The organism is Streptosporangium sp. NBC_01755 (assembly GCF_035917995.1).
GTDB lineage: Bacteria > Actinomycetota > Actinomycetes > Streptosporangiales > Streptosporangiaceae > Streptosporangium.
Genome location: NZ_CP109131.1, coordinates 805,888 through 862,200, shown reverse-complemented (window position 1 = coordinate 862,200; position 56,313 = coordinate 805,888). Strand labels below are relative to the sequence as shown.

The 56,313-nt window shown below is 69.5% G+C and carries 53 protein-coding genes, 2 pseudogenes and 1 riboswitch (2 of these 56 cut by a window edge); of the genes and pseudogenes, 22 read left to right on the top strand and 33 right to left on the bottom strand.

The features are described 5' to 3' along the window. Positions 1-406, bottom strand: the 5' portion of a protein-coding gene (locus OG884_RS03610; RefSeq protein ID WP_326642104.1) for a PadR family transcriptional regulator. It extends 365 nt beyond the left edge of the window; the window shows 406 of its 771 coding nt (coding positions 1-406); its start codon is at positions 404-406; its stop codon lies off the left edge, out of view. Positions 407-1,117: 711 nt separating this feature from the next. Between OG884_RS03610 and OG884_RS03605 the strand changes: the two genes are divergently transcribed. Further along, complete coding sequence (locus tag OG884_RS03605; protein WP_326642102.1) at positions 1,118-1,846, top strand: metal-dependent hydrolase; 729 nt, start codon at positions 1,118-1,120, stop codon at positions 1,844-1,846. Positions 1,847-2,036: 190 nt separating this feature from the next. Next, the gene (acnA, locus tag OG884_RS03600) at positions 2,037-4,805 is read left to right on the top strand and encodes an aconitate hydratase AcnA (protein WP_326642101.1); all 2,769 of its coding nucleotides are present in this window, start codon (positions 2,037-2,039) and stop codon (positions 4,803-4,805) included. 414 nt (positions 4,806-5,219) lie between these two features. Here the strand turns inward: acnA and OG884_RS03595 are convergent, their stop codons facing one another. The 6 genes from OG884_RS03595 to OG884_RS03570 all read right to left on the bottom strand — a co-directional run bounded on the left by OG884_RS03595 (position 5,220) and on the right by OG884_RS03570 (position 7,976). Then, positions 5,220-5,612, bottom strand: coding sequence for a hypothetical protein (locus tag OG884_RS03595; protein ID WP_326642100.1), 393 nt, complete (start codon positions 5,610-5,612; stop codon positions 5,220-5,222). Next, positions 5,612-5,971, bottom strand: coding sequence for a hypothetical protein (locus tag OG884_RS03590; protein ID WP_326642098.1), 360 nt, complete (start codon positions 5,969-5,971; stop codon positions 5,612-5,614). The genes OG884_RS03595 and OG884_RS03590 overlap by 1 nt, the downstream gene beginning before the upstream one ends. 16 nt (positions 5,972-5,987) lie before the next feature. Beyond that, a complete protein-coding gene (locus OG884_RS03585; RefSeq protein ID WP_326642096.1) occupies positions 5,988-6,464 on the bottom strand; it encodes a hypothetical protein in 477 nt (158 codons plus the stop codon). A 42-nt stretch (positions 6,465-6,506) separates the two neighbouring features. Further along, on the bottom strand, positions 6,507-6,740 hold the full coding sequence (locus OG884_RS03580) for a hypothetical protein (RefSeq protein WP_326642094.1): 234 nt from the start codon (positions 6,738-6,740) through the stop codon (positions 6,507-6,509). Positions 6,741-7,051: 311 nt separating this feature from the next. Then, complete coding sequence (istB, locus tag OG884_RS03575; protein ID WP_326642092.1) at positions 7,052-7,768, bottom strand: IS21-like element helper ATPase IstB; 717 nt, start codon at positions 7,766-7,768, stop codon at positions 7,052-7,054. A gap of 37 nt (positions 7,769-7,805) precedes the next feature. Next, the gene (locus OG884_RS03570; protein WP_326642090.1) at positions 7,806-7,976 is read right to left on the bottom strand and encodes a hypothetical protein; all 171 of its coding nucleotides are present in this window, start codon (positions 7,974-7,976) and stop codon (positions 7,806-7,808) included. Between the two features lie 950 nt (positions 7,977-8,926). Here OG884_RS03570 and OG884_RS03565 point away from each other — a divergent pair. From OG884_RS03565 to OG884_RS03550, 4 genes are all read left to right on the top strand, one after another. Next, the gene (locus OG884_RS03565; RefSeq protein WP_326642088.1) at positions 8,927-10,045 is read left to right on the top strand and encodes a sugar ABC transporter substrate-binding protein; all 1,119 of its coding nucleotides are present in this window, start codon (positions 8,927-8,929) and stop codon (positions 10,043-10,045) included. Positions 10,046-10,247: 202 nt separating this feature from the next. Next, positions 10,248-11,012 (top strand): ATP-binding cassette domain-containing protein, encoded by a 765-nt coding sequence (locus OG884_RS03560; RefSeq protein ID WP_326642086.1) that lies wholly within the window; start codon positions 10,248-10,250, stop codon positions 11,010-11,012. Then, positions 11,009-12,256: a sugar ABC transporter permease gene (locus OG884_RS03555; protein WP_326642084.1), complete on the top strand. Its 1,248-nt coding sequence runs from the start codon at positions 11,009-11,011 to the stop codon at positions 12,254-12,256. The genes OG884_RS03560 and OG884_RS03555 overlap by 4 nt, the downstream gene beginning before the upstream one ends. Positions 12,257-12,291: 35 nt before the next feature. Then, on the top strand, positions 12,292-13,500 hold the full coding sequence (locus tag OG884_RS03550) for an ROK family transcriptional regulator (RefSeq protein ID WP_326642083.1): 1,209 nt from the start codon (positions 12,292-12,294) through the stop codon (positions 13,498-13,500). Positions 13,501-13,652: 152 nt separating this feature from the next. Here the strand turns inward: OG884_RS03550 and OG884_RS03545 are convergent, their stop codons facing one another. Further along, the gene (locus OG884_RS03545; protein ID WP_326642081.1) at positions 13,653-14,432 is read right to left on the bottom strand and encodes a neutral zinc metallopeptidase; all 780 of its coding nucleotides are present in this window, start codon (positions 14,430-14,432) and stop codon (positions 13,653-13,655) included. 148 nt (positions 14,433-14,580) lie between these two features. Further along, positions 14,581-15,498 (bottom strand): neutral zinc metallopeptidase, encoded by a 918-nt coding sequence (locus OG884_RS03540; protein WP_326642079.1) that lies wholly within the window; start codon positions 15,496-15,498, stop codon positions 14,581-14,583. Between the two features lie 119 nt (positions 15,499-15,617). Between OG884_RS03540 and dxs the strand changes: the two genes are divergently transcribed. Then, positions 15,618-17,537: a 1-deoxy-D-xylulose-5-phosphate synthase gene (dxs, locus tag OG884_RS03535; RefSeq protein ID WP_326642077.1), complete on the top strand. Its 1,920-nt coding sequence runs from the start codon at positions 15,618-15,620 to the stop codon at positions 17,535-17,537. A gap of 104 nt (positions 17,538-17,641) precedes the next feature. Further along, a complete protein-coding gene (locus OG884_RS03530; RefSeq protein ID WP_326642076.1) occupies positions 17,642-19,108 on the top strand; it encodes an amino acid permease in 1,467 nt (488 codons plus the stop codon). A gap of 255 nt (positions 19,109-19,363) precedes the next feature. Here OG884_RS03530 and OG884_RS03525 read toward each other — a convergent pair whose 3' ends face one another. Together OG884_RS03525 and OG884_RS03520 are read right to left on the bottom strand one after the other, a co-directional pair. After that, on the bottom strand, positions 19,364-21,436 hold the full coding sequence (locus tag OG884_RS03525; RefSeq protein WP_326642074.1) for a 3-hydroxyacyl-CoA dehydrogenase NAD-binding domain-containing protein: 2,073 nt from the start codon (positions 21,434-21,436) through the stop codon (positions 19,364-19,366). Continuing rightward, positions 21,433-22,632, bottom strand: a complete 1,200-nt coding sequence (locus tag OG884_RS03520) for a thiolase family protein (protein WP_326642072.1) — start codon at positions 22,630-22,632, stop codon at positions 21,433-21,435. The genes OG884_RS03525 and OG884_RS03520 overlap by 4 nt, the downstream gene beginning before the upstream one ends. Before the next feature lie 131 nt (positions 22,633-22,763). On the opposite strand from OG884_RS03520, the pseudogene OG884_RS03515 reads away from it, so the two are divergent. Then, a pseudogene (locus OG884_RS03515) lies at positions 22,764-22,943 on the top strand (LacI family DNA-binding transcriptional regulator); the annotation flags it as partial. 175 nt (positions 22,944-23,118) lie between these two features. On the opposite strand, the gene OG884_RS03510 reads toward OG884_RS03515, so the two are convergent. Together OG884_RS03510 and OG884_RS03505 are read right to left on the bottom strand one after the other, a co-directional pair. Beyond that, on the bottom strand, positions 23,119-23,865 hold the full coding sequence (locus OG884_RS03510) for a hypothetical protein (protein ID WP_326642070.1): 747 nt from the start codon (positions 23,863-23,865) through the stop codon (positions 23,119-23,121). A gap of 134 nt (positions 23,866-23,999) precedes the next feature. Further along, positions 24,000-24,399: pseudogene (locus OG884_RS03505) on the bottom strand (sugar phosphate isomerase/epimerase family protein); the annotation flags it as partial. Positions 24,400-24,709: 310 nt separating this feature from the next. Between OG884_RS03505 and OG884_RS03500 the strand changes: the two are divergent. Further along, positions 24,710-25,342 (top strand): HNH endonuclease family protein, encoded by a 633-nt coding sequence (locus OG884_RS03500; protein WP_326642068.1) that lies wholly within the window; start codon positions 24,710-24,712, stop codon positions 25,340-25,342. 91 nt (positions 25,343-25,433) lie between these two features. Here the strand turns inward: OG884_RS03500 and OG884_RS03495 are convergent, their stop codons facing one another. Together OG884_RS03495 and OG884_RS03490 are read right to left on the bottom strand one after the other, a co-directional pair. After that, positions 25,434-26,660, bottom strand: coding sequence for a ribonuclease D (locus tag OG884_RS03495; protein WP_326642066.1), 1,227 nt, complete (start codon positions 26,658-26,660; stop codon positions 25,434-25,436). Further along, positions 26,657-27,253, bottom strand: coding sequence for a DUF3000 domain-containing protein (locus OG884_RS03490; RefSeq protein ID WP_326642064.1), 597 nt, complete (start codon positions 27,251-27,253; stop codon positions 26,657-26,659). The genes OG884_RS03495 and OG884_RS03490 overlap by 4 nt, the downstream gene beginning before the upstream one ends. A 138-nt stretch (positions 27,254-27,391) precedes the next feature. On the opposite strand from OG884_RS03490, the gene OG884_RS03485 reads away from it, so the two are divergent. Both OG884_RS03485 and hemE read left to right on the top strand, forming a co-directional pair. Then, positions 27,392-27,532, top strand: coding sequence for a hypothetical protein (locus tag OG884_RS03485; RefSeq protein WP_326642063.1), 141 nt, complete (start codon positions 27,392-27,394; stop codon positions 27,530-27,532). 420 nt (positions 27,533-27,952) lie between these two features. Continuing rightward, entirely contained in the window at positions 27,953-28,990 is a 1,038-nt protein-coding gene (gene hemE, locus OG884_RS03480; protein WP_326642061.1) for a uroporphyrinogen decarboxylase, read from the top strand. 52 nt (positions 28,991-29,042) lie between these two features. On the opposite strand, the gene OG884_RS03475 is transcribed toward hemE, so the two are convergent. Further along, positions 29,043-30,074, bottom strand: a complete 1,032-nt coding sequence (locus OG884_RS03475; RefSeq protein ID WP_326642059.1) for a DUF4349 domain-containing protein — start codon at positions 30,072-30,074, stop codon at positions 29,043-29,045. Between the two features lie 147 nt (positions 30,075-30,221). Here OG884_RS03475 and hemG point away from each other — a divergent pair, with 147 nt between their 5' ends. From hemG to OG884_RS03460, 3 genes are all read left to right on the top strand, one after another. Further along, on the top strand, positions 30,222-31,664 hold the full coding sequence (hemG, locus tag OG884_RS03470; RefSeq protein WP_326642058.1) for a protoporphyrinogen oxidase: 1,443 nt from the start codon (positions 30,222-30,224) through the stop codon (positions 31,662-31,664). After that, a complete protein-coding gene (hemQ, locus tag OG884_RS03465) occupies positions 31,661-32,368 on the top strand; it encodes a hydrogen peroxide-dependent heme synthase (RefSeq protein ID WP_442811626.1) in 708 nt (235 codons plus the stop codon). The genes hemG and hemQ overlap by 4 nt, the downstream gene beginning before the upstream one ends. Before the next feature lie 282 nt (positions 32,369-32,650). After that, complete coding sequence (locus tag OG884_RS03460) at positions 32,651-33,226, top strand: hypothetical protein (protein WP_326642057.1); 576 nt, start codon at positions 32,651-32,653, stop codon at positions 33,224-33,226. A 300-nt stretch (positions 33,227-33,526) separates the two neighbouring features. On the opposite strand, the gene msrB is transcribed toward OG884_RS03460, so the two are convergent. The 3 genes from msrB to OG884_RS03445 all read right to left on the bottom strand — a co-directional run bounded on the left by msrB (position 33,527) and on the right by OG884_RS03445 (position 35,479). Beyond that, entirely contained in the window at positions 33,527-33,928 is a 402-nt protein-coding gene (msrB, locus tag OG884_RS03455; protein WP_326642055.1) for a peptide-methionine (R)-S-oxide reductase MsrB, read from the bottom strand. Between the two features lie 375 nt (positions 33,929-34,303). Next, complete coding sequence (locus tag OG884_RS03450) at positions 34,304-34,675, bottom strand: hypothetical protein (protein WP_326642053.1); 372 nt, start codon at positions 34,673-34,675, stop codon at positions 34,304-34,306. A 66-nt stretch (positions 34,676-34,741) separates the two neighbouring features. Continuing rightward, the gene (locus OG884_RS03445) at positions 34,742-35,479 is read right to left on the bottom strand and encodes a pyrimidine reductase family protein (protein WP_326642051.1); all 738 of its coding nucleotides are present in this window, start codon (positions 35,477-35,479) and stop codon (positions 34,742-34,744) included. Between the two features lie 128 nt (positions 35,480-35,607). Here OG884_RS03445 and OG884_RS03440 point away from each other — a divergent pair, with 128 nt between their 5' ends. After that, complete coding sequence (locus tag OG884_RS03440; RefSeq protein ID WP_326642049.1) at positions 35,608-36,012, top strand: hypothetical protein; 405 nt, start codon at positions 35,608-35,610, stop codon at positions 36,010-36,012. 42 nt (positions 36,013-36,054) lie between these two features. On the opposite strand, the gene glgX is transcribed toward OG884_RS03440, so the two are convergent. From glgX to OG884_RS03420, 4 genes are all read right to left on the bottom strand, one after another. Continuing rightward, positions 36,055-38,175 carry a glycogen debranching protein GlgX gene (glgX, locus tag OG884_RS03435; RefSeq protein ID WP_326642048.1) on the bottom strand — a complete coding sequence of 707 codons (2,121 nt, stop codon included), beginning with the start codon at positions 38,173-38,175 and terminating at the stop codon, positions 36,055-36,057. A gap of 270 nt (positions 38,176-38,445) precedes the next feature. Then, entirely contained in the window at positions 38,446-38,874 is a 429-nt protein-coding gene (locus OG884_RS03430) for an OsmC family peroxiredoxin (protein ID WP_326642046.1), read from the bottom strand. A 109-nt stretch (positions 38,875-38,983) separates the two neighbouring features. Next, positions 38,984-40,603, bottom strand: coding sequence for an isovaleryl-CoA dehydrogenase (locus OG884_RS03425; RefSeq protein ID WP_326642044.1), 1,620 nt, complete (start codon positions 40,601-40,603; stop codon positions 38,984-38,986). Positions 40,604-40,843: 240 nt separating this feature from the next. Beyond that, positions 40,844-42,292: an ankyrin repeat domain-containing protein gene (locus OG884_RS03420; protein WP_326642042.1), complete on the bottom strand. Its 1,449-nt coding sequence runs from the start codon at positions 42,290-42,292 to the stop codon at positions 40,844-40,846. 221 nt (positions 42,293-42,513) lie between these two features. Between OG884_RS03420 and OG884_RS03415 the strand changes: the two genes are divergently transcribed. Continuing rightward, a complete protein-coding gene (locus OG884_RS03415) occupies positions 42,514-43,230 on the top strand; it encodes a DUF1707 SHOCT-like domain-containing protein (protein ID WP_326642040.1) in 717 nt (238 codons plus the stop codon). Between the two features lie 358 nt (positions 43,231-43,588). Continuing rightward, positions 43,589-43,987 carry a sigma factor gene (locus OG884_RS03410; protein WP_326642038.1) on the top strand — a complete coding sequence of 133 codons (399 nt, stop codon included), beginning with the start codon at positions 43,589-43,591 and terminating at the stop codon, positions 43,985-43,987. Between the two features lie 66 nt (positions 43,988-44,053). On the opposite strand, the gene OG884_RS03405 is transcribed toward OG884_RS03410, so the two are convergent. From OG884_RS03405 to OG884_RS03385, 6 genes are all read right to left on the bottom strand, one after another. Continuing rightward, the gene (locus OG884_RS03405) at positions 44,054-44,815 is read right to left on the bottom strand and encodes a sirohydrochlorin chelatase (protein ID WP_326642036.1); all 762 of its coding nucleotides are present in this window, start codon (positions 44,813-44,815) and stop codon (positions 44,054-44,056) included. Next, a complete protein-coding gene (locus OG884_RS03400; protein WP_326642034.1) occupies positions 44,812-45,540 on the bottom strand; it encodes a phosphoadenylyl-sulfate reductase in 729 nt (242 codons plus the stop codon). Before OG884_RS03400 ends, OG884_RS03405 begins: the two co-directional genes overlap by 4 nt. A 130-nt stretch (positions 45,541-45,670) precedes the next feature. Further along, positions 45,671-45,814 (bottom strand): Insertion element protein, encoded by a 144-nt coding sequence (locus OG884_RS03395; RefSeq protein WP_326642032.1) that lies wholly within the window; start codon positions 45,812-45,814, stop codon positions 45,671-45,673. Positions 45,815-45,875: 61 nt separating this feature from the next. Further along, complete coding sequence (locus OG884_RS03390; protein WP_326642030.1) at positions 45,876-47,561, bottom strand: nitrite/sulfite reductase; 1,686 nt, start codon at positions 47,559-47,561, stop codon at positions 45,876-45,878. A 147-nt stretch (positions 47,562-47,708) separates the two neighbouring features. Beyond that, positions 47,709-47,792, bottom strand: a complete 84-nt coding sequence (locus OG884_RS37390) for a putative leader peptide (RefSeq protein WP_350917820.1) — start codon at positions 47,790-47,792, stop codon at positions 47,709-47,711. Between the two features lie 81 nt (positions 47,793-47,873). Beyond that, the gene (locus OG884_RS03385; RefSeq protein WP_326642028.1) at positions 47,874-47,999 is read right to left on the bottom strand and encodes a hypothetical protein; all 126 of its coding nucleotides are present in this window, start codon (positions 47,997-47,999) and stop codon (positions 47,874-47,876) included. A 282-nt stretch (positions 48,000-48,281) separates the two neighbouring features. Between OG884_RS03385 and OG884_RS03380 the strand changes: the two genes are divergently transcribed. The 3 genes from OG884_RS03380 (at position 48,282) to rsgA (ending at position 52,157) form a co-directional block, all read left to right on the top strand. Beyond that, positions 48,282-49,295: a YihY/virulence factor BrkB family protein gene (locus tag OG884_RS03380; RefSeq protein WP_326642026.1), complete on the top strand. Its 1,014-nt coding sequence runs from the start codon at positions 48,282-48,284 to the stop codon at positions 49,293-49,295. A gap of 8 nt (positions 49,296-49,303) precedes the next feature. Further along, a riboswitch (ZMP/ZTP riboswitch) is annotated at positions 49,304-49,387 on the top strand. A 32-nt stretch (positions 49,388-49,419) separates the two neighbouring features. Then, a complete protein-coding gene (gene glyA / locus OG884_RS03375) occupies positions 49,420-50,676 on the top strand; it encodes a serine hydroxymethyltransferase (RefSeq protein ID WP_326642023.1) in 1,257 nt (418 codons plus the stop codon). Positions 50,677-51,038: 362 nt separating this feature from the next. Next, positions 51,039-52,157: a ribosome small subunit-dependent GTPase A gene (rsgA, locus tag OG884_RS03370; RefSeq protein WP_326642022.1), complete on the top strand. Its 1,119-nt coding sequence runs from the start codon at positions 51,039-51,041 to the stop codon at positions 52,155-52,157. Positions 52,158-52,287: 130 nt separating this feature from the next. Here rsgA and OG884_RS03365 read toward each other — a convergent pair whose 3' ends face one another. From OG884_RS03365 to OG884_RS03350, 4 genes are all read right to left on the bottom strand, one after another. Continuing rightward, positions 52,288-52,602 carry a WhiB family transcriptional regulator gene (locus OG884_RS03365; protein ID WP_012893126.1) on the bottom strand — a complete coding sequence of 105 codons (315 nt, stop codon included), beginning with the start codon at positions 52,600-52,602 and terminating at the stop codon, positions 52,288-52,290. A gap of 106 nt (positions 52,603-52,708) precedes the next feature. After that, positions 52,709-53,656 (bottom strand): sucrase ferredoxin, encoded by a 948-nt coding sequence (locus OG884_RS03360; protein ID WP_326642007.1) that lies wholly within the window; start codon positions 53,654-53,656, stop codon positions 52,709-52,711. A gap of 101 nt (positions 53,657-53,757) precedes the next feature. Beyond that, entirely contained in the window at positions 53,758-55,263 is a 1,506-nt protein-coding gene (locus OG884_RS03355; protein WP_326642005.1) for a glycerol-3-phosphate dehydrogenase/oxidase, read from the bottom strand. Continuing rightward, positions 55,260-55,826 carry a TetR/AcrR family transcriptional regulator gene (locus OG884_RS03350; protein ID WP_326642003.1) on the bottom strand — a complete coding sequence of 189 codons (567 nt, stop codon included), beginning with the start codon at positions 55,824-55,826 and terminating at the stop codon, positions 55,260-55,262. The genes OG884_RS03355 and OG884_RS03350 overlap by 4 nt, the downstream gene beginning before the upstream one ends. A 46-nt stretch (positions 55,827-55,872) precedes the next feature. On the opposite strand from OG884_RS03350, the gene OG884_RS03345 reads away from it, so the two are divergent. Next, a protein-coding gene (locus OG884_RS03345; RefSeq protein ID WP_326646845.1) for an FAD-binding oxidoreductase crosses the window boundary here: on the top strand, positions 55,873-56,313 show its 5' end (the start). 1,143 nt of this gene lie beyond the right edge of the window; 441 of the gene's 1,584 nt are visible here — the first part of the coding sequence; it begins with the start codon at positions 55,873-55,875; its stop codon lies off the right edge, out of view.

The window sequence follows — 56,313 nt, the reverse complement described above, 5'->3', positions numbered from 1 at the left end:
GCCGCTCGATCTCCTGGATGATCTGGTAGCCGTTCCGCGGGGACTCGGTGAGCAGGGCGAGGATCGCCGCGCGGACATCGCCGCGCTTGGCCTTGCGTCCGCGTCCGAACGGTGGGCCTCCGCCGAACGGGCCTCTGCCCCCCCGGCCGCCTCGGGCGCCCCTGGCGAAGTCCCAGGGGAACCCGCCGCCGGGGAAGGGGCCGCGGTGACCGCGGTGCCGGTGCTCGTGCGGCCCGCCCTCGTGGTGCTCGTGCGGCCCGTGCTGCGGCCCGTGCTGCGGCCCGCCCTCGTGCCATCCGGCGGCCATCTGTCGCCACGCCTCTCTGGCCGCGCGCTTCATCTCGCGCCTGACCTCCGGTGAGCCGAACCCGGACCAGGGGCCATTCGTCGCACTTGTCGCTGTCATGTCGTACCTCCATATCGCGATCGTCTTTTGACCGCTCTCGATGGCTCAAAGATATATCGAGAACATTCTGACAGCAACCCATGTCCTGAAATATGGGCTTCCTTCGGCCGGGTTGCCGGTGGTCACCATGCGGGTGCTCGGCGTGTAAGTGAGGTAGATCACGTAATTCTTGCCAGATTCCGGAACAAGCACTGAGACCTGCACGTTACAAAGGACGTAGACGGGATTCGTTCCGTGTCGGAAGGGCTGGGGGGTGCTTTCGGCGCGGAACGGTCCCGTCTGTCGTTTTCGCAGGCGTTTCCGCAGGCCCACGTCTGCTCACCGGTCTTTCCCGTCGCACCTCCGGTCTCCCGTGGAGACGATCCGGAGGGCGCCCGGCGAAGACTCCGGTGCGAGGCTCCCAGGTGAAGACGATCTTCCCGGGCGGATGCTCTCGTACGGCCGTCCCCGGCACCGATCACCGGTTCCATCCGTTCCCCATTCGTAGGAAGATGCCGATGGCAGGCACTTCTCACGGAGGGACGGGGAGATCGAAGCGGACGACCGTCGCCCTCGGGCGACCCTGGAAGCGGATGGAAACGATCAGCGCTCACGCGCCGGGATCATCTCGCCCGCGCGACACGCCGATGGTGCAAAATGGCACGATCCTCCATCTGGAGGGGGCTTTGGCGTACGGTCTCCCGGGGTGATCTTGATGGCGGTGTTTGGGCGATGATGGGTCATACGCATGCGCTGACGGGGGCGATCGCCTGGCTGGGCGTGGCGCCCACGCTGGCCGCGCTGCCGCTGCTGACCGAGACGTCGAAGTTCCTGGAGACCGGCGTCATGGTCAACGCGCTCAACCCGGCCGAGTTCGTCGCCGGGGCCCTCATCTGCGCCGGTGCCGCGATGCTGCCCGACCTCGACCATCCGAGCGCGACGATCGCGCAGACGTTCGGGCCGGTCACCTGGGGGCTGAGCAAGGCGGTGTCGTGGCTCGCCGGCGGCCACCGCAACGCCACCCACTCGCTCGTGTTCGCGGCAGCCGCGGGCTTCGGCGCGCATTACCTGGCCAACACCTATCCGATCGGCCGCGACATTCTGGTGGTCCTGCTCATCGGCCTGGCGCTGCGGGCGATCGGGGTCGGCATCCCGGGCAAGAAGTTCGCCTCGGCGATGCTCAACGTCGGCATGACGGCCGGGTTGTTCGTGGTGTTCCGCAGCGACAACGTGGGTTACGCCTGGCTGGGGCTGGCGGTCGCGATCGGATGCCTGACCCACGTCGTGGGTGACTGCTGCACCGAGAAGGGCTGCCCGGTGCTCTGGCCGATACGGCGGAAATGGCTGCTGCCGTGGAAGATCGGCATCAAGACGGGCCGCGCCTTCGAGCAGAAGTTTCTCGCCCCGGTACTTTCCGTCGTCGTTCTCGGGTTGCTGTACCTCCGCCTCGCTCCGCAGTGATCATACTGGGGGTAATTTGATGTCGAGATACCCGGGGCGATATCTTGATATCGAGACATCCGCTGCAACCTGCGGGTGCCCCGGAGGTTAGGTGTACCTAACAGTCCGGGGTGCTCGGGTGGTGCGGCAGGATCTAATCGCGCCTTATGTGCCGGCGCGACAGACATCAGGGTGATGAGGGAGGCGAACCGTGTCCTCGAACAGCTTTGGCAGCCGTGACACGCTCCGCGTCGGTGACGCGGGATACGAGATTTACCGGCTGGACGCCGTGGAAGGGTCGGGGCGTCTCCCGTACAGCCTGAAGATCCTTCTTGAGAACCTTCTCCGCACGGAGGACGGCGCGAACATCACCGCCGACCACATCCGCGCGGTCGGCCAGTGGGATCCGTCCGCCGCGCCGAACGTGGAGATCCAGTTCACGCCGGCTCGCGTGATCATGCAGGACTTCACCGGCGTCCCGTGCGTCGTCGACCTGGCGACCATGCGCGAGGCCGTCCGCGACCTCGGCGGTGACCCCGCCAGGATCAACCCGCTCGCCCCGGCCGAGATGGTCATCGACCACTCGGTCATCGTCGACTTCTTCGGCGGCCCCGATTCCTTCCAGCGCAACGTCGAGCGGGAGTACGAGCGCAACCGCGAGCGCTACCAGTTCCTGCGCTGGGGGCAGACCGCCTTCGACGAGTTCAAGGTCGTCCCGCCGGGCACCGGCATCGTGCACCAGGTCAACATCGAGCACCTGGCCCGCGTGGTGATGACGCGAAGCGTCGAAAAGGACGGCAAGGCGGTGTTGACCGCGTACCCCGACACCTGCGTCGGCACCGACTCCCACACCACGATGGAGAACGGCATCGGCGTCCTGGGCTGGGGCGTCGGCGGCATCGAGGCCGAGGCCGCGATGCTCGGTCAGCCGATCTCGATGCTGATCCCGCGGGTGGTCGGTTTCAAGCTGACCGGCAAGCTCCCCGCGGGGGCCACCGCCACCGACCTGGTGCTCACGATCACCGAGATGCTCCGCAGGCACGGCGTCGTCGGCAAGTTCGTGGAGTTCTACGGCGAGGGCGTCTCCAGCGTGCCGCTGGCCAACCGGGCCACGATCGGCAACATGAGCCCCGAGTTCGGCTCGACCTGCGCGATCTTCCCGATCGACGGCCAGACGATCGACTACCTCACGCTGACCGGCCGCCCCGCCGAGCAGGTCGCCCTGGTCGAGGCCTACGCCAAGGCCCAGGGACTGTGGCTGGACCCCTCCGCCGAGGAGCCGGTCTTCTCCGAGTACATCGAGCTGGACCTCGCCACGGTCGTCCCGTCGATCGCCGGCCCCAAGCGCCCGCAGGACCGCATCGCGCTGTCGGCGGCCAAGGAGACCTGGCGTCACGACGTGCGCAACTACGTCGAGGACATCGACCACGACGGCGTGGACGAGGCCGGGCAGGAGAGCTTCCCGGCCTCCGACGCCCCGGCGTCCAACGCCGGCGCCAACGGCAGGCGACCGCACAAGAAGGTGGCGGTCGCCCTGGCGGACGGCACGAGCTTCGAGATCGATCACGGTGTGGTGACCATCGCCGCGATCACCAGCTGCACCAACACCTCCAACCCGTACGTCATGATGGGTGCCGCGCTGCTCGCCAGGAACGCGGTCGAGAAGGGCCTGACCCGCAAGCCGTGGGTCAAGACCTCGCTGGCTCCCGGCTCGCAGGTCGTCACCGGCTACTTCGAGCGCTCGGGCCTGCAGCCCTACCTCGACAAGATCGGCTTCAACCTGGTCGGCTACGGCTGCACCACCTGCATCGGCAACTCGGGTCCGCTGCTGGAGGAGATCTCCGCCGCCATCCAGGAGAACGATCTCGCGGTCACCGCGGTGCTGTCCGGCAACCGTAACTTCGAGGGCCGGATCAACCCCGACGTCAAGATGAACTACCTGGCCTCGCCGCCGCTGGTCGTCGCCTACGCCCTCGCGGGCACCATGGACGTCGACCTGAACACCGAGCCGCTGGGTACCGGCTCGAACGGTGAGCCGGTCTTCCTCGCCGACATCTGGCCGGCGCCCGAGGAGATCGCGGCGGTCGTCGCCTCCTCGATCGACCAGGAGATGTTCCTGCACGACTACGCCGACGTGTTCAAGGGCGACGAGACCTGGCGTTCGCTGCCGATCCCGACCGGTAACACCTTCGAGTGGGACCCGGCCTCGACCTACGTCCGCAAGGCTCCCTACTTCGAGGGCATGCCGCCCGAGCCGGAGCCGGTGACCGACATCTCCGGGGCCAGGGTGCTCGCGAAGCTGGGCGACTCGGTCACCACCGACCACATCTCCCCGGCGGGTGCCATCAAGGTCGGCACCCCCGCCGCCGACTACCTCAAGGAGAACGGCGTCGCGGTCAAGGACTTCAACTCCTACGGCTCGCGCCGGGGCAACCACGAGGTCATGATCCGCGGCACCTTCGCCAACATCCGGCTGAGGAACCTGCTGCTCGACGGGGTGGAGGGTGGCTACACCCGCGACTTCACCGCCCCGGGCGGGCCGCAGGCCTTCATCTACGACGCCTCCACCAACTACCAGGCCGCGGGTATCCCGCTCGTCGTCCTGGCCGGCAAGGAGTACGGCTCGGGCTCCTCGCGGGACTGGGCCGCCAAGGGCACCGCGCTGCTCGGCGTCCGCGTCGTCATCGCCGAGTCCTACGAGCGCATCCACCGCTCCAACCTGATCGGCATGGGCGTGCTGCCGCTGCAGTTCCCCGAGGGGGAGACGGCGCGGTCGCTGGGCCTGACCGGTGAGGAGACCTTCGACGTCGTCGGCGTCGAGGCCCTCAACGGAGGCGGCATCCCGCAGACCGTGACGGTCAGGGCCGACGGTAAGGAATTCCAGGCCGTCGTACGCATCGACACTCCCGGAGAGGCCGACTACTACCGGCACGGGGGCATCATGCAGTACGTTCTGCGCTCCCTGCTCGCCAAGAGCTGAGCAGGAGGGGCGGGGCCGCACTGAGCCCCGCCCACATCGGGGGGACACCCCAGAGGGGACACCCCAGACAAGAACCGCCCGGTGGGACATCATCCCGCCGGGCGGTTCCGTGTTCTCCGGGCCGTCGTCCAGAAGGGGCAGGTCGGGGCCGCGACTCCCACCTCGCCCGGGCCTCCATGGCAGTGGTCCAGGTGAGCGTGACGCGCATAGAGGAGATCCGCGCCCAGCTACGCGGCTCGACCGCAGAAAGCCCACTCGCCGAATTCCTGCTGACCGACGACGCCACGCGCACTTGGGACGGTCTCACCCTTCGGTGCTTCGCGCGTCTGCCTCAGCGCGCCCCTCTCGGACGAGCTGATCTATCGGGTGCATCTACCACCCACGTTTGCCGTCCCTTCGACCGGCGCGCCGACATCAACGCCCCTCCTCACCCTCTGCCACCGGCGCGCTGCTACGCCTCGTGTGCAGACCGTCCGCCCAACGCCAGGTACGCCTCACGCTCCGGGCCGTGCGACCCACCCACGCCTCAGCCACTCCCGGCCGCTCAGACTCCACCGTGGCCCAATGCGCCACCCGCACCCACGTCGCGCTCAGCGTCCACGTGGCCCCGTCCGTTCCGTCATCCAGGCGCGTCCCGACCTGATATACCGTCACCTTGTCCGGGCCGATCGACTCCGGCGGCCTACCACCAGCCGGGACATCGCTGTACGCCCAGGTCAGCTCCGCCCGGTCCGAACCGCTCTCCTGAACCCAGCTGAAGACCACCACCGCCCCCACCAGCAGCGCGATGACCACGAACACCGTCATCAGCGGAAGGTCCGGCGCAGATGACCACGCAGGTACACCCGTGTCCTGCCGTCCTTGCCCGAGAGATAGACCTCCTTGCCACCGTTGTGCAGTGACTCCTCAATGGCCAGATCCACAGCGTCCGCATCAAACGTCTCGATCACGTGCGACTCGCCGCCCAAAGCCCCGACGACGTAATGATCTGCGGACTGATCGGCGAAACGGGGCTTAAGAGCGTCGTACCGCTCCGCGCTCTCCGCCCGCCACTTGTCGTCTTGCCTGCCCCGATACCACAGGTAGGCGGGTATGAAGATGGCCAGTGCAGCAAAGGCCAGCAGAACATGCGTATCGGTGACACCGACACCCGCAGCATGGTGCATAAGAATGTCCTTTCCCTCAGTGGCTGTCTTTGCCGCTACTGTCACTAGATCCATGAGTCCTCAGCGCTGACTGCCACGACCAGGGATACACGGTCTTGCCCGCCAACTTCCCGTCCTCCCACGTCCACGCCGTACTGATCCGCGCCCCCTGGTCCTCATACACCGCCATAGCCGCCACCCCCGGCGTCTTCGAGGCTTGTTGCCCCCATTCCTCTAACTGTGGCCACGAGACCAACCACTCTTGAACGGCGCTTTCCTCCTCGAATTCCTTCGTGATCGTGCTGGCCGTGATCGTGCTGATCACATAGGGGCGCACCGGCCACGGCGCTCCCGACGACGACGCCCGCTCATGCCTCGCCCCCTGCACCGCCGGACGCCGCCGATCAATCCGCCGGTTCCGAATCCGCCGCGTCATCCACCAGCCCACCAGCATGGCCACAAACACCACGCCCAGCGGGATCAGCAGCACCTCAACCGCAAAAACCTCACCCATCGTGATCAGCCACCATTTCCTTTCGATTCGATGTCCGCCCGCTTATTCGTAGTGCGTACGCCGACGCTCCCGCCACACCCGGCGTGCCTGCTGCTCTTCCACTAGCTCACGCACGTCCGAGTCCGACAACCCTTGCTTCTTCCGCCACTCCCTATCACCCCACCACTCCACCGCCCTACGAACCGAACTGACGAGCATGACCAGCCCGCAGACGATGAACAGCCCCCAGTGAAACCAGGTGAATTTCGCTATGAACTCATCGAAATCGAAGGCCACTCGCTACCTTCCTTCCTACCTGTCGTTGACGTGCGTTCCTGTCTATCGCTTTGGCGCGCTCATTTCGCCACCTAATCAGGACATCGCCATTTCCTGTTTAGGGAGGGATCCGCCCGACGTCTCGGAAAGCGGGTCGATCTTCGCCCGTTCTTGCAGGTCGGCCAGATGCGTCCGCCACGCCTGCGCCCGAGCCACCTCACGCAGCAACCGTGTCAACGGACACGCCGTAGTCTTGGTGGGCGGTCGGTAGTTCTCCGGGCTGACGGTCAGCGGAATTCCAGGCTGATGGCCAGTTGATCTATGGTGGGTGGTCAGGTCAGCGGGACGACGCCGCGGCCGGAGAGGGCCTCGGCGAGACGGTGGCTGTCGCCGTTGGTCTGAACGAGGTGGGCATGGTGCAGGAGCCGGTCGACTGTCGCGGTGGCGAGGGTCTTGGGCATGATCGTGTCAAAACCGCTGGGATGGATGTTGCTGGTGACCGCGATAGAGCGGCGTTCGTAGGCGGCATCGACGATCCGATAGAACGCCTCGGCGGCATCTTGCCCGGCGGGCAGTAACCCGATGTCGTCGACCACGATGAGGTCTGAGCGGCAGATCCGGGCGACGGTTCGGGCCGTGGACCCGTCGACTTTGGCTCTGGCCATGGTCTGGGTGAGTGTTTCGAGGGTGAACCACGCGACCCGCAGGTCCGCTTCGATCGCGGCGTGTGAGAGCGCCTCGACATAGTGGGACTTTCCGGTTCCGCTGGGGCCGGCGATGACGAGGTTCTCAGCCCGGCCGATGAACTCCAGAGTCTTGAGCGAGGACTGAGTCGGGGCGGGGATCGAGGACTCCTCCTCGCTCCAGGTGCAAAATGTCTTCCCCGAGGGGAACCCCGCGCTCTTGCGGCGGTTGCGGCGGGAGGCGGCGGACCGGCCGGTGATCTCCTCGTTCAGTAGGACCCGCAAGACCTCGGCGGGGTCCCAGCGTTGGGCTTTGGCGGTGGCCAGGACGTCGGGTGCGGCTTTGCGTAGATACGGCATCCGCATATGCCGAAGGTGAGGTGGCCGTGCTACGGGGGGAAGCTCAGTACCCGTGCCCGGCCAGTTCGCGGGCCATCTCCCGCAGCACAGGTCGGATGCCGAAGCCGTCCGCGTACATCAGCACCCCTGGGTGCCGCTCGCCATGGTCGGGGAAGGCGGCGAAAGCGTCGGCCTGGCCGTCCGTGGTGGGAATCTGCAGAGTCTTGGTGGGCATGACTTCTCCTGTCGTGGTTGATGTGTAGAGCCTGTGATCAACACGACGGAGGCGGAGCCCGCGCGGCAGCGCAAGATTTTCGATCGAACAGCGGGCCCGTACCAGCCCGTACGGTGCTCAGGAGAGCACCGGGTCACCAATCTGTGAGTGGCGCGATGCCGTCCCGGTAGTCATAGCCGAAGAGCATAGCCCGCCGGACAAAGCCGACACGATCGTAGTCGTAGGCCAAGTACGGGAGGAAGGGCAGCGATCCCCGTGTACTGGCCAGGCACTCCCATAGCTGCGGCGGGCCGCCGACGCGCCGATGCGGAGGGCTTGGCGGCTTTCGGGAACGGTGGTGGCTTCAAGTCCTCAAGCGCGATCGTCGCCGACTATCTCGTGCATCGCGGCCGTGACGGCTCACCAGACGGTGATCAAACCCGCCTCGTTCGCGCCTCCTGCTACCGCGAGCACCTTGCCCGCCGGCGCAGGAGCCCAGCAACACGAACCTGAACCGCCCTTCTGTGGCCCGGCGCTCGGGTCGCTGCCACCAAACGCTAAGTAGCTGTGAGTGACCGGGATTTCCGCAGGTGACGAACATGCCCGACAACCCCAGATAGCTTGTCGGGCATGTTCGCCGGGAACGCACTTGCCTCACATGCCTGACGCCTTCTCGGCACCCCAGATAACCCGGCTCCAGTTTGGTGACAACAACCGTGGTCAGGTGACATCTAGCTTGGCGAGTCGCACCGCGCGGGGCGGGGGTTGTTAACGACGCGTTTCTGGATTGTTACCGGCCACAACAAACTTTAGCCATGGAGGGTCTGGCGCTCCTGGCCAATGGCGGAATACGTTGCCGCAAACAACATTCAACGGAACGGTGAGCCGAGACCCGGTGGAGCCGTACCCGCGAATCCGGCATGCCGCACATCCGCCGTACCCCCCACTTTCGAAGAAAGGACCCGTGGACCATGCGCAAGGGGATCCTCAGCCTTACCGCCGCCGCCGCGGCGATGACCCTTGGCCTCGCCGCTTGCGGGAGTGACGATGCCGACACCAGCGCGTCGAGCGGCGCGTCCCCCGCGGAGAGTTCGGCTGCCGTGGCGGGCAAGGTCGGTGTCATCCTTCCCGACAGCAAGTCCTCCGCCCGCTGGGAGACCGCGGACCGCAAGTACCTGGAAGAGGCGTTCAAGGCCGCGGGCGTCGCCTACGACATCCAGAACGCCCAGGGTGACAAGACCCAGTTCCAGACCATCGCCGACCAGATGATCACCAACGGTGCCACGGTTCTGATGATCGTCAACCTTGACAGCGGCACCGGCAAGGCCGTGCTCGACAAGGCCAAGGCGCAGGGCGTGGCCACCATCGACTACGACCGGCTCACGCTCAACGGCGGCGCGTCCTACTACGTCAGCTTCGACAACACCAAGGTCGGCACCCTGCAGGGGGAGGGTCTGGTGAAGTGCCTGTCAGACAAGCAGGCCAAGAAGCCCATCGTCGCCGAGCTCAACGGCTCGCCGACCGACAACAACGCCACGCTGTTCAAGAACGGCTACGACGGCGTGCTCAAGGCCAAGTACGACTCGGGGGACTACGTCAAGGGCCCGGACCAGTCGGTTCCCGACTGGGACAACGCCCAGGCGGGCACGATCTTCGAGCAGATGCTCACCGAGCAGCCGAAGATCGCCGGCGTCCTGGCCGCCAACGACGGTCTCGGCAACGCGGCCATCTCGGTCCTGAAGAAGAACAGCCTGAACGGCAAGGTCCCGGTCACCGGCCAGGACGCCACGGTGCAGGGCCTGCAGAACATTCTCGCCGGTGACCAGTGCATGACGGTCTACAAGGCGATCAAGAAGGAGGCCGACGCGGCGGCCGCGCTGGCCATCGGCCTGGCCAAGGGTGAGAAGCCCGCGGCGACCGGTACGGTCAAGGACACCGAGAGCGGCGCCGACGTGCCCGCCGTTCTGCTCGACCCGCAGGCGATCTTCTTTGACAGCGTCAAGGACGTCGTCGCCGACGGCTTCGTGACCAAGGACGAGCTGTGCACCGGCGATTTCGCCGCCAAGTGCACCGAGGCCGGAATCCAGTAGGGCGTGATGGGGACGGACGGCCTACTGGATTCCGGCCCCGTCCGTCCGTCCCCTTGGCTCCACCGCGGCGTATTCGCACTGTGACGCCGGAGGACGCGGCAGGTGAACGAACGTCCATTCCGGCGACGGGGCAGGACACCGCCCGCAGGCGCCCGAGCCGCGCGAGCTTCACCGCGCGAAATGAACACAGGGAGCACACCCCATGACCCCCGCACTGGAACTTCGCGGGATCGACAAGAGCTTCGGTCCCGTACAGGTCCTGCACGACGTCGCCTTCTCCGCCTACGCCGGAGAGGTGACCGCGCTGGTCGGTGACAACGGCGCAGGCAAGTCCACACTCGTCAAGTGCGTCGGCGGCATCCACCCGATCGACTCCGGCGAGTACCTCTTCGACGGCAAGCCCGTCCGGATCGGCAGCCCGCGCGACGCGGCCGAGCTGGGCATCGAGATCGTCTACCAGGACCTCGCGCTCTGCGACAACCTCGACATCGTCCAGAACATGTTCCTGGGCCGCGAGCACAAGCGCGGCATCGTCCTCGACGAGGACACCATGGAGGCGATGGCGGCCAAGACCTTGGAGAGCCTGTCGGTCAGGACGGTCAAGTCCATCCGCCAGCTCGTCGCCAGCCTCTCCGGCGGCCAGCGCCAGACGGTGGCCATCGCCAAGGCCGTGCTGTGGAACAGCAAGGTGGTCATCCTCGACGAGCCGACCGCGGCGCTCGGCGTCGCCCAGACGGCGCAGGTGCTCGAACTGGTCCGGCGCCTGGCCGACCAGGGCCTGGCCGTCGTGCTGATCTCGCACAACATGAACGACGTGTTCGCCGTGTCGGACCGGATCGCCACCCTCTACCTGGGCCGGATGGCGGCCCAGGTCAAGACCTCGGACGTCACCCACGCTCAGGTCGTCGAACTGATCACCTCCGGCCGCAGCGGGGACCTCGGCCTCACCAACGGAGTCACCGTATGACCGCCACGATTTCCCCGGAGCGGGTACCCGAGGCCCCTTCGATCAGGACCAACGTTCGCGGCTACGCCGAGCGGGTGCGCGGCGGCGACATGGGCGCGCTGCCGGCGGTGTTCGGCCTCGTGGTGCTCTGCACGGTCTTCGCCATCCTGCGGCCGTCCTTCCTGACCGCGGGAAACTTCGCCAACCTGTTCACCCAGGGCGCCGCGGTCACCGTGATCGCCATGGGCCTGGTCTTCGTGCTGCTCCTCGGCGAGATCGACCTGTCGGCGGGCTTCGCCAGCGGTGTCTGCGCCGCGGTGCTTGCGATCATGCTCGGCAATCAGGGACTGCCCTGGTACGTGGCGGTGGGCGCGGCCATCCTCACCGGGGTGGTCATCGGTACCGGGATCGGCTCCGTCGTCGCGAAACTCGGCATCCCGTCGTTCGTGGTGACGCTCGCGGCCTTCCTGGCCTTCCAGGGGCTCGTGCTGCTGCTGGTCAAGGGCGGCACCATTATCGCCATCCGGGACGAGACCATCCTGGCGATCGCCAACAAGAACCTTCCGCCCGCGCTGGGCTGGATCCTGCTGGCCGTGGGGGTCGCCGGATACGCCGGGCTCCAGTTGCTGCGCGCCCGCAAGCGCGCAGCCCGGGACCTGGCCTCCGACCCGGTCTCGCTGATCGCGGTCCGGGTGGGTGCCCTCGCGTTGCTCGGCGGGCTCGCCGTCTACTTCCTCAACATCGAGCGGAGCCGCAACGCGGCGGTCGTCTCGCTGGCGGGCGTGCCGGTCGTGGTGCCCATCATCGTGCTGCTGCTGCTGGTCCTGACGTTCGTGCTCCGCCGCACGGCGTACGGACGCCACCTGTACGCGGTCGGCGGCAACGTCGAGGCCGCGCGCCGGGCGGGCATCAACGTCGACCGGATGAAGATCAGCGCTTTCGTGATCTGTTCCTCCATGGCCGCGGTCGGCGGCATCATCGCCGCCTCCCGGGCCAGTTCCGTCGACCCCAACACCGGCGGAAGCAACGTGCTGCTGTACGCGGTCGGCGCCGCGGTCATCGGCGGCACCAGCCTGTTCGGCGGCAAGGGCCGGGTGCTGGACGCCATCCTCGGTGGTGCGGTGGTCGCGGTCATCGAGAACGGCATGGGCCTGATGGGCTACAGCTCCGGCGTCAAGTTCATCGTCACCGGATCGGTCCTGCTGCTGGCCGCCGTGGTGGACGCGCTGTCCCGCAAGCGGGCGGCCGCCACTGGTCTAAGGTGATCAGCGACTCCGATCCACCGAAGGAACCCCTCGTCATGCGGGCAGGCCCCTCCCAAGAGGAGATCAGGCGCCACAATCTTGGTGCCCTGCTCCGCCACGTCCATCTGAGCGGTCCCACCTCGCGCGCGGAGCTCACCAACCGGATGGGCCTCAACCGCAGCACCATCATGGCCCTCACCGCCGACCTGACCTCCGTCGGCCTGGTCAGGGAGGAACTTCCCAGGGAGACGGGCCGGGCCGGGCGCCCCTCCCTGGTGGTCCGCCCCGAGTCGGCGCGGGTCTACGTGTTCGCCTTCGACGTGGGCGTCGACCGGATGGTCGCCGCCCGCGTCGGCCTGGGCGGCACGATCCTCGACCGCCGCGAGACGGTACGGAGGCGAGGAGCCTTCTCCCTGGAGGAGATCGTCGGCCCGCTCGCCGCCTTCGCCCGGCAGATGCACCGCAGGACCCGGCCCGACACGGTGTGCGTCGGGGTGGCGGCGGCCTTCCCCGGTGGAGTGAGCCGCGATGACGGGGGCATCAGGTTCGGGCCCAACATGGCCACGGTGGACGACGTGCCGTTCGCCGAGGAGATGACCCGCCAGCTGGCCTTCGGCCTGCCGGTCACGGTCGGCAACGACGCCAACCTGGCCGCCCTCGCCGAGCAGACCAGGGGCGTCGGCGTCGGCTGTCGCGACCTCGTCTACCTGCACGGCGACGTCGGCATCGGCGGAGGCGTGATCGTCAACGGCCAGCTGCTCGGCGGTCACCTGGGTTTCGGCGGCGAGGTCGGACACATGATCGTCAATCCTGACAAGGGCCGCCTCTGCGGGTGCGGCTCGCTCGGCTGCCTGGAGGCGGAGGTCGGCGAGCGCGCCCTTCTTGAGGCCGCGGGCCGCTTCGGCCCCCAGGTCGGCAGGGACGCCGTCCGCGCCGTGGTCGACGCCGCCGACCGGGGCGACATCGTCGCGCAGGCCGCGCTGAGCCGGGTCGGCGACTGGCTCGGCCTGGGCGTCGCCAATCTCGTCAACATCTTCAACCCCGAGATGGTGGTGTTCGGGGGCATGCTCAGGGAGATCTACCTCGGCTCCGCCGCCCAGGTCCGCAGCCGTCTCGCCCTGGACGCCCTGCCCCCGTGCCGCGAGCACCTGCGCCTGCGCACCTCGGCCCTCGGTGATGACGCCACCCTTGTCGGCGCCGCCGAGCTGGCCTTCTCCCAGGTCCTCACCGACCCCCTGGAAGTCCTCGCCCGCGCCGGCTCCTGAGAGCCGCCCGCGGGGGCTCTGGAAGACGTGGTCACCGCCACCGGCGAGCATCCGTTCCGGGGCCCGTCCCACGCGCGCGACGGATGGAAAAGAACAACCACCCGCCGCGCGCCCCGTGGGACGGCGGCGGGTGGTTGCCGGGGGCGGGGAGGTCAGGAGACCCTGGACCTGGGGGCGGTGAAGGTGTTGCAGGCGCCGGGGCTGTCCTGCTGGAAGCCGCGGGTCAGCCAGTAGGCGATGTTCTTGGCCGTGCCGTGGGTGGCCGTGCTGTAGGCGGCGTTCAGGACGTACCTGAAGTCGGACTCACGGCGGTCGAGGGACCGCCAGACGCTGCCGAGGAAGGCGCCGCTCAGGCACTCGGCCTGGAGCTCGATCTTGCGGAGTTCAGGCAGCACCGCCTTCGCGTTCTTGTACTTCCGGGAGTTGAACGCGGTCATGATCCCGGACAGCTGCTGGACGTGGTGGCCGTACTCGTGGGCCAGCACCTGGAAAAGGAACAGTTCGCTCGCCTGGGAGAGGATCCCCTTGCTGAGGTAGAAGGTGATCTTCTTGTTCACCGGGCAGTAGACCGCCTGGGCGCCTCGGGGGAACTTGCCGCAGCCGGTCGGGACACCGAGACGCGAGGTGACCGAGAATCTGGGTTTGGAGAAGGGCAGCTCCACCTTGGAGAACTGGTATCCCCAACCCTCGTTGAGGCAGTCCAGGACGGCGTTGAGGTAGGCCTCGGCGGACTCCAGGTCGTTGTCGTAGGCCGGCTGCTCCGGGCAGGGGTCCGGTTCGAGCTTGCCCGACTTGTAGATCGGGTTGGCGACGAGGGCGGTCTTGCCCTTGGGTACCGGCCTGACCTGCTCGGTGGGGACCGCACTCGCCGTACCGGCGAACAGCAGGCTCGCCAGAACGCCGGAGAGCAGTGTGATAAGGGGGGTACGCATGATCCTGCACCTTATGGGAGGTAAAACACCGGGTAAAGCTGTTATGCGGTCACACTCTGGGAGTACGGTCGCGTGCGGCGGGCCCGAGTGGGTTCCGTGCCGGTTCCGTGCCGGTTTCGTGCCGGTTTCGTGCGGGACCGACGGGCTGTCAGGCGACCCGGCCGGTGGGGGCGGACCAGGTGTTGCAGCCGGAGGGGGAGCCGGAGTCGAAGCCGCGCTCCATCCAGTAGGCCTGGCTGCGGCCCTTGCCGTGGTCGTTCTTGGGCCAGTTCTTGTGGCCGTTGGCGTTGACCCAGCCGACCATCGCCTCCCACTGCGCCCGCTCGACCGGCAGGTCGTCGGCGATCTGGCGCAGGAAGACGGAGGCCAGGCAGTCGGCCTGCAATTCGAGGCGGCGGGAGTAGGCGAGCTTGGCGGGCGCCTTCGCGAGCCAGACGCTCCTGGCGTAGTAGTCCATGATGCCCGCGAGGTGCTGCACGTGGTGGCCGTACTCGTGGGCCATGAACTGGGCGTGGTTGGCCGCGTAGGGGTTCCGCAGAACCTGGCGCGTGATCCCTATGTAGATGGTCTTGTTGGTCGAGCAGTACAGCCCGCCCGCGCTGCCGGGCCATCGGCCGCAGGGCGTGGTCACCTTGGAGGTGGAGAAGCGCAGCCTGGGCTTGGCGAAGGGCAGTCCCGCCCTGGAGAACTGGGTCTTCCAGGAGAGGTTCAGGCAGCGGGTGATCTGAGTCATGAAGGTCCGGTAGGAGGCCGCGCTCCCCGTGCGGATCGTCCCCGTCGAACATCTGGCGGCCCGCATCGACCCGGTGTGGTAGAGGCGGCTCGCCGTCGCGGCGGTGCGGCCCCGCGGCGCCGCCCGCTCCTTGATGACCGGGACCCTTTCGGGGGCCGGGGTGGGGGGAGAGGTGGGGGCGGGAGCGGGTGCCGGGAGGGCCGCCGGGGTGAGGTGAGGAACGGCGATGACGATTCCCGCGACCACCACCGCGAACACCAGGAAGGCCACGACCAGTGACAGTTGTCGCCTAAAGACCAGTGACAGTTGTCGCCTAAAGGGGAGGGGGTTCATGGTGAGGGAAAGGCTAGGGCAAGTGTGTATAAACCGTGCAGGTTTTTCACCCGGGAGGGCAGCGCCTGTCATCCGAACTAGACTCTTCGTGACGGTGACTGGACAGAGGGGATGATTCCGTGAGCGAGCGGACCGGGCAGCCTGGAAGTCTTCTGGAGTCGGTCAAGGGGCCAGGGGACCTCAAACTGCTGGAGGTGGACGAGTTGCCACTGCTCGCCACCGAGATCAGAGATCTCCTGATCGCCTCCACGGCCCGCAGCGGCGGCCACCTCGGCCCCAACCTGGGTGTCGTCGAGCTGACGATCGCGATGCACCGGGTCTTCGACTCGCCACGTGACCGCATCCTGTGGGACACCGGTCACCAGGCCTATGTCCACAAGATGCTCACCGGCAGGGCCGGGCGGTTCGACACGCTCCGCCAGGAGGGCGGCCTGTCGGGCTACCCCAGCCAGGCCGAGTCCGAGCACGACATCATCGAGAACTCGCACGCCTCGACCGCGCTGTCGTACGCCGACGGCCTGGCCAAGGCGTACCGGCTGCGGGGCGAGGAGGAGCGCACGGTCGTCGCGGTGATCGGAGACGGGGCGCTCACCGGCGGCATGGCCTGGGAGGCGCTCAACAACATCGCGGCGCGTAAGGACCTGCCGCTGATCATCGTGGTCAACGACAACGGCCGCTCCTACTCGCCGACCATCGGCGGGCTCGCCTCCCACCTGGCCTCCCTGCGCACCACCCAGCGCTACGAGGACATGCTCGACTTCGTCAAGGACAACCTGAACAGGGTCCCCGTGGTCGGCGCTCCCGTCTATGACGCCCTGCACGGCGTCAAGAAGGGCATCAAGGACGTCCTGGCCCCGCAGGTCATGTTCGAGGACCTCGGCCTGAAGTACATCGGGCTGGTCGACGGCCACGACGAGCAGGCGGTGGAGTCCGCGCTGCGCAGGGCCAGGGACTTCCGCCGCCCGGTCATCGTGCACGTGCTCACCAAGAAGGGCTTCGGCTACTCCCCGGCGGAGAACCACGACGAGGACTGCTTCCACTCGCCGGGTGTCTTCGACCCGCTGACCGGCGAGGAGAAGTCGAAACCGCACGGCTGGACCAACGTCTTCGGCCAGGAGATGGTGCGCCTGGGCGCCGAGCGGCAGGACATCGTGGCGATCACCGCCGCGATGCTCGGCCCGACCGGCCTGATCCCGTTCTCCGAGGCCTACCCCGACCGCCTCTACGACGTCGGCATCGCCGAGCAGCACGCCCTGACCAGTGCCGCGGGGCTGGCACTCGGCGGCCTGCACCCGGTGGTGGCCGTCTACGCCACCTTCCTGAACCGGGCGTTCGACCAGCTCCTGATGGACGTCGCCCTGCACCGCCTCCCCGTCACCGTCGTGCTCGACCGGGCGGGCGTCACCGGCGACGACGGCGCCAGTCACAACGGCATGTGGGACCTGTCGATCCTGCAGGTCGTCCCCGGCCTGTCGATCGCGGTTCCCCGCGACGAGTCCCGGCTGCGCGAGCTGCTGGCCGAGGCCGTGAAGGTCGACGACGGCCCGACGGTACTGCGCTACCCCAAGGGTCCGGTGGCCGCCGAAATCGAGGCGGTCGGCCGCCTCGGCGAGATGGACGTGCTGCGCGGGGGCGACGCCGACGTGCTGTTCGTCTCCGTGGGGCCGATGGCCGAGCTGTGCCTGGGGGCCGCCGGCCTGCTCGACGCCCAGGGGATCTCCGCCACGGTGGTCGACCCACGCTGGGTCAAGCCGCTGGACGAGGCCCTGGTGCCGGCCGCCCGCGCCCACAAGCTGGTCGTGGTGGTCGAGGACAGCAGCAGGGTGGGCGGTGTGGGTGACGCGGTCGCCCGCCTGCTGCGCGACGCCGACGTCGACGTCCCGGTCCGCACCTACGGCATCCCGCAGCGCTTCCTCGACCACGCCAAGCGTACGAAGATCCTCAGCGAGATCGGCCTGACCTCGCAGGACATCGCCCGCCAGGTCACCGAGGCGATCGCGAAGCGCTCTCCGGCCCTGGAGAACGAACCGGCCGGCTGAGCGCACCTCCTGTCAAACATCCCGGCTTCGCCGTTCAGGCGGTGATCCGCTGGGCATGACCTGATGCGTCGGCAAGGGTGACCGCCGGCGCGTCAGGAGGGGTCGTGGGCGTTCTTCGCGTCAAGTCGGTGGAGCAGTCGATCTCGGACACCGAGGCACCGGAACACCGGTTGCGCAAGGACCTCACCGCGCTGGACCTCACGGTCTTCGGCATCGGCGTCATCGTGGGCACCGGTATCTTCGTGCTCACCGGCCGGGTCGCCAGGGATCTGGCCGGGCCCGCGGTGGCCCTGTCCTTCGTGGCCGCCGGGATCGTCTGCGCGCTGGCGGCGCTCTGCTACGCCGAGTTCGCCTCCACGGTCCCGGTGGCGGGATCCGCCTACACCTTCGCCTTCGCCACCCTCGGCGAGTTGCCCGCCTGGATCATCGGCTGGGACCTGACGCTGGAGATGATGCTCGGCGCCGCGGTCGTCGCGGTCGGCTGGTCGGGGTACCTGACCTCGCTGCTGGCGTCTCTGGGGACCCCGCTGCCGAGCGCGATCGCGGGGGAGGGCGCGGTGTTCAACCTGCCCGCCGCGCTGGTCGTGCTGATGCTCACCGCGATCCTGGTCATCGGGATCAAGCTGTCCTCCCGATTCAACCTGATCATCGTCGGGATCAAGCTCGGGGTGATCCTGCTGGTCGTGGTGGCGGGGCTGTTCTTCGTCAAGGGCGCCAACTACTCGCCGTTCGTTCCGCCGTCCAAGGTGACCCCCGCCGTGGAGGGGCTGTCGGCGCCTCTGATCCAGGTGCTGTTCGGTATCACCCCGGTCGCGTACGGAGTGCTGGGCATCTTCAGCGCCGCGGCGATCGTGTTCTTCGCCTACATCGGCTTCGACGTGGTCGCCACCGCCGCCGAGGAGACCCGCGACCCGCAGCGGGACCTGCCCGTCGGCATCCTGTCCTCACTCGGTGTCTGCACCCTGCTCTACGTCGCGGTCTCGCTGGTCGTGGTCGGCATGCAGCCCTACGACCGGCTCAGCGAGACGGCGCCGCTGGCCGACGCGTTCAAGGCCGTCGGCCAGACCTGGGCCGCGTCACTGATCAGCATCGGCGCGCTGGCCGGCCTGACGACCGTCGTGATGATCCTCATGCTGGGCATGTCGCGGGTGATGTTCGCCATGTGCCGCGACAACCTGCTGCCGCGAGGGCTGGCCAGGGTTCATCCGAAGTACCGCACACCGCACGTCATCACCATCATCATGGGTGTCGTCGTGGCGGCCCTGGCCGGGCTGGTGCCGCTGTCCACGATCGCCGAACTGGTCAACATCGGCACGCTCTTCGCGTTCGCGGTGGTCTCGATCGCGGTGGTCGTCCTCCGCCGTACCCGCCCCGACCTGCCCCGCTCCTTCCGCACTCCTCTGGTGCCGCTGGTGCCCGTCCTGTCGGTGCTCGCCTGCCTCTACCTGATGCTCAACCTTCCGGTGGAGACCTGGCTCAGGTTCGGGGCGTGGATGCTCCTCGGATTCCTGATCTACATCGGCTACGGCTACCGGCACAGCGCTCTGTCGGAGCACTCCCCGGAGCGCTAGCCCTGTATTCCGCACGTGACCCCCGATCGACCTGGGGTGATTACCCGCTGTGCTGGATCAGGTATGGCTACTGACCTGCGACGACGCGGCAGGTGCGGAGAACGGGTCCGGCGGGGCACCGCTCCCGGTGCGGTGACCCCTGTCCTGCGGAGCCGCGGGACAGAAGCGCATCACCACCTGGCCGCCGCCGAGGATCCGGGGTGCGGTGACTCCTGTCCCGCGGCGGCCGCGGGACAGGGGAGTCCGCCCGCTGCGTCAGGCGGGGACCGAGGCCACGCCCGGCGGCAGGAAGCGCGGTTCGGCGATACCCTCGCGGTCGAGGTAGGGGGTGACACCGCCAAGGTGGAACGGCCACCCCGCGCCGAGGATCATGCACAGGTCGATGTCCTGGGGAGCGGAGACCACACCCTCGTCGAGCATGAGACGGATCTCCTCCGCCAGTGCCCGCAGCGCCCGCAGCCGCACCGCCTCGGCCGTCGACGGGGAGGTGCCCCCCGCGAAGAGGGCCACCGCCTCGGGGTCCAGCGAGAAGTCAGGCGCGTAGACACCCGGCTTGCCCGCCGCGACCAGCCGGGCGAGGTTCGCAGACACCCCGTAGCGGGACGGGAACGCCTGGTGCATCGTCTCGGCGACGTGCAGTGCCACGGCCGGGCCGACGAGCTGCAGCAGCGCGAACGGGGTCATCGGCAGGCCGAGCCCGTCCAGCGCGTGGTCGGCGAGCTCCAGTGGGGTGCCCTCGTCGACGGCGCCGATGACCTCGCCCATGAAGCGGGTCAGCAGGCGGTTGACCACGAACGCGGGCGCGTCCTTGACCAGCACCGAGGACTTCTTCAGCGACCGGCCGACGGCGAAGGCCACCGCGAGCGTCGCGTCGTCCGTCCGCTCCCCCCGGACGATCTCCAGCAGCGGCATCACCGCGACCGGGTTGAAGAAGTGGAAGCCCACGACGCGCTCGGGATGCCGGAGCCCCGAGGCCATCTCGGTCAGCGAGAGCGAGGAGGTGTTCGTGGCCAGCACGCACTCGGCGGAGACGACCTCCTCCACCTCGGCGAAGACCTTCTGCTTGACCTTCATGTCCTCGAACACGGCCTCGATGACGAAGTCGGCGTCGGCGAACGCGTCCTTGGTCAGCGAGCCGGTCACCAGGGCCCTGAGCCGGTTGGCCTGGTCGCCGGAGACGCGGCCCTTGGCGAGCAGCTTGCCGATCTCGGTGTGCACGTAGCCCACGCCCTTGTCCAGCCGGGCCTGGTCCAGGTCGGTCAGCACGACCGGGACCTCCAGGCGGCGGGCGAACAGCAGCGCCATCTGTGAGGCCATCAGGCCCGCGCCGACGACGCCGACCTTGGTGACCCTGCGGGCCAGTGCCGGGTCCGGGGCTCCGGCGGGCTTCTTGGCCCGGCGCTGCACCAGGTCGAAGGCGTACAGGCCGGCGCGGAGCTCGTCGCCCATGAGGAGGTCGGCCAGCGCCTGGTCCTCGGCGGCGAAGCCCTCCTCGCGCGTGGCGGTGCGGGCCAGCTGGAGAAGCTCCAGCGCCCGGTACGGGGCGGGGGAGGCACCGTGCAGCCTCATGTCGAGCAGGAAGCGCGCGTCGGCGATCGTCTTGGCCCAGTCGTCCCCGGCGTGGTCGGGGCGCGAGACCGTCACGTCGCCGCGCAGCACCGCCGAGGCCCAGCGCAGCGACTCCTCAAGGAAGTCGGCGGGCTCGAACATCGCGTCGGCGACACCGAGCGTGAACGCCTCCCTGCCCTTGATCATGCGATTCTGCGAGAGCGGGTTCTCGATGATCAGTTTGACGGCCGCGGCCGGCCCGATCAGGCGGGGCAGCAGCTGGGTGCCGCCCCAGCCGGGGACCAGGCCGAGGAAGCACTCGGGCAGCGCCACGGCGGGCACACCGGAGGAGACGGTCCGGTACGTGCAGTGCAGCGCGACCTCCAGGCCGCCGCCCATGGCCGCGCCGTTGACGAACGCGAACGACGGCACGTCCAGTTCACCGAGGCGGCGGAACACCTCGTGGCCCAGCCTGCCGATCTGCAGCGCCTGGTCCCGTTCGGAGACCAGCGCGGCGCCCCTGAGGTCGGCGCCGACGGCGAAGACGAACGGCTTGCCGACGACGCCCACGGCCGCCAGGTCGCCGCGCCCGGCGATCGTGTCGAGGGCCTCGCCCAGCGAGGTCAGCCCTCCGGGGCCGAACGTCGACGGCTTGGTGTGGTCGAAGCCGTTGTCCAGCGTTATCAGGGCCATGGTGCCCGCGCCCTGAGGCAGCTCCACGTCGTGGACCGTCGCCCGGGTGACGACCTCGTCGGCGAAGAGTTCCTTGATGTCCGTCACTTGTTACCTTCCCAGCTGAGGTTCTCCCAGATGACCGTTCCACCCATGCCCAGGCCGACGCACATCGTGGTCATGCCGTAGCGGACGTCGGGGCGCTCGCCGAACTCGCGGGCGAGCTGCGTCATCAGGCGCACCCCGGAGGAGGCCAGCGGGTGGCCGAAGGCGATGGCGCCGCCGTAGGGGTTCACCCGGGCGTCGTCGTCGGCGATGCCGAAGTGCTCCAGGAACGCCAGCACCTGCACGGCGAAGGCCTCGTTGATCTCGAACAGTCCCATGTCGGAGACGGAGAGCCCGGCCAGGCGCAGCGCCCTTTCGGTGGACGGGATCGGCCCGACCCCCATGACCTCGGGGTCCACACCGGCGAAGGCGTAGGAGACCAGGCGCATCTTCGGGGTGAGGCCGAGCTCCGCGGCGACGTCGGCGGCGGCCACGATGCAGCCGGTGGCACCGTCGTTGATACCGGAGGCGTTGCCCGCGGTGACCCGGCCGTGCGGGCGGAACGGGGTCTTCAGCGCGGCCAGGCCCTCCAGCGTGGTGCCGGGGCGGGGCGCCTCGTCGGCGGTGGCCAGTCCCCAGCCCTTCTCGACGGACCTGGTCGCCATCGGGACCAGGTCCGGCTGGATCCGGCCGTCGGCGTAGGCCTTGGCGACCTTCTCCTGGGAGGCGAGGGCGAAGGCGTCGGCGCGGTCCTTGGTGATGGAGGGGTAGCGGTCGTGCAGGTTCTCGGCGGTCATGCCCATGACAAGGGCGGAGCCGTCCACGAGCTGCTCGGCCAGGAAGCGGGGGTTGGGATCGACGCCCTCGCCCATGGGATGGCGGCCCATGTGCTCGACGCCGCCGGCGATGGCGACGTCGTAGGCGCCGAAGGCGATGCCTCCGGCGACCGAGGTCACCGCGGTCATCGCGCCGGCGCACATGCGGTCGATCGAGTAGCCGGGCACGCTCTTGGGCAGCCCGGCCAGGATCGCGGCGGAGCGGCCGAGGGTCAGGCCCTGGTCGCCGATCTGCGTGGTGGCCGCGATGGCCACCTCGTCGACGCGCTCGGGAGGCAGATTCGGGTTACGCCGGATCAGCTCGCGGATGACGCGGATCACCAGGTCGTCGGCGCGCGTCTCGGCATACAGGCCCTTGGGGCCCGATCTGCCGAAGGGTGTGCGCACACCGTCGACGAATACGACGTCACGAGACGAAGGCACGGATTCGCTCCTCGTTGCTGGATGGCTTCCCCCCTATGCTACTCGCGAGTAACAACGTTTGGCGCGGCCGGTCCCGCCCGGGATGGGTAAGTTGTTCGCCGAGGCGCGCGGTCCGGTGCGGCATGTCACGGATGCGGGGCGGCGGCAACTCCGACAGATTTTGGAAAACGCTTTCCTGGAGGTTGCCGGTGGTCACGCTTGAGGATGTCGCCCGGCACGAGGGCGTCTCACTCGCCACGGCGTCACGGGTGCTCAACGGCAGCACCAGACAGGTGGGCGCATCCCTGCGGGCCAAGGTGGAGCCGGCCGCGGCCCCGGACGGGGGGCCAGGGCCCAGGTCGTGACCGGAGAGGTGATCCTCCGCGAGAGCACCCGCGCCCTGGAGTGAGATCCCGGTCCGACCCTACGACACGACAGGCCCGGACCTCGCGGGGGTTCGGGCCTGTCTCGTAGGGGGAATCGAAAGCAGGGGCGGGGAAGGGGCGGTCAGCGGATGCCGGAAACCGGTTTTCCCTGCTCGTTCATCGGCGGGGCGATGATCTGACCGCGCAGCCAGCGGATCGTCCGGATGACTCCGTCTCCGTAGCCGGGGGAGTGCTGGCGGCCCCGGCCGAGCTGCCGCGACACGTCCTCGGCCGCGCTCTCCTCCATGCCGAGGTTGAGTCCGGTCGGTCCGTGGATGGGCCGCGGTGTGTTACGGACCGGAGACTTCCTGCGGGTGCCGAGCACCCACTCACACACGGCGATGGTCCCGGAGCACCACTCCTTCTCCCACTCGCCCGCCGCGTTCGGCCGGCCCGCACGGGCCAGCTCGGCGATCCGGCCGATCTCGGTCTCGGTGCGCAGGATCACCCCGCGGCCGCCGACCAGGTGCCCCCAGCCTTCGGAGGATCGGCGGCCGGGGATCGGCAGCCCGTCCTTGGCGCCGATCAACCAGCTCAGGGTGCTGATGACCCCGTCGGCGGGAACGACCCGGCCCTCGCGCGGAACCCGTTCGGCGGCGTCGATCTCCGCGCGGGCCTCGGCGAGGGTGGGCGGGGCCCCCGACGCCGGACGGCCACTGATCGGCGCCTGCTCACGCTTGCCCAGGGCCCAGAGGATCGCCTCTCCCTGGCCCGAAGGGGCCGATTCGGGGTTGGCGGCCTCCCACCCCTTGATCGCTTCCAGTACGGCAAGGACATGCTCCGGCGGCCGCTGTATGGCGGGGCTGGCTTCGCTCTCTGCGGTCGTCATACCCCTACCGTACGAGTACCTGCCATGTCACTCCAACGTGAAGCGGTAATCCGGGCCCGGTGAACGTGTTTTCCCTCCCGTTGGAACGCTCCGTTCGTCGCGGATCCCGTCGCGGGGTCCGCGCGTCCTTCTCCGACGAACTCGGAGAAGGACGCCTTCACCTTGGTCAGGACCTCGTCGGGGTCGGTGGCCCACACATCGGCGTTGAAGATCTCCACTTCGATGTCCCCCGTATAGCCCGCCGAGGCCGACGCCTCGGTCGGCGGCGCGAAGTCGATCACGCCTTCACCCATCACCCCCCCGGCCGAGCAGCACGTCGGTGGGGAGCGGGGAGGGGAAGTCGCACACCTGGTAGCTCGCGATCCGCCCCGAGGTCCTGGCGATCTGCTCCAGGACGTGCGGATCCCACCACACGTGGAAGGTGCCGACGACGACGCCCACCTGCTCGGGAGGGTACGGCCCGGCCAGATCGAGGGCCTGGCCCAGAGTGGACAGCACGGCCCGGTCGGCGCAGTACATCGGGTGCAGCGGTTCGGGGGGTGATGCGCGGGTCCGGAGGATCCGGCGGCCCGGACGCCATCTCGGAGCGAGATTTCACTGTTTACCGAAAATTCACAGCGCGTTAGCGCGAAAAAACGGGATTCCAAACCACCGCAATTTACATAATCGCAGATCAAGCGTACCTGACCATGGATTGATGCAGTATTCGACTAAGTGTCTCCTGACTCATCGTCAAACCATGACATTTGCGTATTTGTCATGACTTGAGACGTTCCGTCTGTCCTTCCCTCGCGACGCCCAGACCCCCCGACTGGCCGAGGCGGAGTGACAGAAGGGGCCACTCGTGAAACGAGTCGTCACCGCGGCTTCCGCCGCCCTCATGACAATTCTCGTCACCCTTTCCCTGACGACCGGAACGGTGTCGGCGACCCCGCCCAACATCCCTTCGGCGGCGACCGCCGCCGGCCGGCTCGCGACACTCACCGTCGCCGCGGAAAGCAACCAGTCCTCCTATGACCGGTCGTTGTTCAACCACTGGATAACGATCAGCGGTACCTGCAACACCCGGGAGACGGTGCTCAAGAGAGACGGCGTCGGAGTGGTGGTCAACTCCAGTTGCGCGGCCACCTCCGGCAGTTGGTACTCCCCGTTCGACGGCGCGACCTGGACCGCCGCCGCCGACGTCGACATCGACCACATGGTGCCGCTCGCCGAGGCCTGGCGCTCCGGCGCCCACGCCTGGACCGGCGCGCAGCGGCAGTCCTACGCCAACGACCTCGGCGGGCCCGAGTTGTGGGCGGTGACCGACAACGTCAACCAGGCCAAGGGCGACCAGGATCCGTCGACGTGGCAGCCGCCGCTGAGCTCGTTCAGGTGCACGTACGCCAGAGCGTGGATCCAGGTGAAGTACTACTGGAAGCTGACGCTGCAGAGCTCGGAGAAGAGCGCCCTGCAGAGCATGCTCGCGACCTGCTGAGTGCTTCGTCAGCCCCTGTGCGGGGTCCGTTCCCGCACAGGGGCTGACATCGTTTCAGTAATCTACTTTGTAAAGGGCGGTGGCCGCTCCCTCAGGCCTGACCTTTGAGCTCCAGACGGAGCAGGGCCTTGGCGATCGGGTGGGCGGTCAGTCCGATCTGCCACTCGCGGGCGCCCAGCTCGCGCAGCCGGGCGGTGACGGTCTCGTCGTCGATGACGGGCGGCGGTTCCCAGGTCAGGCGGCGTACGGCGTCGGGCTGGATCAGGTTCTCGGCGGGCATGTGGTGCTCGTCGGCGAGCGCGGCGACCACGGTCCTGGCCGCGGCCAGCCGCCGGGCGGCCACCGGATCGCGGTCCATCCATCGGTTGGCCGGCGGTGGCCCGTCACCGGGGGTGCTGGGCTGCGGCAGCTCCGAGTCGGACAGTGAGCGGGCGGCGCCGATCGCGGCCAGCCAGTCGCGCAGGTGCCGCCGGGCGCTGCGGCCGGTGAACGGGGGGATCTCGGTGAGCGCCTTGGTGGTGCGGGGCAGTTCCAGGGCGGCCGTGACGATCGCCGAGTCGGGCAGGACACGGCCGGGGGCGACATCGGACTCGCGGGCGAGCTCGTCGCGGAGCGTCCACAGCTCCCGTACCACCGCCAGCCCGCGCAGCGAGCGGACCTTGTGGATTCCGGAGGTGCGCCGCCACGGGTCGGAGCGCGGAACGGGGGTCTTGTGCGCGAGCACGGAGGCGAACTCCTCCTGCGCCCACGCCAGCTTGCCGCTCGACTTCAGCTCCTCGTGCAGGATGTCGCGGAGCTCGATCAGGACCTCGACGTCGAGCGCGGCGTAGCGCAGCCAGTCCTCCGGCAGCGGGCGGGTCGACCAGTCGGCGGCCGAGTGCCCCTTCTCCAGCCTGAAGCCGAGGACGTTCTCCACCATCAGCCCGAGACCGACCCGCTCGTAGCCGAGCAGCCGGCCGGCCAGCTCGGTGTCGAACAGCTCACGTGGATGAAAGCCCACCTCCGCGAGGCAGGGCAGGTCCTGGGAGGCCGCGTGGAGCACCACCTCCGCGTCGGCCAGCGCCGTGTCGAGCCCCGACAGGTCGGGGCAGCGGATGGGGTCGATCAGGGCGCTGCCCGCGCCGGTGCGGCGTAGCTGTACCAGGTAGGCGCGGCCGCTGTAGCGGTAGCCCGAGGCGCGCTCGGCGTCGACGGCGACGGGGCCGGTGCCCTCGGCGAAGGCGCGCACCACGCGCGCGAGGGCGGCGGAGTCCTCGATGACGGGTGGGATTCCCTCGCGAGGCTCCAGCAGTGGAATTACGGTCGTCTCATCGGTCACGTTCTGAAGGGCTCCGGATCGTCGCGACGGCGCGACGGCAGCGCCGCCACGTCGGGTGGCAGGGGTGGGATGCCCGCGGCAAGGCACATCAGATCGCACCAGGCGGCGACATGGCCGGAGAGGTCTTCCTGTAGCGGTGACCAGGACGCACGCAGTTCCAGCTCGGTGGTCACCGGGTCTTCGGCCTTGTTGCCGAAGCCCTCGGAGACCGCTCTGGTAACGGTGCCTCCGGCGGCGGCGTAGCCGGCGCCGTGCGCGTCGAGCGACTCGGTGAGCCAGCTCCACGCGACGGGGCCGAGCAGCGGGTCTTCGGTGATCTCCGGTTCCATGTCGGCCCGCACGTAGGCGACGAGCCGGAACTGGCCGTCCCAGCCGCGCTGGCCGTCCGGGTCGAAGAGCACGATGAGGCGGCCGATCGCGAGCTCGTCGTCGTCGCGGTATACCGACGCGCCGATCGCGGCCGAGTGGGGGGCCAGGCGCTGCGGCGCCGGAATGTCCTCCAGCTCGATCTCGGGCCTGACCTCCGCGGGGCGCATGCTCGCCACCGCGCGCCTGAAGGCGGCGGGAGCGAGCGGCGTGTCACCGGCGGTCATATCGGAAGCGTAGGTCGAAATTGATCGCATGGGGACCACTGGGGTATGTGTAGGAGCCATTGGAACCGATCAAGTCGCTGCCGACGGCCTGTGGAGGGCGGGGGTGGCCCCGCCGCGGGGGAGTTCGGAGAGGAGCGCGTGACCGCGCTCGGCGTGGACCCGTTCGGCACCGGCCCGTTCCGGGTGTTCGTCCCGGCCGTGATCGACAGGTCGGGTCGGTTGTCGGAGAACCCGCACGCGGGCGCAGGAGGCACGGCGCTCACCGCGACGTTCGGGTGAACTCCACATGGTGGACATCGCACGGGCCTTTCGTCGGGTCGTGGTCCGACGTTGGCACGTCGCGCCGACATTTCCGCGCAGCGTGCTCGGCGTGTCCCCAAAGTGGTGCAGGAATCGATGCCGCGCGGTGACTTGGCGAACATTTGGACCAGCCGGGGGCCGGTCCAGGATCACCAATGGGAGGAACTGTACCCGGAAACATGATCGCTTCGTGCCGTGCGGCGCTGTTCTGCTGGTGTCAACATCGGATTTCATTGGACGAAGCTCTCGAAACCGGTAAGACACTATCGTTGTCATCACTTGACAGTGCCCGGGTGGTGTGAGGCGCAATCTCATTGAATAACTGGTGATTTCGGGCCGGTTCCGCTGGCCAGCGACCTTGGTGAGCCGACCGGTCACGGGACATGGCACCCTGGTGGGGTGACTTCCGAGCCTGCCGACTCCGCTTTCCTGCGCGCCTGCCGTCGCCGGCCCGTCTCCCACACACCGGTGTGGTTCATGCGCCAGGCAGGTCGCTCGCTGCCCGAGTACCGGGCGCTCCGCGAGGGGGTGCCGATGCTCACGGCGTGCGCCACCCCCGATCTGGTCGTGGAGATCACGATGCAGCCGGTCCGCCGTTACGGTGTGGACGCGGCGATTCTCTTCAGCGACATCGTCGTCCCGCTCAAGGCGATCGGCGTCGACCTCGACATCAAACCCGGTATCGGCCCGGTGGTGGCCGAGCCGATCAGGGATGCCAGGGCGGCCGAGGCGCTGCGCCCGATCGAGCCGGATGACGTCTCCTACATCACCGAGGCCGTCCAGGCGCTGACGAAGGAGCTGGGCGCGACCCCGCTCATCGGTTTCGCGGGAGCCCCCTTCACCCTGGCCTCCTATCTCATCGAGGGCGGTCCTTCCAAGAATCACGACCACACCAAGGCCATGATGTACGGCGAGCCGGGGCTCTGGCACGCCCTCATGGACCGGCTGACCGAGATCACCCTGGGCTTCCTGCGCGTGCAGCTCGCCGCGGGGGTCTCCGCCGTCCAGCTCTTCGACTCCTGGGTCGGCGCGGTGTCGCCCGACGACTACCGCGAGTTCGTCCTCCCCTACACCAGCCGGATCTTCGACGGCCTGGCCGGTCTGGACGTGCCGCGCATCCACTTCGGCGTCGGCACCGGAGAGCTGCTCGGCCTGCTCGGCGAGGCGGGGGCCGACGTCGTGGGCGTCGACTGGCGGGTCCCGCTCGACGAGGCCGCCCGGAGGGTCGGCCCCGGCAAGGCGCTGCAGGGCAACCTGGACCCGGCGATCCTGCTCGCCCCGTGGGAGGTCGTGGAGCGCCGCGCGGGCGACATCCTCACCCGCGCCGCCAAGGCCGAGGGGCACGTGTTCAACCTGGGGCACGGGGTGCTGCCGGGCACCGACCCCGACCAGCTGGCCCGCCTCACCGACTTCGTCCACGAGGCCTCGGCCCGCTGACCGTCCCCGGCGGCGGTGTACCGCCGCCCACACCGTCGTCAGGAACGGAGCGCTAGGGACGCTCGTACGGCACCGGCCCGTCCGTTCCCTCGGAGTCGTCCTCTCCCCGTGGATTCGCGGGGAGAGGCTCCTCGGCATCGTCAGGGCCGGGCTCCGTGTCCCCGGGGCCCGGAGTGAGCGACCGGTCACGGTTCCTCCTGAGGCGGAGCAGGAAGGCCGTCAGCAGCCAGGCCGGGACGATCACGATCAGCCAGGGAAGCAGCACGCCCAGGAGCGTCAGGCCGAGCTTGACGGCGACGACGAAGGCATTCCAGCCCGTCCGCAGGCCGCCGAGGAAGCCGGCGGGCTCGTCGTCCTCCTTCTTCTTCACCACGGTCGCCGGGCCGACCAGGTTCAGCGTCAGCGTCGCCGCGCTGGTCTGCGAGGCGAGGGTCTTCTGCCTGGCCTGCAGGGACTCCAGCTCGCTCTCGCGGTTGGAGACCTCCCGCTCCACCTCGAGCACCTCACCGATGGTGTTGGCCCGCTTCAGCAGCGTGCGCAGGGAGTCGAGCGCGGCCTTGGCCGACTTCAGGCGGCTCTCCACGTCGGCCACCTGCTCGGTGACGTCCTCGGTGTTCTGCCGGAGCGACTCGCGCGTGCCCAGCTCCTTGCCCAGGCGGTCGAGCGTGCCCGGATAGTTCCCCGGCGGGATCTTGAAGACCAGCGTCGCGGAGCCCTCGCCGTCGGAGTGGGCGTCGGAGTTCTCCATGGCCAGGTAGCCGCCCGCGGTGGTGACGATCTGCCGGGCCCGGTCGGCAGCCGCGGTGACCTCCTTCGCCCTGACCGTCATCTCCGCGGTGTAGATGATCGCCCGGTCCTGCGGGACGATCCTCACCTGGCCGGTCTGCGGGGAGCCGCCGCCCTCGGCCTTCGCCGCGCTCTGGGGAACCGCCTCGTTGGCCTGCCTGTTCACCTGCGCGCCGGCCAAGGGGGCCGCTTCGTCGGAGGACGTGGACTGGACCGACCCCCCGCCGCAGGCGGACACCAACAGTGCCAGGCCCGCGAGGGAGACGGCCAGGCGCGGGCCGTACCGGAATCTGCTCATGAACCTCATGACGGCGGGCGCGGCGGTGGAGTTCGGTGAGTGGCAGTCACGATGACGTCACGTTCTGCGCGCCGTCGGGTCACGGGGAGGGCGGGGCTCCGAGGCGGGAGACGGGACCGGGGGTGCGGAACGGTACGGTCAGGAGTCATGGAAGGCAACCGGAGGCATGTGGTGGTCGTCGGCGGCGGGATCGCCGGACTGGCCGCCGCGTGGCATCTGCGGCAGGGCGGTGAGCACCTGCGGGTGACCGTCCTCGAAGGCGCCCCGCGGGTCGGGGGCAAGCTGCACGCCACCGAGGTGGCGGGCGTCGCGATGGACGCGGGGGCCGAGGCGATGCTCGCCCGGCGGCCCGAGGGCAGGGAACTGGCCAGGATGGTCGGGCTGGGTGAGGAGCTGCGGCTCCCCGGCACGACCCAGGCGGCCATCCTGACCCGGGGCGCGCTGCGGCCCATGCCCAAGGGGCACGTCATGGGCGTGCCGTCCGACCTCCTCGCGCTGTCGAGGTCGGGCATCCTCTCCCCCGGGGGCCTGGCGAGGGCGGCGCTGGACCGGATCCTTCCGGCGACGCGCGTCAGCACGGATGTGTCGGTGGCGGCCTACATCCGGGCCAGGATGGGCGGCGAGGTGGTCGACCGGCTCGTCGAGCCGCTGCTCGGCGGCGTCTACGCGGGCCGGACCGAGCGGCTCTCGCTGGACGCGACCATGCCGAGGATCGCCATCGCGGCCAGGTCCGAGCGGTCGCTGCTCGCCGCGGCCGGGGAGATCGCCGCCGATGCCCCGAAGGACGCCGGGCCGGTCTTCACCACCCTGCGCGGGGGGATGGGCAGCCTGCCCGAGGCCGTCGCCGCCGCCTCAGGGGCCGAGATCAGGACCGGCGTCATGGTCAGGGAGCTGCGAAGGACCGAGGGCGGATGGCGGCTGGTGACCGGCCCCGTCCCGGCACCGGAGATCGTCGAGGCGGATGCGGTGATCATCGCCGTTCCCGCCCCGGCGGCGAGCCGGCTGCTCGCGGAGGAGCTGCCCCAGGCCGCCGCGGAGCTGGTCAGGATCGAGTACGCCGGCATGGCCATCGTCACCCTCGCCTACCCGAGAGAGGCGTTTCCCCGGCCGCCGTCCGGCAGCGGCTACCTGGTGCCGGCCGTCGACGGGCGCCCGATCAAGGCAGCCACGTTCAGCTCGGTCAAGTGGCCGCACCTGGCGGAGCAGGATCCCGGCCTGGTGCTGCTGCGCTGCTCGATCGGCAGGCTCGGCGAGGAGGCGGTGCTCCAGCGCGACGACGCGGAGCTGGTCGCGCTGGCGATGGCCGAGATGGTCGAGGTCATGGGCGTGCGTGGGCTGCCCCGCGACTCGCGGGTGACCCGTTGGGGCGGTTCCCTGCCGCAGTACGAGGTGGGCCACCTCGACCGGGTGGCGCGCATCCGGGCGGCCGCCGCCGCTTCGCCGGGGCTGGCGCTGTGCGGCGCCGCCTACGACGGCCTTGGCATCCCCGCCTGCGTCTCCACGGCACGCACCGCGGCAGCCCGGATTCTCGACCACCTGGACCCCAAGGGAGAATGGCAGGACAGAACCGATTCGTTGACGAAGGGGTGAGGACGACGGACGGGAACGCGCGGCCCAAGGCACGAGACCTGAACCAGGTGATCCGCTACACGATGTGGTCGGTCTTCAAACTGAGCGAGCGCTGCCCGGGACACCGTGAGGGCATGGCCGCCGAGGTCGAGGACCTCATGGCCCAGATGGAGCGCAAGGACGTGGTCACCCGCGGCCTGTACGACGTGGCGGGCTTCCGGGCCGACGCCGACTTCATGTTCTGGTGGCACGCTCCGACGGCCGAGGACCTGCAGGAGACCTATTCCCGCTTCCGCCGTACCGGCCTGGGGCGGCTGTCCGAGCCGGTCTGGTCGGCCATGGCGCTGCACCGCCCGGCCGAGTTCAACAAGTCGCACATCCCGGCCTTCCTGGCCGAGGAGGAGCCGCGCACGTACGTGAGCGTCTACCCGTTCGTGCGCTCCCTGGAGTGGTACCTGCTGGACGACGCAGACCGCCGCCGGATGCTCGCGGAGCACGGCAGGATGGCTCGCGACTACCCGGATGTGCGCGCCAACACGGTGGCGTGTTTCTCGCTGAACGACTACGAGTGGATGCTGGCGTTCGAGGCCGACGAACTGCACCGCATCGTGGACCTGATGCGTACCCTGCGCGGCGCCGAGGCGCGGCGGCACACCCGGGTGGAGATCCCCTTCTACACCGGTGTCCGCAAGCCGCCCAGTGAGCTGATCGCCGCGCTGCCGTAGCCTTCGCGCGTGCCGTAGCCTTCGCGCGTCCCGCCGCCATGAGGTTCGCTCTCCGGCGGCGGGATCTCTGTTCCGGAGATGAAGGGCGCGTCTCCCGTGACGGGTCGCCGAAAATAATCCCGTGAAGATCTCTTTACCGTCCCTTGCCTTTGTCATACTCGTGGAAAACCACCTGTCTATGTGAGGCCAAGGGTGAAAAGGGGCGAAGGTCTGGCACAGTCCGGGCGGCGTGCTCGGGGGCGCCGGAGAAAGAAGTCCCGGTCACGGGTTCTTGAGATCTCGGTGGGCGCCGCCGCGCTGGTGGTGGGGGTGCTCGCGGTGAGCGGGGTGTGGTCTTCCGGGGAGACGGCTTCGGGGGGCGGGGTGGTGCGGGTGCCGGCTCCCGGCGGTCCGGCCGCCGAGGCGCCGCCAGGGGACCCCGCGGCGGGCGCGGTGGTGGCCGCCGAGCTGGACGGGAAGAGCAAGGAGGACGCCGAGGAGGCCGCGAAGCGTTCCAAGACGGAGAAGAAGAGCCGGAAGGTCGGGGAGGCCGAGGCCTCGGGGCCTTCCAAGCACACCGACAAGAAGGCGTTGGCCTACTTCGAGAGCCGCAAGGTGACCAAGCGGGTCAGGGACATCCGAATGGTCGGTGGCTATCTACGGATATATACGGACCTGCCGGAGTCAGCGGACAACTCGAAGCAGGCGATCAAGTTGTGCGAGGCGGGTGTCGACTATCTCGTCGGAGAGCTCGGCGTACCCGACCCCGTGGTCTTCGTCCAGGCGGAGTTCGGAGAGAACGGCAACCCGGTTCTGGCCAACGTTCTCGGCCCTGACGACTCCGACTGCCGCGTCACCTACCCCGAGCCGAGGCGTTAGTCCGCGCGGCGCTCGGGCCGAGGCGTTAGTCCGCGCGGCGCTCGGGCCGGATCACCCGGACCCTGGTCCTGCCGCAGATCGAACAGCGCTGGGTGATCACCCGGCCGATGGTCTCAACGATCTCCCACTTGTGGCGGAGATGCACGGGAACTCCTTGGGCAGACACGCTACGGAGATCTGTGAATACTTTGCGTGATGTCGCTCTGCCCCTTTCGGTGCCTTGCTAACCTCCAGGACGGATCGATGTGGCTGTCCCCGCGCGTCACGGTCCGGCCGGTTCGCGACGCGCGAGCCGGTGGCCTACTCGGTGGGCTCCAGTCTCAGCGAGACGGAGTTGATGCAGTAGCGGTCGTCCGTGGGCGTGCCGTAGCCCTCTCCGTGGAACACGTGGCCGAGGTGTGAGTCGCAGGTCGCGCACCGGACCTCGACGCGGGCCATGCCCATAGAGCGGTCCTCTATCAGCGTCACCGTGTCGGACTTCGACGGCTCGTAGAAGCTCGGCCAGCCGCAGTGACTGTCGAATTTGGTGTCGGACCGGAACAGTTCGGTGCCGCAGGCGCGGCAGCTGTAGACGCCCACGGTCTTGGTGTCGACGTACTCCCCGGTGAAGGGGCGCTCGGTCCCGGCCTGGCGGAGTACGCGGAACTCCTCGGGAGAGAGCTGGACGCGCCATTCGGCGTCGCTCTTTACCACCTTTTCCATCCCATCAGCCTAGCGGTCGCCGCGGCGCGTGGAGAGGTGAGGCCCGGGATCGCCGGGTTCGGAAAATCTTGATGGGCGAAGCATCCTTTGATGCCCGTTTTAGCGTCTTTAAGTATGTGGAGGGTGGTTCACCCTCCCGCTGAGGGGTGAGATCACCTGCCCGGCCGTTCGCGTTCCGCGGACCGGCCGGAGTGCCGCCGTCCGGGTGCGCGCCAGCGCCTGGGCCCGGTGGGCATGTGCGGGTGATCATATGGTCCGCCCCGTCGAGTGCCCGGTCCCGCCGCCGCGGCGGCTCCGGGGCGGACCTGCCCTCCCGCCCTGACAGGGTTCGGCGAGGGGGACATCCCAGCCGTCAGCGGAAGCGGGAGGCGGCGGTCAGCCCTGGCGCCGTCGCACGAGGGCGAACGACATGTTCACGCTGATGATGCCGACCCACACGAGCACCAGGATGAACGCGAGGATCGAGTCGCCCAGGCCGGAGAAGGCCAGCCCGATCGTCGCGGGTATCCCGGTCGCCAGGGAGACGATCGCCAGCGCCAGCCGTTGCCCGGCGTCCACGGAGGGGCGGACCGCCGGGCTCTCCTTGCGGGCGCGGGCGGCGAGCCGGTCGTCCACCCGCTTGTCGATCTCCTGGTCCATCTTCTCCAGGAAACCCTCGACGAGGGAGTCTTCGTATTCCGGTCCGAGGTCCCGGCGGGCGGCGAGCGAGGCCCGTAGCTCGTCGCCGGAGGAGGATGATCGTTCCATAGTCGAGATATATCGTTTCTCTAGGGGGATGTCCATATGAATGATGGAACGCCGGAGCCTCCGGCGCTACCGGGTACCGGCACCCTCGTCCAGCCGAACATAGCGCGTGAAGAGGAACCCCTCATCCTCCAGGACGTGGGCCAGGCGCAGGCGCGTGAGCGAGGGGGGGCCGTCGAGGGCACGGGCGGCGTCCCCGCCGATCAGCAGCGGGCTCACCGTCAGGCACAGCTCGTCCACCAGGTCCGCGGCGGCCAGCTGGGCGTTGGTCTTCGGGCCGCCCTCACAGAGCACCCTGCTCAGGCCGCGCTCGCTGAGCGCCTTCACCGCCAGTGCCGGATCGACCCGTTCGCCCCCGGCCACGATCACCTCGGCACACCTGGCGGCCTCCTCGCGGCGCTGCCTGGGGGCGGCCTCGCAGGTGACGACGATGGTCCGGGCATACGGTTCCGCCTCGGTGAACAGCGGGCCCGACAGGTCGAGGTCGAGCCCGCGAGTGATCACCGCCACCGGCGGGGCGGCCGGACGCCCCTCGCGCAGCCCCTGCCATGACGGCCTGGGCCGTGCCGGTCCGTACCCCTCGGCCCGCACGGTCGACGCGCCGGCCACGACGACGTCGGCCAGCCCGCGCAACGTCCAGAAGACCTGACGGTCGCCCCTGCCGGACAGCCCGCCCGACAACCCCTTCAACCAGGTCCCGCCGTCGGCGCTGGCGACCATGTTGACCCGCAGGCAGGGGCCTGCCGGGTAGGCGTAGGCGCGGGCGAGGTCGACCTCGGCCGAGCTCTCGGGATGAATGAAGCGCATGCCCCCACCATCGCACGGAAGCGGCCTGTGAGTTCTCCCGGAGCGGTTGACACTGGATCTCAGGGCAGGGGGTGACTTGGGGCGGCTTCCCGATACATGATTCTCTCCGGGAGACACGGGAGGGCTGTGTGGGGCTGGTCACGATCGTGACATGGTTGATCACCGCGATGGTCGGAATCTATCTGCTGTACCTGTGGCTCTCCGGGGGAGGGCTCCGCCAGCAGGCGACCAAGGTCACCCGCTTTCCCGCGCTGCTCATCTTCGCCCATCCGGCCCTGGCGGTGTCCGCCCTGGCCTGCTGGTTGGTGTACGTGCGCACCCTGGAGCCGGTCTTCGCCTGGCTGTCGTTCGGAGTCCTCGCGATCTCCGCGCTGCTGGGCTTCACCATGTTCACCCGCTGGCTGGGCGGCGGCCGCCACGCCCGCGGCGCCGAGCAGCGCTTCCCCATGGTCGCGGTCCTGCTGCACGGCGCGGCCGGTGTGGCGACGTTCGTGCTTGTCCTGCTCACCGCCGCGATCGCGTCAGGGGCCTGAAGAGCCGTGGGCGGCCTCGGCCCCGGACGCGCCGGTGAGGTGCTACGCCCGCTCGCAGTGCAGGACCTGCACCGAGCGGGAGGTCACCTCCACGGTGCTCTCGGCCGGCCATGACTCCTGCGGGGCCGAGGCGTGGCCCGGCCCCTCGTCGGCGGTGTCCAGCACCCGCCGCCACCGCTTGCCGTACTTCGCCTCGGGGAGGGTGAAGGTCATCTCCTCGTGATGGGCGTTGATCAGGAGCAGGAACGAGTCGTCCGTGATCCGCTCGCCGCGGGTGCCCGACTCGGTGATGGCGTCGCCGTTCAGGAAGACGGCCAGTGACTTGGCGTAGCCGGTGTGCCAGTCGGCCGCCGACATCTCCTCTCCCACCGGGGTGAGCCAGACGATGTCGCGGGTGCCGTCGTCGGCCTTGTTGCCGTGGAAGAAGCGGCGCCGCTGGAACACGGGGTGCTCGCGCCGCAGCTTGGAGAGGCTCCTGACGAAGTCGAGGAGGTCGGCCTCGTCGGTGGCCAGCGACCAGTCGATCCAGGAGATCTCGTTGTCCTGGCAGTAGGCGTTGTTGCTGCCGCCCTGGGTCCGGCCGAACTCGTCACCGGCCAGCAGCATCGGCACGCCCTGGGAGATGAACAGGGTGACCAGGAAGTTGCGGCGCTGGCGCCTGCGCAGGCTCACGATCTCCGGGTCCTCCGTGGGGCCCTCGACCCCGCAGTTCCACGACCGGTTGTCGTCGGTGCCGTCGCGGTTGTTCTCCTTGTTGGCCTCGTTGTGCTTGCGGTCGTAGGAGACCAGGTCGGTCAGGGTGAACCCGTCGTGGCAGGTGACGAAGTTGATGGAGGCCACGGGGCGGCGCCCCGAGGTCGCGTAGAGGTCGGCGGAGCCGGTCAGCCGGGAGGCGAACTCGGGCAGCGCGGACCCGCTGCCGCGCCAGAAGTCGCGGACGCTGTCGCGGTACTTGCCGTTCCACTCCATCCACAGCGGCGGGAAGTTGCCGACCTGGTAACCGCCGGGCCCCACGTCCCACGGCTCGGCGATCAGTTTCACCTGGGAGATCACCGGGTCCTGCTGGATCAGGTCGAAGAAGGCGCTCAGCCGGTCGACGTCGTGCAGCTCGCGGGCGAGGGCCGAGGCCAGGTCGAACCTGAAGCCGTCCACGTGCATCTCCAGGACCCAGTAGCGCAGCGAGTCCATGATCAGCTGGAGGGCGTGTGGCGAGCGGACGTTGAGGGAGTTCCCGCAGCCGGTGTAGTCGAGGTAGTAGCGCCGGTCGCCGTCGTGCAGGCGGTAGTACTCCCTGTTGTCGATGCCGCGGAAGCTCAGCGTGGGCCCCATGTGGTCACCCTCGGCGGTGTGGTTGTAGACCACGTCGAGGATGACCTCGATCCCCGCCTCGTGCAGCGCCCGTACCATCGCCTTGAACTCCTGCACCTGCTCGCCGCGCTGGCCTGAGGCGGAGTAGGCGGCGTGCGGGGCCAGGTAGGCGATCGTGTTGTAGCCCCAGTAGTTGGTCAGGCCCCTGGCGACCATCGCGTGCTCGGGCACGTACTGGTGCACCGGCATCAGCTCCACCGCGGTGACGCCCAGGCTCAGCAGGTGGTCGATGACCGCGGGATGGCCCAGCCCCGCGTAGGTGCCGCGCTGCTCGGCGGGCACCGCGGGGTGGCACATGGTGAGCCCGCGGACATGCGCCTCGTAGATCACGGTCTGGTGGTACGGGGTCCGGGGCGGTCTGTCGTTTCCCCACTCGAAGAACGGGTTGACCACCACGTTCTTCGGCACGAAGGGGGCGGTGTCCGTGTCGTTGCGGCGGCCGGGATCGGTGAACTGGTAGGAGAAGAGCGCCTCGTTCCACTTCAGGTCGCCCTCGACGGCCTTGGCGTAGGGATCGAGGAGCAGCTTGGAGGGGTTGCACCGGTCCCCTTGAGAGGGGTTGTAGGGACCGTGGACGCGGTAGCCGTACCGCTGTCCCGGCATGATCCCCGGAAGGTAGCCGTGCCAGACGAACGCGTCGACCTCGGTCAGCTCGACGCGTTCCTCCTGCCCGTCGTCCCCGAAAAGGCAGAGCTCGACTCGTTCGGCGGATTCGGAGAACAGGGAGAAGTTGGCGCCCACCCCATCCCAGGTGCCGCCAAGCGGATAGGACTCTCCTGGCCAGACTTCGCGCATGTTCCCCTATTCTCCTCTGGTCGGGCACCCTTGTGCAGGGTGTTCTCGCCCTTGTCACTCTAAGGCGGCGTTGAGGAGATTTGCCTTAGTCTTTCGGTGCACCGTCCGTGGCCGTTACGTGACCACGCGCGCCCCGTGGGGCGCGCGTGGTCACGAAGGCGCGGTGATCACCCGGCGGTGACCGCCCGATGAGCGGTTCAACCGTGATCAGCCCGATCACGGCCTGTCGGTCGGTCGTGATCGGTCATGACCGTGGGCGGTCGGCCGTGATCAGCTCAGCAGCTCGGCGTTGAGGCTGATCGTCGTGCCCGCGAGGGCCTTGCTCACCGGGCAGTTCGCCTTGGCGTTCTCGGCCGCCTCCTGGAACTGCTCGGCGGTCAGGCCGTCGACCTGGGCGCGGACCGAGATGACGATCCCGGTGATGCCCTCACCCGGCTGGAAGGTCACGTCGGCCCTGGTCTCCACGGTCTGCGGCGGGGTGCCCGCCTGGGCCAGCCCGTGGGACAGGGCCATCGAGAAGCACGAGGAGTGCGCGGCCGCGATGAGCTCCTCCGGAGAGGTCTTGCCGCCTGCCTGCTCGGCACGCGAGGGCCAGGACACGTCGAACGTGCCCACCCCGGAGGAGTCGAGGGAGACGCTGCCCGCCCCGTCGAGCAGCGCGCCCTTCCACTGGGTCGTCGCGGTGCGTGTCGTCGCCATGGCGATCATCCTTTCGATCATGAAGTTCTGGCCATCACCGACCCTACTCGCCCCACCGGCACCGCCGCCCAGGTGGTTGCCGGAACGCCGGACACCCGCCGGGGCGGGGTCAGCAGGAGGCGCGGTCGATGAGGGGGGCCAGATCCAGCCCCGCGGGCAGCGTGCCGAAGGCGCGGCCCGCGTCGCCGGACAGGCGGGAGACGCAGAAGGCGTCGGCGACGGCCGCCGGCGCCAGCCGCACGAGCAGCGACCCCTGCAGCACCAGGGCCATGTTCTCGGCGACACTCCGGGCGCGGGCCTCGATGTCCGTCGTGTCGTCCAGGGACTTACGCAGACGGTCGACGGCGGCGTCCAGGTGGCGGTCGGCGCCGGAGGCGAGCGAGACCTCGGCGAAGAACGCCTCCTGTGCCTCGGGCTCGCGGCCCAGGGCGCGCAGCACGTCCAGTGCCGCGACGTTCCCCGAGCCCTCCCAGATGCCGTTCAGCGGCGAATCGCGGAACAGCCGGGGCATCTGCGACTCCTCGACGTAGCCGTTGCCGCCCAGGCACTCCAGCGCCTCGGCCGCGTGCACCGGAGCGCGCTTGCAGACCCAGTACTTGCTCACGGCCAGCGCGGTGCGGCGCAGCGCGGCCTCGGCGCGGTCGCCGGAGACGGCCCGGTCGGTGGCGCCGGCCAGCCGCGTCATCAGGGCGGTCGCCGCCTCCGACTCCAGGGCCAGGTCGGCCAGCACGTTGCGCATCAGCGGCTGGTCGGCGAGCTTCCTGCCGAACGCGGCGCGCTGCCTGGCGTGGTGAACCGCCTGCGTGACGCCGTACCGCATGCCGGCCGCGGAGCCGATCACGCAGTCCAGCCGGGTCATGTTGACCATCTCCAGGATGGTCCGCGCGCCCCTGCCCTCCTCGCCCACCAGATGGGCCGTCGCACCGTGGTACTCCACCTCGGCGCTGGCGTTGGACCGGTTGCCCAGCTTCTCCTTCAGCCGCATCAGCTGGACGGCGTTGCGGGTGCCGTCCGGCAGGATCCGGGGGAGCAGGAAGCAGGACAGCCCGCCGGGGGCCTGGGCGAGAACCAGGAACACGTCGCACATCGGGGCGGAGTTGAACCACTTGTGCCCGGTCAGCAGGTAGCTTCCGTCGCTCAGCGGCACGGCGCGGGTGGTGCCGGCCCGCACGTCGGAGCCGCCCTGCTTCTCGGTCATCGCCATCCCGGCGAGCACGCCGCGCTTGCCCAGCGGCGGGCGCAGCCCGAAGTCGTAGCTCCGCGAGGTCAGCAGCGGCTCCCAGACGGCGGCGAGCGCCGGGCTGTGGCGCAGCGCGGCGATCGACGCGTAGGTCATCGAGATCGGGCAGCCGTGCCCGGCCTCGACCTGGCTCCAGACATAGAACTTGGCGGCGCGGGCCACGTGCGCGCCCGGCCTGGCGCTCGCCCACGGGGTGGCGTGCATGCCGCCCTCGACGGCGACGGTCATCAGCTCGTGCCAGGCGGGATGGAACTCCACCTCGTCGATCCGCCGCCCGTACCTGTCGTGGGTGCGCAGCACGGGCGGATTCTCGTTCGCCAGCCGTCCCCACTCCTGGGCCTGCTCGGAACCGGCGAGGAGACCGAGCCTGCGCAGCTCCCCGGTGGCCCATCCCACGCCCTCCCGCTCCACGCCTTCCATGAGGGCGGCGTCGGCGGACACGTCGTGCCCGGTGAGCGGATGTGCCTGGTTGAAGACGTCATGGGTCACGTGGGGCCTCCGGTGAACTCATCCGGCCGTCGCCGGCTCCTGTATCTATCTCAACATCCCTCCGGGGGGTTGGTGCAGTTAATTGTGGTGCTATGTCCGGCTTTCGCGTGGAGTTGGGTGGGGGCGGCCTTAGGGAACGCCCCCGTGGAGTTGGGCGAGGGCGGCCACAGGGAACGCCCCCGCCGTACGCGCCTTTCGCCTCGGCGCGGGCCGGGCGGAGTCGCTCCTGCGGCTCGCGGATCAGAGGTTCTTGACCAGGTCGCGGACGTAGTCGTCGTCCTCGTCGCTCTCGGCGAGCACGCGGTCGGCGCCCCGCTGGGCGCGGGCGTCACCCCGGGTGGCCAGGCCGCGGGTGGCCTCGGCGACGGTGTTCAGATCCTCGTCGTCGAGCCTGGCGGCAAGCGCGTCGCGGATCGGCTCACTGTCCTGCGCCAGACCCGCCAGGCCCATGGTCGCCCAGTCGCGTACCTCCGCGTCGGGGTCCTCGGTCATCGAGATGAGCAGCGCGAGCCCCTCGGCGTGGCCGGACGGCAGGACGGCGGCCAGCGCGGCGGGGTCGGCCTGGGTGCGGGCCCAGCCGTCGGAGGTGATGATCTCCAGCACCTCGGGCAGGGCGCGCGGGTCGGCGTGGTGACCGAGTGCGCCGAGCACCGAGCGCAGCACCCGCTCGTCGCCCTCGGTGGCCGCCATCCGTCGCAGGATCGGCAGCGCCTCCTCCAGGAAGGGCTTCTCGTCCTCGGTGAAGCCGAACTCGGCGAGCACGTCGACGGCGAACTCCCGCTTGCGCGGATCCTCGCTCGCGCACAGCCGCGCCGCCGCGTCGAAGGTCTCGCCGTCGCCGCGCCGGCTCAGCGAGCTCGCCACGGTCCACCAGGTCTCGGCCTCCTCGTCGATGTCGCGGTAGGGCATCGCCCGCTCGACCATCTCGCCGAAGGGCAGCCGCTCGTCCGTCGCGTCCTCCAGCAGGGTCGCGACGGCCGCGTGCCCGCGCTGGCAGGTGAGCTCGGCCACACGGGTCCCGTCCGGGCCCACCGCCGCGACGGTCACCAGGTCGGTGCCGTCCGTGGCCCGGCTGCGGCCCACGACGAACTGCGAGCCCTCGGGGGCCTGCTCGGTGAGCTGCTCAAGGAGCGCGCTCTCCAGCTGGGTGCCGAGCCAGTCGTAGGCGATGGACAGCGGCGTGTCGCCGTCGCCGTCGGGCCGGTCGGCCTCGGCGCCGGCCTCCAGCAGCGCGCGCACGACGCCCAGGGCACCGCGCCGGGTGGCCAGGGTGAGCGCGGTGTCGCCGCCCTCGTTGGCGTCCTCGGGGTCCGCCCCGGCCGGGAGCAGCGTACGGACGGCGTCGGCCCGCCCGTTGGCGGCGGCCCAGAGCACGGCGGTCCACCCGTCGGACTCCCGCCCAGACACGTCGGCCCCGGCGGCCAGCAGTGCCTCCACGGTCTCGACGCGGTCCCAGGCCGAGGCCGCGCACAGGGGAAGCCCCGCGTCCTGTCCGCCGCTGATCCGGTTGGGATCGGCTCCGTGGGCCAGCAGCGCGCGCACGATGGCCACGCGTCCCGCGCTCGATGCCAGGTACAGGGCGGTGGGCTCTTCCGCGCCGCCGGGGTCGGCGCTCGTCCCGCTCTGCAGCAGCCGCTCGACCCGCTCGGCGTCGTTACCCGTCACCGTGTCCAGGAGTTCTTGGTACATGCCTCCGGATCATATTGCCTGCCTTCTCAAGAAGGCCGTACACCGGCCCCGACGCCCGGCGCGGTGCCCCACGCCGCCGTATGGTGATCGTGGTACCCGGAGAGGGCGTCAGGCCTGCCTGCCTGGCCTCCTTCTCAGGACGCACCGGGCTTCCTGCTTTCTGGGGATCCTCTATTCAGATAACTCGCGATATGTTGTGAGTTATGAATGATCCTGGGGAAATGCGGGTCTCGGACGCCGAGCGGGAGGCCGCCGTCGAATGGCTGCGGGTCGCCTCCGTCGAGGGGCGCTTGACCCTCGGTGAGCTGACCGAGCGCACCGAGGCGGCCTACACCGCCCTCACCCAGGCCGAGCTGGCCGTGATCACCGCGGACCTGCCAGGCGGCCACCCGGTGTCCGCGCCCGCCTACCCTCCGGCCGAGGCCGAGCGGGGCGGGGCGGGGCGACGCTGGTTCGTGGCGGTGATGGGCAGCTCCAAGCGGCGCGGCACATGGCGGATCGACAAGCCGCTCGGCGCCGTCGCCGTGATGGGCGACGTCGTGCTGGACCTGCGCCAGGCCGAGGTCCGTACCGGGGTGGTCGACATCATGGCCACCGCGGTCATGGGCGACGTGAAGATCATCGTCCCGGACGGAGTGGACGTCGAACTCGACGGTATCGCCATCATGGGGGACAAGAAGGTCCAGGTCATCGAGGCGCCCCCGGGAACGAACGTGCCGATCGTCCGGGTCAGAGCCTACGTCCTCATGGGGGACATCAAAGTGGTCGGAGACTCGCGGGCCAAGCCCCTCAAGAAGAAGTGGGCCGCCTGGCGGGAGCAGTGGGACCAGATGCGCGGCGAACTGCCCGGTGGATCGCACCCCCACCAGATCCCCCCGCCCCCCCAGCCTTGGAGCTCCGCGCACCCTCCCCGGCCTCCCCGGCTGCCCGGCCACTGACGGCCGTCTCCCCCTCGCCGCCACCCGCGCGGTCTCTCACCTGCTACGCGTTCACCTGCTACGCGTTCACCTGCTACGCGTTCACCTGCTACGCGTTCACCTGCTACGCGTCGCCCGGCACCGTGTCAGTCCCGGGCCAGTCCCGCGCTGCGGCACGACCGAGCGCGCCTTGGGCAACTCTCCCGTATACCCGGACCGCGCCACTCCGGGCCGCGTGGCCGTGCGCTCGGCCGCCTCTGTCCCCCGCCCGGGATTTCTCCCTGCTTCCCCGGTGGGTGAGTCTCCGGACGCGTGCAACGTCTCGGGGCGCCTGGAGCGTAGTGCTTGGTGACATACACCGAGCAGTGAGGATCACCCGATGCGAGACCGGGCCGACTTCGAGCGCTACGTGGAGCAGCGCTCGGCCCGCCTGCTGCGGACCGCCTACCTGCTGTGCCGCGACTGGGGCACGGCGGAGGACCCGCTGCAGACGGCCCTGGCCAAGGCGTGGCTCGCCTGGCGGAGAGTGGGCGACGATCCGGACCCGTACGTCTACCGCACGATCAACATGCTGATCGAAGGGATGGACGACGACTTCGAGGGCTGGGAGGCACAGCTCAGCGAAGCGGAACCCTTCCCGCTGAAGTGGTCGGTCAGCGTGCGGGAGGTGATCTTCCCCGTCTGCCGGGACAACGTGCGCCGGGTGGACCCGAGAACCGGGAAGGTGGTCCTGCTGCGTTGCGAGGGCGAGGCCACCGCACCCCCGAGCGTGCCCTGAGCCTCCTCGTGGGGTCCCTGAGCCTCCTCGTGGGGTCCAGAGCTGCGGAGCCGGGCACGGTGGGGTTCAGGCGGTGGCGAGCACCTGCTGCCGGTGCGCGGCACGGTCGTAGCGTTCGAGCAGCACCGCCGCGAGCTCCGGGGCGGCGCCCAGCACGTCGGCGACGACGTCGGCGCCCGCGGCCAGGGTCTCGCGGCGGATCTTGTCGGCGAAGTGGCCGGGGGCCAGCAGGTAGGGGGCGATGACGACCCTGGCGGCCCCGGAGCGCCGCAGGCGCAGCACCACCTCCTCGGGGGTGGGACCGGCGGCCGAGGCGTAGGCGGCGCTCACCGACCGCCAGCCGCGTCGCGTCGCCCAGTCTCCGGCGACCTGGGCGACCGTCGCGTTGGCCCGCGGGTCGCTGGAACCGGCCGAGACCAGCACCACGGCGGTGCCGGGCTCGCCGGGCTGCACCCCCGCCTCGGCCAGACGCCGCTCCAGCGCGGTGACCAGCAGCGGGTGCGGGCCCAGGGTGGCGCCCGGGTGCACGCGCAGCAGGGGCCGGCGGGCCGTCGCCTCGGCCAGCGCGCCGGGGATGTCGACCCGGCTGTGGTAGGCCTCGGTGAGCAGCAGCGGCAGCACCACCGCCTCGGTCAGTCCGGACAGCGCCGCAGGGAGCGTCGGGGTGGCGTGGTCGAGATAGGCGGTGCGCACGAGGAGTTCCGGGCGCGCACTCCGTACCAGGTCGAGCAGGTCCTCCACGGTCGCGGCGGCGCGCGGGTCACGGGACCCGTGCGCCACCGCGATCAGCGGTGTCACGGAAGCGGCGCCGGGGGAGCGCCACGTCATACGTGCAGCCCGCACTCGGTTTTGCCCATCCCGGCCCAGCGGCCGCTGCGCGGGTCCTCTCCCGGCGCGACCTGGCGGGTGCAGGGGGCGCAGCCGATCGAGGGGTAGTTGTCGTAGTGCAGAGGGTTGATCAGCACCCCGTTGTCGGCCATGTAGTTGTCGACGTCGTCCTGCGTCCAGCCGGCGATCGGGTTGATCTTGACCATCTGGCGCTTGGCGTCCCACTCCACGACCTTGATGCCGGAGCGGGTGACCGCCTCGTCGCGGCGGATGCCGGAGACCCAGGCGAGGTAGGGCTCCAGCGCGCGGTTGAGCGGCTCGACCTTGCGCAGGTAGCAGCAGAGGTCGGGGTTGCGTCCGAACAGGCGCGGGCCCAGGTCGCGCTCCTGCTCCGCGACGGTCCTGGACGGCTTCACGTTGATCACGTTCACGTCGTAGACCTGCTGGACCGCGTCACGGGTGCCGATCGTCTCGGCGAAGTGGTAGCCGGTGTCGATGAACAGCACGTCCACGCCGGGCTTGACCCGGCTGACCAGGTCGATCAGCAGGGCGTCGGCCATGGAGGCGGTCAGGCAGAGCCGGTCGCCGAAGGTCGCCGCCGCCCAGCGGATGATCTCCAGGGCCGAGGCGTCCTCCAGGAACCGGGAGGCCGACTCGACGATGTCCTGCAGGTCGAACGTACTCCGCTGCTGCCGTAACCCGATCTCGATCTCCACCAGTGTCATCGCCCGTTCACCCAATCCTCATTCGCCCCGCGGAGCGGTGCGTTCGTCGCGCCGGAACTCGCCGTCTGGATCGTGCGGCACGCGAGGGCCTCGCCGGCCCTCGCGTGGACCGCGTCGGATTCGCCGCGCGTCACGCGCGCACCCCGATTCCGAGAAACTTCAACTTGAAGGCGCGCACGCACGACCGGCAGTACCAGCCGCCGTCGCCCTCGTAGGGCTCCAGGTCCTCCTCGCCGCAGTACGGGCAGTGGAAGGGGACGGCTCGCTCGCTCATCCGCTCCTCCTCGCCCGGCCGTGCGCCCGGCGCGTCCCCGGGAGGCCGGTCTGGCGGCCGCTCACTTCAGGTCCGCGTCGTCGGCGCGCTGCACCCAGTCGGAGAAGGTCTCGTCGTCGTCCTTCTTCTGCTCCTCGAAGTTGCGCAGCACCCGCTCCACGTAGTCGGGAAGCTCCTCGGAGGTGGTCTTCAGGCCGCGGACCTTGCGGCCGAAGCCCGGGTTGACGCCCAGCGAGCCGCCCAGGTGCACCTGGAAGCCCTCGACCTGCTCGCCCTTGTCGTTGACGACGAGCTGGCCCTTCAGGCCGATGTCGGCGACCTGGATGCGCGCGCAGGAGTTGGGGCAGCCGTTGACGTTGATGGTCAGCGGGTTCTTGAAATCGGGCAGCCGCTGCTCCAGCTCGTCGATCAGGTCGGCCGCGGTGGCCTTGGTCTCGACGATGGCCAGCTTGCAGAACTCGATCCCGGTGCACGCCATGGTCTGGCGGCGGAAGGTGGAGGGGTTGACCTGCAGGTCGCCGGCCTCCAGCTCGGCGACGAGGCTGTCGACCTGGTCGGGCGCCACGTCGAGGATGACCATCTTCTGCTCGACGGTGGTGTGCACCCGGTTGGAACCGTGCCGCTCGGCGATGTCGGCGATCAGGTGCAGCCTGTCGCCGTCGAGGCGGCCCACCTTCGGCGCGAAGCCGACATAGAAGTTGCCGTCCTTCTGCGGGAAGACGCCCACGTGGTCCCTGCGGCCGCCGCGCGGCTGCTCGGGCGCGGGGCCGTCGGGCAGGGCGTGGCCGAGGTACTCCGTTTCCAGGATCTCCCTGAACTTCTCCGCGCCCCAGTCGTTGATCAGGAACTTGATCCGGGCACGGTGCCGCAGACGGCGGTAGCCGTAGTCGCGGAAGATGCCGATCACGCCGCCGTAGGCGGGGGCGACCTGCTCGGGGGTGAGGAAGACCCCCAGCCGCTTGCCGAGCATCGGGTTGGTGGACAGGCCGCCGCCCACCCACAGGTCGAAGCCCCGCTCGCCCTTCTCGTTCACGACGCCCACGAACGCCACATCGTTGATCTCGTGCACGGTGCAGTGCGCCGGGCACCCGCTCACCGCCGACTTGAACTTACGCGGCAGGTTGGAGAAGGCGGGGTCGCCGATGTATGTGTCGTAGATCTCCTGGACCTGCGCGGAACCGTCGAGGACCTCGTCGGTGTCGATCCCGGCCAGCGGGCAGCCCAGGATGACGCGCGGGGTGTCGCCACAGGCCTCCGTGGTGGACAGGCCCACCGACTCAAGGCGCTTCCAGATGTCCGGGACGGCCTCGATCTCGATCCAGTGGAGCTGGATGTTCTGCCGGTCGGTGACGTCGGCGGTGCCCCGGCCGTAGAGGTTGGAGATGTCGGCGATGACGCGCAGCTGCGCCAGGTTGAGCCGGCCACCGTCGATCCTGACCCGGAGCATGAAGTAGCGGTCGTCGAGCTCCTCCGGCTCCAGGATCGCGGTCTTGCCGCCGTCGATCCCGGGCTTGCGCTGGGTGTAGAGCCCGAACCAGCGCATCCGGCCGCGCAGGTCGGAGGGGTCGATGGAGTCGAAGCCGTGTTTGGAGTAGACGTCGATGATCCGCTGACGGACGTTGAGCCCGTCATCGTTCTTCTTGTTCTCCTCGTTCTTGTTCAACGGTTCGCGGTAACCGAGAGCCCACTGACCTTCGCCGCGCGGGCGCTTGTGGTGTCGGTTGACCGGCCGGGCCGGGGTCGTCATGTGCGCGTCCTTTTGAGGCTCGATGGGATGATTTCCGGACGCGCACGGGCGGCACCTCCCGCCTCATCGTCGAGTGCGGGGGTCGATTACTCAGAGGAGGACGCCTGTTACGCGGCCGAGCTGGGTGAAATCAGCAGGGGGCGACGGTTAACGGACGTCACAACAGATGGCGCTGCGGACACGCAGGAGGTCGACGTGGCGTCGCACGACGAGCAATGGGTCCGCTGGCATGTCTCCGACGATACCTTGGTGACAGTGGATGTCCAATGTCAGGTCCACAATCTGGACGCGAGGGCGAGCTCCGGGTCCGGATCACCCCTGGCGCGGCCAGCCCAGTGCCGACTCCCGGGGGCGGTCGGCGGGCTTGTGCTGGCAGTCGCACCACGAGCCACCCCGGCACCTGTCGTGCCGCCGCTCCTTGCACTCCTCACAGATCATGCCTCCATTCTGCGCCGCCACCTTACCGACACGTCACGCTGGTATGCGGCGAGACCGCGAGGGCCCGGACGGCGGTCGCGCAGGCCTTCACACTCCCCGAGCTGGGGTGTTGCGACGACCACTAGAAAGGAAGCCCGTCTCCCTGCTGCCGCTGGGCGCACGCATCGTCGACAGCGACGACGCCGAGGCGTTTTACCACAGGTAATCCGGGCAGGTGGGCGAGATTCGATCGTTGCCCGCCTGACTCGTGATCAAGCACGGCTAGGAATACCGTTGTGTGGCATGACGTCCACTGATGCCCCTGCCCAGCGGCCCGGGCCCAAACGGCGCCCCTCGCGCGGGCTCGGGACATGGCTGCGCGAGGGGCTCGGGTGGATTCGCGGTATGGACGTCTGGGCCCGGCTGCCGGCGCTGCTCGCGTGGATTCGCGGAACCGACCTGTGGGCGCTGGTCACCGCCACCACGAACGCGGGTGTCACCTACCGGGTCACCGGCCTGGCGGGGGAGGCGGCCTTCTTCGCGCTGCTGTCGCTGCCGCCGTTCATGCTCGGCCTGGTCGGCGTGCTCGGTCAGCTGACCCGGGTGTTCGGCCCCGAGACCGTCAAGAACGTCAGTGACTGGATCGACCAGCAGGCCCACCTGCTGTTCACGGACAACGCCGTCGACACCGTCGTCACCCCGCTCATCGAGGACGTGCTGAAACCCGAGAAGCAGGTCTCGCTGATCTCCCTGGGCTTTCTGCTCGCGCTCTGGTCGGGCTCGCGGGCGCTGTTCGTCTACGTCGACCTGATCTCGGTCGCCTACGGTCTCGGCGAGGAGCGGGGCATCATCCGCACCCGCCTGATGTCCTTCGGGTTCTATCTCGCGGGCCTGCTGATCGGGCTGGTGGTGATGCCCGTGCTCGTTCTCGGCCCCGCCGCGCTGCGCGGCGCCCTGCCGGCCGACTACGCCGCGCTGGTCGACGTCCTCTACTGGCCGGTGGTCGTCATCGGTTCGGTGATCTTCCTCACCCTGCTCTACCACGTGAGCGTGCCCGTACGCACGCGCTGGTGGCGCGAGCTGCCCGGAGCGGTGCTCGCGCTCGTCATCTGGATCGCCTGCGCCGCCGTGCTGCGCGCGGTGCTCGCCGCCTGGTTCTCCCCGGTCTCCATCTACGGCTCGCTCGCCGCGCCCATCGCCGTGCTGATGTGGCTCTACATCACCGCGCTGGCCGTGCTCATCGGGGCCACGCTCAACGCCGAGGTCGACCGGCTCTGGCCGGTCGACGGCGCAGGTCGCGCCAGCCGCACGGGTTAGTCCGCTATCGTCTATGCGGCAACTGGCGCATAGGGTGGGAGAGACCACCGGGGAGCTGAAGGGCGAGAAGGCCGAGCGCCTGGGTCTTCGCGCGATGTCGACGATGACAGGGGAGTGAAGGCGCATGAGTGCTCTTTCCAGCGTGGATCCGCAGATCGCCGAGCTCATCAAGGCCGAGGAGCGGCGGCAGGCCGACACGGTCAAGCTGATCGCTTCGGAGAACTACGTCTCCAAGGCCGTCCTTGAGGCCACGGGCACCGTCCTCACCAACAAGTATTCCGAGGGCTATCCCGGCAAGCGTTACTACGAGGGCCAGCAGGTCATCGACCAGATCGAGACCATCGCCATCGACAGGGCCAAGTCCCTGTTCGGGGTGAACCACGCCAACGTCCAGCCCTACTCGGGCTCGCCCGCCAACCTCGCGATCTACCTGGCCTTCCTGAAGCCGGGCGAGACCGTGATGGGCATGGGCCTGCCCTTCGGCGGCCACCTGACCCACGGCTGGTCGGTCTCGGCCACCGGTAAGTGGTTCAACCCGGTCCGCTACGGGGTTCGCAAGGACACCGGACGCGTCGACATGGACGAGGTGCGCGAGATCGCCCTCCGTGAGCGACCCAAGGTGATCTTCTGTGGTGGTACCGCGATCCCGCGCACCATCGACTTCCCGGCCTTCGCCGAGATCGCCCGCGAGGTCGGGGCCGTGCTCGCCGCGGACATCGCGCACATCGCGGGCCTGGTGGCCGGTGGCGCCCACCCGTCGCCGGTCGGTTACGCGGACGTCATCTCCACCACCACCCACAAGACCCTGCGCGGGCCCAGGGGCGCCATGCTCATGGCCACCTCCGACGAGCACGCCACCGCCCTCAACAAGGCGGTCTTCCCCGGCCTGCAGGGCGGCCCGCACAACCACACCACCGCGGCCATCGCGGTGGCGCTGAAGGAGGCGGCGACCGACGAGTTCAGGGACTACGCCCGCCAGGTCGTCCTGAACGCCAAGGCGCTGGCCGAGGAGCTCAGCAGCCGCGGCTTCGACCTGGTCTCCGGTGGCACCGACAACCACCTCATCCTGTTCGACCTGAGCCCCAAGGGCATCGGCGGTAAGCCCGCCGCCCAGGCCCTGGACAAGGCGGGTCTGGAGACCAACTACAACACCGTGCCGTTCGACACGCGCAAGCCGTTCGACCCGTCGGGCATCCGCATCGGCACCGCGGGCGTGACCAGCCGCGGCATGGGCGTCGCCGAGATGCGGCAGATCGGCGCCTGGATCGACCAGGTCGTCACCGCCCTGGCCAAGGACGAGGACGAGGCCAAGCACGTCATCACCCGAGTGCACGGCGAGGTCAGGGAGCTCACCTCCCACTTCCCGGCCCCAGGCATGTGACCGAGCCCTCGCGGACGGTGCGCCGGGCATGCCCGGGGCCGTGCCGACGAGGCTGAACAGATCTTCGCGGGCCGGATCCGTCGCCGGATCCGTCGCCGGAGGCGTCGGGGCTCCGGGACGTCATGCGTCCCGGAGCCCCGACGCATCCCCGGGGGCCTACGGCCAAATGGGTTTGCGCCGGGCGGGAGAGGCTGCGCTAAGGTTCTCCCGAAGACGTCGTTCGAGAGACGGACGGCTGTGAGCCACGAGGAGGTGGAGATCATGCGGGTTGTTCTGACGATCCTGTCATCCACCGACCTTCGGGTGCCCGCCTAGCCGATTCGCGACGGGGCACCCGGCCTTCCAAAAAGGGTGTACCCACGTTGTCTTCGCCATTCATCTCTTCATCGGCCGCTCTCACCGCGCTCGGCTGGACCGACTTCTTCGCCGCCGAACTCCCCGCCGGTCTGACTCCCGCCCGGGTGTCCCGCGTCGATCGCGGTGCCGCCGAGGTGCTGACCGCCTCCGGCCGTCTCCGGGCCGACTACGGTGCCCGGGTGCGGCGTGAGGCCGCCGCAGATCCGGTGGCCCTGCCCTGCGTCGGTGACTGGGCCGGGCTCCGCCGGCTGGCCGAGGGCCGCTTCGAGCTGGAGGCGCTTCTGCCCCGGCGCACCGCGTTCGTGCGCGGCGGTGTCGGCCGGGTCTCCAGGAGCGGGCTCTCCGGTGACTCCCAGGGGCAGGTGCTCGCCGCCAACGTCGATGTCGTCTTCGTCGCCGAGCCCGCACTGCACGCCACGGACACCGCCGATCTGGGCAGGATCGAGCGGCTGCTCGCGCTCGCCTGGGAGAGCGGGGGCCGTCCCGTGGTGCTCGTCACCAAGTCCGACCTGATCGGCGAGGGGCTCGACTTCCTGCTGAAGGAGGTGGCCACGGCTGCGCCGGGGGTGGATGTGCACCCGGTCTGCTCCGTCACCGGGGAGGGGGTCGGTATCGTCCGCGGCTATCTTGAGGGCACGCGCACCGCGGTGGTGCTCGGGGCCTCCGGCGCGGGCAAGTCCACGCTCGTCAACGCCCTGGCGGGGGAGGGTGCCATGGAGACCCAGCAGGTCAGGTCCGGCGACGGCCGGGGGCGTCACACCACTGTGCACCGCGAGCTCATCCCGCTGGCGGGAGGCGGGCTGATCATCGACACGCCGGGTATCCGCCGCATCGGCCTGTACGACATGGGCGAGGGCGTGGACATGGTCTTCTCCGACCTGGAGGAGCTCGCCGAGCGCTGCAGGTTCGGCGACTGCCGGCACGACAGCGAGCCGGGCTGTGCGGTGCTCGCCGCGATCGAGGACGGCACGCTTCCCGAGCGGCGGCTGGAGAGCTGGAACAAGCTGCAGAGGGAGGCCGCGTGGATGGCCTCTCGGAGTGACGCGCGGCTTCGCAAGGAACTGCAGAACAAGTGGAAGGTCATCCACAGGGAGATGCGGAAGCCGGGCCGTAGCAGGCCGTGAAACGCGGGAAGCGCCCGCCGTGCGGCTGTCTGTTCCAGGCGTCGCACGTGCGGGGCCCGACACGACAACGTGTGATCTCGCAGGGGGTGCGCGAGATCACACGTGAGGGGAAGCCGGGTGGAGGTACTGCTCAGGCGACGGCGCTGATGCCGGCGCTGGCGGCGCGGCGCATACGACGGCGACGCTCGGAGGCGCGCTCGTCCTCGTTCAGACCGCCCCAGGTGCCGTACTTCTCCGGACGGGACAGCGCGTAGTCCAGGCACTCGGCGCGAACGGGGCATTGGGCGCAGATCGCCTTGGCCTTACGTTCGCGGATGTCACGCTCGGGCTGACGCTCACCGTCGGGACCGAAGAAGAGCACGAGGTCCTCGCCCCGGCACGCGGCGTCATCCTGCCAGCCCCAGCTGGGCCGAGGCCGGGCGGTCTGCCGACGTACCTGAGACATGAGAAAACCACCTTATAGTTGAGAGGTATTTCTGGTTGATGCCGCATTTGGACGCTTGTGGCGTCCCTGGATCCAACGCCTGGATAGGCCGTGATGTTCCCTCAGGTCAGGTCAGCGCGGACGTGGCGTACAGCACAGGGGTGAGCCTGTCCAGCGCTACCAGCCGGTAGGTAGTGATCGTATCGGCGCAAGCCGTACCACATGGCGTTGTCAGCGTCATGGGTTCAACCACTACCCGAAAACGAGCGCCACTACCGCGCACAAATACCTCGGTGACGGCGCCGTCTGACCTGGAGGATTCCACGGCCACTCCGTCAACCGAGAGTTCGCCCGTATGAATGCGGATGAAATGCTCAGCGGCTTGCAGTGGCTCAGGGATGCCTGCGCGTCCCCGGAAACGGTCGAGAATGATCTCGCCGGACCGGTACGCGTTGGCTGCCGCGATCGCAGCAGCCTGAGACATGCTGCCGTAGTAAAGCCCGTGTGGCAAGCACACGAGGTTGGCGGCGTATCGATCGCCGCCAACATGTGATGTTTCCCATACTGTGTCCGGCAATGATTTTGCCAAGGACCTAGCCAGGGGTAGTCCAATGCGGGCGCAGCACGCGTTGCGCTTGGCATGCGTGCAGACCAGAAAAACCGGCTCACTCACAAGTATGCAGGACTCCGGGACCACTCCGGCCACCACGCTGTCAAGGTCAAGATCGTCTGGACCTGCGACGACGCCCTCGGCGATCCATGGTTCGGCGGTGACGGAGTTGGCGACCATGACGTGAATGCCGGTTTCCACGGGGTTTCTGCGACCCGGGCGGCGGATCAACTGGGACCGGACGCCGAGCCGCGTGGCCCGTTTGATAAGAGTGTGAACGCCCTCAGGAAGTTTGCAGTCTTCGAGGTGGGAGGCCCAGGGGCCGGAGTGCTCGATCAGCAGCCAGAAGCGGGCTCCGACGGTCGCGCTGGCGTGGACCGGCAGTTCGCCGGTATGGCAGCCCCGGGGATGCGCGCATCCCTTGCCCGCCGTATCCGCCATGCTCGCGCCACCGCCCGTGATCACTCTCTCTCCTCGCTCTAGGTTAGGCAAGACTAACCTAATGGTCGGGTTGAGGTGGCGGAGGGGGAAAACGATCGTAGGTGGGTAAAAGCGTGCCGGCGGTGTCAGTAGGCCAGTGCCGCGCGAGCCAGGGGGAGGGCGGCCTCGCGGTCGGAGGGGACGAGGCCGATCCTGGTCCGCCGGTCGAGGAGGTCGTCCACGTCCAGGGCGCCCTCGTGCCTGACCGCCCAGACGAGCTCGGCCCCCGTGACCCCGGTCGGGCCGGCCTCGGCCAGCCATGGCTCGCGGGCCATCAGCGCCCGCAGGGCGCCCGCCTCGCTCCCGTACCGCTCCAGCAGCCGGTCCGTCCCCCTGCCGTTCCCCCTGTCCGGGCTGACGGCCCCGACGAGGGGCAACCTCGCGGTGCGGCTCCGGCCCGCCTTGAGCCCGCCCAGCGACACCGCCCGGTCGACCGCGTCCTCGGCCATCCGCCGGTACGTGGTCAGCTTGCCGCCCACGACCGTCACCATCCCGTCCGGCATGGCCAGTAGCGCGTGCTTTCTGGACAGGTCGGCGGTGTGGCCGTCGGCGGCGAGCAGCGGCCGCAGCCCCGCGTAGGTACCGGCGACGTCCTCGCGCCGTATCGGCTCCTCCAGCACGGAGTTCAGGACGGTGAGCAGGAAGGTCACGTCCTCCTCCGGCGCCTGCGGGATGTCCGGGACCGGGCCGTCCACCGGCTCGTCGGTGAGGCCGACGTAGACCCGTCCGTCGGGCTGGGGGAGCACCAGCGCGAACCGGTTGCTCTCGCCGGGGATCGGCACGTGCAGCCCCGCGGCCATGCCCGGCAGCGTCTCGGGTCGCAGCACCAGATGGGTGCCGCGCGAGGGGCGCATCCGGATGCCCGGGTGGAGCCCGGCGGCCCAGACCCCGGTGGCGTTGACCACCGTTCTGGCCCGGAGGGTGAAGGCGTCCCCGCCGAGCTCGTCGCGGACCAGCGCGCCCTCGCCGGACACCGCCAACGCCCGGCAGCGGGTCAGCACCCTCGCCCCCCACCGGGCGGCGGTCCTGGCCACGGAGACCACCAGGCGGGCGTCGTCGGTCAGACGCCCGTCCCACGACAGCAGGGCGCCGCGCAGCCCGCGCGAGTCCAGCGGAGAGGCGAGGGCGAGCGCCTGCTGGGCGGAGATGCGCGAGGGGCCGGGAAGGAGGTGCCGGGGCGTGTGCGCCGCGATCCGCAGCCCCTCGCCGAGCCGGTACCCGGTCATCACCAGCGCCGCGTGACGGCGGGAGACCGCGGGGACCAGCGGCAGCAGGTAGGGCTGGGCCCTGACCAGGTGCGGCGCGATGCGGCCGAGCAGGTGGCCGCGCTCCACCGCGCTCTCGTACGCCACCCCGACCTGTCCCCTGGCCAGATAGCGGAGCCCGCCGTGGATCATCTTTGAGCTCCACCTGGAGGTCCCGAACGCCAGGTCGTGGGCGTCGATCGCGGCCACGGAGAGGCCTCGGGAGGCCGCGTCGAGTGCCGCCCCGGCACCGGTCGCGCCCAGCCCCACCACCAGCACGTCCACCACGAGGTCGCGGACCTCGGCGAGCTCGCGGGCGCGGCGGGCGGCGTTGAGAGAGGATTTCACGGTCGCAGGTACCTTTCCAGGAGCGTGGCGAGCTCGGCGTCCAGATCGTCCCTGGTGAGCGGGTCGAGCATGGTGGGGCCGGAGAGCAGGAACGACTGGGCCGTCAGCAGCACGGCCCTGGCCAGCCTCGCCGCGTCACCGCCGCGCACGGTGCCGAGCTCCTGTCCTGCGGTGATCGCCGACTCGACGAGGCCGAGCATGGCCTCGTGGCTTGAGCCCCGGCGATCGAGCAGGTAGGGCAGGAGCAGCTCGGGATCGACCTCGACGATCTTTCGCCAGAGCGGGTGATCACGCAGCGCCCGCACCACCGCCACCGCCGCGGTGACCGGATCCTCGGTGGCGAATCGGCCGGCGACGCGCACCCACTCGCGGGTCATCAGGTCGGCGACGAGAGTGCGCATGTCGGGCCAGTGGCGGTAGATCGTCATGCGGGACACCCCGGCCCGGCGAGCCACGTCGGTGAGTGTGGCCCGCCGCACCCCCACCGCGAGGACCACCTCGCGGGCGGCGTCGAGGACCTGGTCGCCGCTCTCCGCGGCCGCATTGTGACGAATGGACGTCATATGTCACAGTGTAGGGGTGGAAAAACCGACGAGTGCCGCGGAACCCATGCTCTGGTCCGGCTGGGGCGATCCCGCAAAGGCCGCCGACCTGCCGGAACCGATCCGCAAACTGCTCCACGAGATGCTGGGCGTGCGTCCGCCGCGGGACCGGGCCGCCGACTTCGGTGAGGTGCGCCTGCCCGCCGTGGCACTGTCCCCGCCGGTCCTCACCGAGTTGCGCGGTGTCGTCGGCGCCGACCACGTGCGCTTCGACGACGACGCCCGCATCCGGCACACCCGCGGTAAGTCCACCCCCGACCTGCTGCGCATGCGCGCCGGAGACGGCTCCGACGCGCCCGACGCGGTGGTGCTGCCCGGCTCCCACGATGAGGTGCTGGCGGTGCTGGCGACCTGTGCCGCGCACCGGGTCGCGGTGGTCCCGTTCGGCGGCGGCACCTCCGTGGTCGGCGGCCTGGTCGCGACCAGGCAGGGCTTCACCGGTGTCGTC

Coding starts and splice junctions, on each gene's coding strand:
- OG884_RS03380 (WP_326642026.1), top strand. CDS start 48,282: ATGACGTCCACTGATGCCCCTGCCCAGCGGCCCGGGCCCAAACGGCGC.
- glyA (WP_326642023.1), top strand. CDS start 49,420: ATGAGTGCTCTTTCCAGCGTGGATCCGCAGATCGCCGAGCTCATCAAG.
- OG884_RS03365 (WP_012893126.1), bottom strand. CDS start 52,602: ATGTCTCAGGTACGTCGGCAGACCGCCCGGCCTCGGCCCAGCTGGGGC.
- OG884_RS03590 (WP_326642098.1), bottom strand. CDS start 5,971: ATGCACCATGCTGCGGGTGTCGGTGTCACCGATACGCATGTTCTGCTG.
- OG884_RS03540 (WP_326642079.1), bottom strand. CDS start 15,498: ATGAACCCCCTCCCCTTTAGGCGACAACTGTCACTGGTCTTTAGGCGA.
- OG884_RS03420 (WP_326642042.1), bottom strand. CDS start 42,292: ATGTACCAAGAACTCCTGGACACGGTGACGGGTAACGACGCCGAGCGG.
- OG884_RS03350 (WP_326642003.1), bottom strand. CDS start 55,826: ATGACGTCCATTCGTCACAATGCGGCCGCGGAGAGCGGCGACCAGGTC.
- OG884_RS03400 (WP_326642034.1), bottom strand. CDS start 45,540: ATGACACTGGTGGAGATCGAGATCGGGTTACGGCAGCAGCGGAGTACG.
- OG884_RS03385 (WP_326642028.1), bottom strand. CDS start 47,999: ATGATCTGTGAGGAGTGCAAGGAGCGGCGGCACGACAGGTGCCGGGGT.
- OG884_RS03445 (WP_326642051.1), bottom strand. CDS start 35,479: ATGCGCTTCATTCATCCCGAGAGCTCGGCCGAGGTCGACCTCGCCCGC.
- OG884_RS03475 (WP_326642059.1), bottom strand. CDS start 30,074: ATGAGCAGATTCCGGTACGGCCCGCGCCTGGCCGTCTCCCTCGCGGGC.
- OG884_RS03405 (WP_326642036.1), bottom strand. CDS start 44,815: ATGACGTGGCGCTCCCCCGGCGCCGCTTCCGTGACACCGCTGATCGCG.
- OG884_RS03555 (WP_326642084.1), top strand. CDS start 11,009: ATGACCGCCACGATTTCCCCGGAGCGGGTACCCGAGGCCCCTTCGATC.
- OG884_RS03390 (WP_326642030.1), bottom strand. CDS start 47,561: ATGACGACCCCGGCCCGGCCGGTCAACCGACACCACAAGCGCCCGCGC.
- OG884_RS03545 (WP_326642081.1), bottom strand. CDS start 14,432: ATGCGTACCCCCCTTATCACACTGCTCTCCGGCGTTCTGGCGAGCCTG.
- OG884_RS03550 (WP_326642083.1), top strand. CDS start 12,292: ATGCGGGCAGGCCCCTCCCAAGAGGAGATCAGGCGCCACAATCTTGGT.
- OG884_RS03415 (WP_326642040.1), top strand. CDS start 42,514: ATGCGGGTCTCGGACGCCGAGCGGGAGGCCGCCGTCGAATGGCTGCGG.
- OG884_RS03560 (WP_326642086.1), top strand. CDS start 10,248: ATGACCCCCGCACTGGAACTTCGCGGGATCGACAAGAGCTTCGGTCCC.
- OG884_RS03595 (WP_326642100.1), bottom strand. CDS start 5,612: ATGACGGTGTTCGTGGTCATCGCGCTGCTGGTGGGGGCGGTGGTGGTC.
- hemG (WP_326642058.1), top strand. CDS start 30,222: ATGGAAGGCAACCGGAGGCATGTGGTGGTCGTCGGCGGCGGGATCGCC.
- OG884_RS03490 (WP_326642064.1), bottom strand. CDS start 27,253: ATGACCGCCGGTGACACGCCGCTCGCTCCCGCCGCCTTCAGGCGCGCG.
- OG884_RS03410 (WP_326642038.1), top strand. CDS start 43,589: ATGCGAGACCGGGCCGACTTCGAGCGCTACGTGGAGCAGCGCTCGGCC.
- OG884_RS03395 (WP_326642032.1), bottom strand. CDS start 45,814: ATGAGCGAGCGAGCCGTCCCCTTCCACTGCCCGTACTGCGGCGAGGAG.
- OG884_RS37390 (WP_350917820.1), bottom strand. CDS start 47,792: ATGCCAGCGGACCCATTGCTCGTCGTGCGACGCCACGTCGACCTCCTG.
- msrB (WP_326642055.1), bottom strand. CDS start 33,928: ATGGAAAAGGTGGTAAAGAGCGACGCCGAATGGCGCGTCCAGCTCTCT.
- glgX (WP_326642048.1), bottom strand. CDS start 38,175: ATGCGCGAAGTCTGGCCAGGAGAGTCCTATCCGCTTGGCGGCACCTGG.
- istB (WP_326642092.1), bottom strand. CDS start 7,768: ATGCGGATGCCGTATCTACGCAAAGCCGCACCCGACGTCCTGGCCACC.
- OG884_RS03585 (WP_326642096.1), bottom strand. CDS start 6,464: ATGGGTGAGGTTTTTGCGGTTGAGGTGCTGCTGATCCCGCTGGGCGTG.
- OG884_RS03605 (WP_326642102.1), top strand. CDS start 1,118: ATGATGGGTCATACGCATGCGCTGACGGGGGCGATCGCCTGGCTGGGC.
- OG884_RS03570 (WP_326642090.1), bottom strand. CDS start 7,976: ATGCCCACCAAGACTCTGCAGATTCCCACCACGGACGGCCAGGCCGAC.
- OG884_RS03565 (WP_326642088.1), top strand. CDS start 8,927: ATGCGCAAGGGGATCCTCAGCCTTACCGCCGCCGCCGCGGCGATGACC.
- OG884_RS03430 (WP_326642046.1), bottom strand. CDS start 38,874: ATGGCGACGACACGCACCGCGACGACCCAGTGGAAGGGCGCGCTGCTC.
- OG884_RS03450 (WP_326642053.1), bottom strand. CDS start 34,675: ATGGAACGATCATCCTCCTCCGGCGACGAGCTACGGGCCTCGCTCGCC.
- OG884_RS03510 (WP_326642070.1), bottom strand. CDS start 23,865: ATGACGACCGCAGAGAGCGAAGCCAGCCCCGCCATACAGCGGCCGCCG.